Annotated in this window: 37 protein-coding genes, 8 pseudogenes and 1 CRISPR repeat array (1 of these 46 running past the window's edge); of the genes and pseudogenes, 28 read left to right on the top strand and 17 right to left on the bottom strand. The window is 67.9% G+C overall.

From position 1 onward, the window contains the following. The 4 genes from QQY24_RS32305 to QQY24_RS32290 form a co-directional block, all read right to left on the bottom strand. Positions 1-7,854: the 5' portion of a type I polyketide synthase gene (locus tag QQY24_RS32305; RefSeq protein ID WP_301976521.1), read on the bottom strand. It extends 6,138 nt beyond the left edge of the window; 7,854 of the gene's 13,992 nt are visible here — the first part of the coding sequence; it begins with the start codon at positions 7,852-7,854; its stop codon lies beyond the left edge, outside the window. A 5-nt stretch (positions 7,855-7,859) separates the two neighbouring features. After that, entirely contained in the window at positions 7,860-11,021 is a 3,162-nt protein-coding gene (locus QQY24_RS32300) for an amino acid adenylation domain-containing protein (protein ID WP_301976520.1), read from the bottom strand. Then, on the bottom strand, positions 11,018-11,851 hold the full coding sequence (locus QQY24_RS32295; RefSeq protein ID WP_301976519.1) for a hypothetical protein: 834 nt from the start codon (positions 11,849-11,851) through the stop codon (positions 11,018-11,020). Before QQY24_RS32295 ends, QQY24_RS32300 begins: the two co-directional genes overlap by 4 nt. Before the next feature lie 75 nt (positions 11,852-11,926). After that, positions 11,927-12,793 carry a VCBS repeat-containing protein gene (locus QQY24_RS32290; RefSeq protein ID WP_301976518.1) on the bottom strand — a complete coding sequence of 289 codons (867 nt, stop codon included), beginning with the start codon at positions 12,791-12,793 and terminating at the stop codon, positions 11,927-11,929. Positions 12,794-13,316: 523 nt separating this feature from the next. Between QQY24_RS32290 and QQY24_RS32285 the strand changes: the two genes are divergently transcribed. The 4 genes from QQY24_RS32285 to QQY24_RS32270 are packed head-to-tail and all read left to right on the top strand — an operon-like array spanning position 13,317 to position 16,708. Then, positions 13,317-14,183, top strand: a complete 867-nt coding sequence (locus tag QQY24_RS32285) for a 3-hydroxyacyl-CoA dehydrogenase family protein (protein WP_301976517.1) — start codon at positions 13,317-13,319, stop codon at positions 14,181-14,183. Next, positions 14,180-14,494, top strand: coding sequence for an acyl carrier protein (locus QQY24_RS32280; RefSeq protein ID WP_301976516.1), 315 nt, complete (start codon positions 14,180-14,182; stop codon positions 14,492-14,494). Before QQY24_RS32285 ends, QQY24_RS32280 begins: the two co-directional genes overlap by 4 nt. Continuing rightward, a complete protein-coding gene (locus QQY24_RS32275) occupies positions 14,487-15,596 on the top strand; it encodes an acyl-CoA dehydrogenase family protein (protein ID WP_301976515.1) in 1,110 nt (369 codons plus the stop codon). The genes QQY24_RS32280 and QQY24_RS32275 overlap by 8 nt, the downstream gene beginning before the upstream one ends. Beyond that, positions 15,593-16,708 carry an HAD family hydrolase gene (locus QQY24_RS32270; RefSeq protein WP_301976514.1) on the top strand — a complete coding sequence of 372 codons (1,116 nt, stop codon included), beginning with the start codon at positions 15,593-15,595 and terminating at the stop codon, positions 16,706-16,708. The genes QQY24_RS32275 and QQY24_RS32270 overlap by 4 nt, the downstream gene beginning before the upstream one ends. A 69-nt stretch (positions 16,709-16,777) precedes the next feature. Here QQY24_RS32270 and QQY24_RS32265 read toward each other — a convergent pair whose 3' ends face one another. Then, positions 16,778-17,311: a MarR family winged helix-turn-helix transcriptional regulator gene (locus QQY24_RS32265; protein ID WP_301976513.1), complete on the bottom strand. Its 534-nt coding sequence runs from the start codon at positions 17,309-17,311 to the stop codon at positions 16,778-16,780. A gap of 119 nt (positions 17,312-17,430) precedes the next feature. On the opposite strand from QQY24_RS32265, the gene QQY24_RS32260 reads away from it, so the two are divergent. Further along, complete coding sequence (locus tag QQY24_RS32260) at positions 17,431-18,885, top strand: MFS transporter (protein ID WP_301976512.1); 1,455 nt, start codon at positions 17,431-17,433, stop codon at positions 18,883-18,885. Positions 18,886-19,059: 174 nt separating this feature from the next. Then, entirely contained in the window at positions 19,060-19,785 is a 726-nt protein-coding gene (locus QQY24_RS32255) for a carboxypeptidase regulatory-like domain-containing protein (RefSeq protein ID WP_301976511.1), read from the top strand. A gap of 11 nt (positions 19,786-19,796) precedes the next feature. Here the strand turns inward: QQY24_RS32255 and QQY24_RS32250 are convergent, their stop codons facing one another. After that, positions 19,797-22,601, bottom strand: a complete 2,805-nt coding sequence (locus QQY24_RS32250; RefSeq protein WP_301976510.1) for a LuxR family transcriptional regulator — start codon at positions 22,599-22,601, stop codon at positions 19,797-19,799. A 263-nt stretch (positions 22,602-22,864) separates the two neighbouring features. Here QQY24_RS32250 and QQY24_RS32245 point away from each other — a divergent pair. Next, a protein-coding gene (locus tag QQY24_RS32245; RefSeq protein WP_301976509.1) for an IS5 family transposase occupies positions 22,865-23,682 on the top strand; the annotation gives its coding sequence in 2 pieces (ribosomal slippage) (positions 22,865-23,215 and positions 23,218-23,682; 816 coding nt in all). 103 nt (positions 23,683-23,785) lie between these two features. On the opposite strand, the gene QQY24_RS32240 is transcribed toward QQY24_RS32245, so the two are convergent. Further along, entirely contained in the window at positions 23,786-25,042 is a 1,257-nt protein-coding gene (locus QQY24_RS32240; protein ID WP_301970644.1) for an IS701 family transposase, read from the bottom strand. A 109-nt stretch (positions 25,043-25,151) separates the two neighbouring features. Here QQY24_RS32240 and QQY24_RS32235 point away from each other — a divergent pair, with 109 nt between their 5' ends. From QQY24_RS32235 to istB, 3 genes and pseudogenes are all read left to right on the top strand, one after another. Continuing rightward, positions 25,152-25,676, top strand: coding sequence for a hypothetical protein (locus QQY24_RS32235; RefSeq protein ID WP_367658076.1), 525 nt, complete (start codon positions 25,152-25,154; stop codon positions 25,674-25,676). Positions 25,677-25,704: 28 nt separating this feature from the next. Next, a complete protein-coding gene (locus QQY24_RS32230) occupies positions 25,705-26,841 on the top strand; it encodes a hypothetical protein (protein ID WP_301976508.1) in 1,137 nt (378 codons plus the stop codon). Next, positions 26,838-27,631: pseudogene (istB, locus tag QQY24_RS32225) on the top strand (IS21-like element helper ATPase IstB). Before QQY24_RS32230 ends, istB begins: the two are co-directional and overlap by 4 nt. Here the strand turns inward: istB and QQY24_RS32220 are convergent. Both QQY24_RS32220 and QQY24_RS32215 read right to left on the bottom strand, forming a co-directional pair. Next, positions 27,619-28,047 (bottom strand): hypothetical protein, encoded by a 429-nt coding sequence (locus QQY24_RS32220; protein WP_301976507.1) that lies wholly within the window; start codon positions 28,045-28,047, stop codon positions 27,619-27,621. The pseudogene istB and the gene QQY24_RS32220 overlap by 13 nt on opposite strands. Before the next feature lie 430 nt (positions 28,048-28,477). After that, on the bottom strand, positions 28,478-30,823 hold the full coding sequence (locus tag QQY24_RS32215; protein ID WP_301976506.1) for a DUF6297 family protein: 2,346 nt from the start codon (positions 30,821-30,823) through the stop codon (positions 28,478-28,480). 150 nt (positions 30,824-30,973) lie between these two features. On the opposite strand from QQY24_RS32215, the gene QQY24_RS32210 reads away from it, so the two are divergent. Continuing rightward, a complete protein-coding gene (locus tag QQY24_RS32210; protein ID WP_301976505.1) occupies positions 30,974-31,690 on the top strand; it encodes an IS6 family transposase in 717 nt (238 codons plus the stop codon). Positions 31,691-31,867: 177 nt separating this feature from the next. Here QQY24_RS32210 and QQY24_RS32205 read toward each other — a convergent pair whose 3' ends face one another. Continuing rightward, a complete protein-coding gene (locus QQY24_RS32205; protein ID WP_301976504.1) occupies positions 31,868-32,854 on the bottom strand; it encodes an NAD-dependent epimerase/dehydratase family protein in 987 nt (328 codons plus the stop codon). Positions 32,855-33,253: 399 nt separating this feature from the next. Here QQY24_RS32205 and QQY24_RS32200 point away from each other — a divergent pair. The 9 genes and pseudogenes from QQY24_RS32200 (at position 33,254) to cas2e (ending at position 41,202) form a co-directional block, all read left to right on the top strand. Continuing rightward, positions 33,254-34,070: pseudogene (locus tag QQY24_RS32200) on the top strand (IS5 family transposase). Positions 34,071-34,405: 335 nt separating this feature from the next. Beyond that, the gene (locus tag QQY24_RS32195; RefSeq protein WP_301976503.1) at positions 34,406-34,828 is read left to right on the top strand and encodes a hypothetical protein; all 423 of its coding nucleotides are present in this window, start codon (positions 34,406-34,408) and stop codon (positions 34,826-34,828) included. A gap of 68 nt (positions 34,829-34,896) precedes the next feature. Further along, on the top strand, positions 34,897-36,177 hold the full coding sequence (locus tag QQY24_RS32190) for a hypothetical protein (RefSeq protein WP_301976502.1): 1,281 nt from the start codon (positions 34,897-34,899) through the stop codon (positions 36,175-36,177). Next, a complete protein-coding gene (locus tag QQY24_RS32185; protein WP_301976501.1) occupies positions 36,174-36,752 on the top strand; it encodes a hypothetical protein in 579 nt (192 codons plus the stop codon). The genes QQY24_RS32190 and QQY24_RS32185 overlap by 4 nt, the downstream gene beginning before the upstream one ends. Then, the gene (locus QQY24_RS32180; RefSeq protein ID WP_301976500.1) at positions 36,749-37,492 is read left to right on the top strand and encodes an ATP-binding cassette domain-containing protein; all 744 of its coding nucleotides are present in this window, start codon (positions 36,749-36,751) and stop codon (positions 37,490-37,492) included. Before QQY24_RS32185 ends, QQY24_RS32180 begins: the two co-directional genes overlap by 4 nt. A 129-nt stretch (positions 37,493-37,621) precedes the next feature. Beyond that, positions 37,622-38,623, top strand: a pseudogene (locus QQY24_RS34915) (IS630 family transposase). A 229-nt stretch (positions 38,624-38,852) separates the two neighbouring features. Beyond that, positions 38,853-39,881, top strand: a complete 1,029-nt coding sequence (mobF, locus tag QQY24_RS32165) for a MobF family relaxase (RefSeq protein WP_367658065.1) — start codon at positions 38,853-38,855, stop codon at positions 39,879-39,881. Then, positions 39,878-40,843 carry a type I-E CRISPR-associated endonuclease Cas1e gene (gene cas1e, locus QQY24_RS32160; protein WP_301976497.1) on the top strand — a complete coding sequence of 322 codons (966 nt, stop codon included), beginning with the start codon at positions 39,878-39,880 and terminating at the stop codon, positions 40,841-40,843. Before mobF ends, cas1e begins: the two co-directional genes overlap by 4 nt. After that, positions 40,840-41,202, top strand: a complete 363-nt coding sequence (cas2e, locus tag QQY24_RS32155; RefSeq protein WP_301976496.1) for a type I-E CRISPR-associated endoribonuclease Cas2e — start codon at positions 40,840-40,842, stop codon at positions 41,200-41,202. Before cas1e ends, cas2e begins: the two co-directional genes overlap by 4 nt. A 92-nt stretch (positions 41,203-41,294) precedes the next feature. Next, positions 41,295-42,171: a CRISPR direct-repeat array (repeat unit 29 nt; unit sequence CTGCTCCCCGCGCCCGCGGGGATGGCCCC). A gap of 306 nt (positions 42,172-42,477) precedes the next feature. Here the strand turns inward: cas2e and QQY24_RS32150 are convergent. Together QQY24_RS32150 and QQY24_RS32145 are read right to left on the bottom strand one after the other, a co-directional pair. Next, on the bottom strand, positions 42,478-42,621 hold the full coding sequence (locus QQY24_RS32150) for a hypothetical protein (protein ID WP_301976495.1): 144 nt from the start codon (positions 42,619-42,621) through the stop codon (positions 42,478-42,480). Positions 42,622-42,860: 239 nt separating this feature from the next. Next, a complete protein-coding gene (locus QQY24_RS32145) occupies positions 42,861-43,217 on the bottom strand; it encodes a peptidase inhibitor family I36 protein (protein WP_301976494.1) in 357 nt (118 codons plus the stop codon). 705 nt (positions 43,218-43,922) lie between these two features. Between QQY24_RS32145 and QQY24_RS32140 the strand changes: the two are divergent. Continuing rightward, positions 43,923-44,285: pseudogene (locus QQY24_RS32140) on the top strand (transposase); the annotation flags it as partial. Between the two features lie 92 nt (positions 44,286-44,377). Here the strand turns inward: QQY24_RS32140 and QQY24_RS32135 are convergent. Next, a complete protein-coding gene (locus QQY24_RS32135) occupies positions 44,378-45,634 on the bottom strand; it encodes an IS701 family transposase (protein ID WP_301970644.1) in 1,257 nt (418 codons plus the stop codon). A 58-nt stretch (positions 45,635-45,692) separates the two neighbouring features. Between QQY24_RS32135 and QQY24_RS32130 the strand changes: the two are divergent. Beyond that, positions 45,693-46,157 (top strand): annotated as a pseudogene (locus QQY24_RS32130) (IS5 family transposase); the annotation flags it as partial. A gap of 6 nt (positions 46,158-46,163) precedes the next feature. Here QQY24_RS32130 and QQY24_RS32125 read toward each other — a convergent pair. Continuing rightward, positions 46,164-47,459, bottom strand: a pseudogene (locus tag QQY24_RS32125) (IS256 family transposase). A gap of 378 nt (positions 47,460-47,837) precedes the next feature. Further along, positions 47,838-48,722 (bottom strand): GNAT family N-acetyltransferase, encoded by an 885-nt coding sequence (locus QQY24_RS32120; protein WP_301976493.1) that lies wholly within the window; start codon positions 48,720-48,722, stop codon positions 47,838-47,840. A gap of 417 nt (positions 48,723-49,139) precedes the next feature. Between QQY24_RS32120 and QQY24_RS32115 the strand changes: the two genes are divergently transcribed. The 4 genes from QQY24_RS32115 to QQY24_RS32100 are packed head-to-tail and all read left to right on the top strand — an operon-like array spanning position 49,140 to position 52,845. Continuing rightward, positions 49,140-50,333, top strand: coding sequence for a tetratricopeptide repeat protein (locus tag QQY24_RS32115; protein WP_301976492.1), 1,194 nt, complete (start codon positions 49,140-49,142; stop codon positions 50,331-50,333). Positions 50,334-50,371: 38 nt separating this feature from the next. Continuing rightward, a complete protein-coding gene (locus QQY24_RS32110; RefSeq protein WP_301976491.1) occupies positions 50,372-50,704 on the top strand; it encodes a hypothetical protein in 333 nt (110 codons plus the stop codon). Further along, entirely contained in the window at positions 50,691-51,578 is an 888-nt protein-coding gene (locus QQY24_RS32105) for a hypothetical protein (protein WP_301976490.1), read from the top strand. The genes QQY24_RS32110 and QQY24_RS32105 overlap by 14 nt, the downstream gene beginning before the upstream one ends. Before the next feature lie 37 nt (positions 51,579-51,615). Further along, positions 51,616-52,845: an MFS transporter gene (locus tag QQY24_RS32100; RefSeq protein ID WP_301976489.1), complete on the top strand. Its 1,230-nt coding sequence runs from the start codon at positions 51,616-51,618 to the stop codon at positions 52,843-52,845. 270 nt (positions 52,846-53,115) lie between these two features. On the opposite strand, the gene QQY24_RS32095 is transcribed toward QQY24_RS32100, so the two are convergent. Further along, positions 53,116-53,948, bottom strand: a protein-coding gene (locus tag QQY24_RS32095) for an IS5 family transposase (protein ID WP_301972491.1) whose coding sequence is annotated in 2 segments (ribosomal slippage) — positions 53,116-53,588 and positions 53,588-53,948 — 834 coding nt in all. Because the reading frame shifts where the segments join, the coding sequence is not laid out codon by codon here. 230 nt (positions 53,949-54,178) lie between these two features. Then, positions 54,179-55,474 (bottom strand): annotated as a pseudogene (locus tag QQY24_RS32090) (IS256 family transposase). A gap of 189 nt (positions 55,475-55,663) precedes the next feature. Here QQY24_RS32090 and istA point away from each other — a divergent pair. Both istA and QQY24_RS32080 read left to right on the top strand, forming a co-directional pair. Further along, complete coding sequence (istA, locus tag QQY24_RS32085; RefSeq protein WP_301976488.1) at positions 55,664-57,304, top strand: IS21 family transposase; 1,641 nt, start codon at positions 55,664-55,666, stop codon at positions 57,302-57,304. After that, a pseudogene (locus QQY24_RS32080) lies at positions 57,301-57,671 on the top strand (ATP-binding protein); the annotation flags it as partial. The gene istA and the pseudogene QQY24_RS32080, both read left to right, overlap by 4 nt.

The following is a 57,671-nucleotide window of genomic DNA, read 5'->3' as shown; positions in this document are numbered from 1 at the left end:
TAGGTCGACGTCGGTGAGGTGGCCGGTCATTCCGCTGCCCTCGGACCACAGTCCCCAGGCCAGCGAGACGGCGGGCAGTCCCCGCTCGTGACGGTGTCTGGCGAGCGCGTCGAGATAGGCGTTGGCGGCGGCATAGTTCGCCTGTCCCGGGGTGCCCAGGACCCCCGCCACGGAGGAGAACAGCACGAAGGCCGTCAGGTTCCGGTCGAGGGTCAGCTCGTGCAGCCGGGCGGCGGCGGTCACCTTGGGCAGCAGGACGCGCTCCAGCTGGTCGTCCGTCAGTGAGGTCACCGGGGCGTCGTCCAGCACGCCCGCCGCGTGCACCACCGCGGTCAGCGGGTGCTCGGCCGGGATCGTGTCGAGCAGCGCGGCCAGCGCGTCGCGGTCGGCCACGTCGCAGGCGGCCGCGGTCACCCGGGCGCCCCGTTCGGCCAGCTGGGCCAGCAGCTCTGGCATGCCGTCGGCCTGTGCGCCGCGTCGGCCGACCAGGAGCAGATGGCGTACGCCGTGGGTGTCGCAGAGGTGCCGGGCCAGCAGTCCGCCGAGCAGTCCGGTGGCACCGGTGATCACAACGGTGCCGTCCGGGTCGAACACGAGGGTGTCCGGGGCCTCTGCCGTGGCGGCGCGGGCCAGCCGGGGGGCAAGGAATTCACCATCGCGCAGCCGCAGTTGCGGCTCCTGAGCGCTGAGCGTGGCGGCATAGGCCAGTGTGTGGTCCGTGACCTCGCCGTCCAGTTCCAGGAGCGCGAACCGGTCCGGATGTTCGGTCTGCGCCGAGCGGACCAGGCCCCACACGGTGGCGTGTGCCAGCGGGTCTCCGGTGACGAGGACGAGCCGGGCGTCGTCGAACCGCCGGTCGGCCAGCCACTCCCGCACCGACGTCAGCGCGAACCGCGCCGCCTCTTCGGCGGCCTGCGGCGCGGTGTCCGTTCCGTCGTCGGTGACGGGGCAGACGAGGAACACCGTGCGCGGAGGTGCGGTGGAGGCGTCGACGACCGCGCCGAGAGCCCGCAGATCGGGGTGGTCGGGATGGATCGGCCGTACGGCGGTGCCCAGGGGCTGTGTGCCCACGAGCACGAAGCCGGTCCCCGGCGCCGCTGCTGGCGCGGGCAGAGCCGTCCACTCGACGCCGTACAGCGGAAGCCGTGCGGCGTCCCCGGCCGTGCCGAACTGCCCAGGCCTCGGGCGGCGGAAGGTGAGGGAGTCGGCGGTGAGCACCGGATGCCCCTCGGGGTCGGCGGCGGACACGGCGTAGGTGTCGGTGCCGACGGGGACGATCCGGACGCGCAGAGCCGAGGCCCCTGTCGCGCTGAGATCCACCCCCGACCAAGCGAAGGGCAGCCGGGGACCGGTGTGATGATGCGGCGCCTCGGCGCCGGACACGGCGGCGTGCAGGGCCGCGTCCAGCAGCGCGGGGTGCACTTCGTACCGGTCGGCGTCGCCCGCCACCTCGGCCGGGAGAGCGACGTCAGCGAGGAGCTCGTCACCGCGCCGCCACAGGGCGCGCAGCCCTTGGAAGGCGGGCCCGTACTCGTAGCCGGCGGCGGCGAGGCGGTCGTACAGGCCGTGCACCGGCACCGGCTCGGCACCGGGCGGCGGCCAGGCACCGGCCAGGCCGTCCACCGGTCCGGCCGTGGACGAACCGTGGCTCTCGGCCGGCGGTGCGACCAGCGTTGCAGTGGCATGCCGGGTCCACGGCGTGTCCTCGTCTCCGTTGTCGGGGCGCGAGTGGACGCTCAGCGACCGTCGGCCGGCCTCGTCGGCCGGGCCAACCGCCACCTGGAGCCGTGCTGCCCCCCGCTCGGGCAGCAGCAGCGGTGTCTCCAGCGCGAGGTTGGCCAGCCGGGCGCAGCCCAGGCGCGCTCCGGCGTGCAGGGCCAGCTCGACCAGCGCAGCGCCGGGCAGCAGCACCCGGCCGGCGACCGCGTGATCGGCGAGCCAGGGATGCGTGCCGGCCGACACCCGACCGGTGAGCAGCAGGCCGCCGTAGTCGGCCAGTTCGGTCGCGCCCCCGAGCAGGGGGTGGGCGGACGCGTCGATCCCGTGGGCCGTGCCGGGCTTGGTGGTGGGGGTGTCGATCCAGTAGCGGTGGCGCTGGAAGGGATAGGTGGGAAGGTCGGGCAGGGGCCGGTCGGGGGCCGGGACGTGCCAGTCGACGGGATGGCCGTGGACGTAGGCCTCGGCCACCGACAGCAGGAACCGCTCGAGCCCGCCCTGGTCACGGCGCAGGCTCCCGACGACCAGTCGGGCGCCCGGCTCCTCCGGTACGGCGTCCTCCAGCGTGTCCTGCACGGCCGCCGTCAGCACCGGATGCGCACTGGCCTCGATGAACGACGTGCAGCCGTCCTGCGCCAGCCCCCGCACCACCGGCTCGAAACGGACCGGCTCCCGCAGGTTGCGGAACCAGTACCCCGCGTCCAACGCGGTCGTCTCCAACCGCCCACCCGTCACCGTCGAGAAGAAGTCGATCTCCGACGGGGCAGGAGTGATGTCCGCAAGCAGGGACCGCAGTTCGTCGGCCAAGGGGTCGACGTGCGAGGAGTGGGACGCGTAGTCCACGGGGACCAGACGGGCACGCGTGTCGTGTCGCTCGCAGTGGTCGCGTAGTGCGTGCAGGACGTCGAGGTCCCCGGCCACGATTGTGGCCTGCGGCCCGTTCACCGCCGCCACACTCGCTCGGCTCTCCCATTGGCCGAGCAGCACCTGCACCTCCGCCACCGGCAACGCCACCGAGAGCATCCCGCCCCGGCCGGCCAGCCGCCGCCCGGCCAGAGCACTGCGCACCGCCACGATCCGCGCCCCGTCCTCAAGACTCAGCGCACCCGCCACACACGCCGCCGCGATCTCCCCCTGCGAATGCCCCACCACCGCATCCGGCACCACCCCGTAGTGCTTCCACAACCGCGCCAGCGACACCATCACCGCCCACAACGCCGGCTGCACCACATCCACCCGCTCGAGGGACGGCGCTCCCTCGTCGCCACGGATCACTGCGAGCAGATCCCAGTCGGTGTAAGGGGTGAGCGCCTCGGCACAGTCGCGCAGCGCGGCGGCGAACACCTCACTGTCGGCAGCGAGTTCGGCGGACATTCCCTGCCACTGCGATCCCTGCCCAGGGAAGACGAACACCGTACGGCCACGAACCGGCGCGATCCGGCCCACGACCACAGCCGAGCCCGGCGCCTCCTCACGCACCGCGGACAACCCGGCCACCAACCCGGCCCGGTCCCCGGCCACCACCACGCCCCGATGCTCGAAAGCGGCACGCCCCGTTGCCAGCGCACCCGCCAGCCCCGCCGGAACACCCCGATCCTCCGGCAGCGCCTCGGCCCAGGCGGCCAACCGCCCCGCCGACTCCCCCAAAGCACCCCGGCTCCGCGCGGACACCACGAACGGCATCACCGACCCCGCCGACCGCACCGGCCCGGCAACGTCACCGGCCTCGACCGCAGGCGCCTCCTCCACCACCACATGGCAGTTCGTGCCGCTGATGCCGAAGGAGGACACGCCCGCCCGGCGCGGCCCCTCCGACTCCGGCCAGGGGCGTTCCTCAGTAAGCAGCCGGACGGCGCCGGCCTCCCAGTCGATGTGCGGGGTGGGCGTGTCGACGTGGAGGGTCCGGGGCATCTGGCCGTGACGCATCGCCATGACTGTCTTGATCACGCCGCCGACGCCGGCGGCGGCCTGGGCGTGCCCGATGTTCGACTTCAGGGAGCCGAGCCACAGCGGCCGTTCGGCGGGCCGGTTCTGCCCGTATGCCATCAACAGCGCGTGTGCCTCGATCGGGTCTCCGAGAGTCGTGCCTGTGCCGTGGGCCTCGACCATGTCGATCTCGGCAGAGGTCAGCCCGGCGTCCCGGAGGGCGAGTCGGATGACCTGCTCCTGCGAGGGGCCGTTCGGGGCGGTCAGGCCGTTGCTCGCGCCGTCCTGGTTGACGGCGGAGCCGCGGATGCAGGCGAGCACCGTGTGACCGTTCCGCCGGGCGTCGGACAGCCGCTCCAGCGCCAGGATGCCGGCGCCCTCCGCCCAGCCGGTGCCGTCGGCCGCTGCGGCGAACGGCTTGCAGCGGCCGTCCGGGGACAGGCCGCCCTGCCGGCTGAACTCCAGGAATATCCCGGGAGTGGACATGACGGTGACTCCGCCCGCGAGCGCCAGGGAGCACTCGTCCTGGCGTAGCGCGCGCACCGCCAGATGCAGTGCGACCAGGGAGGACGAGCAGGCGGTGTCCACCGTCACCGCCGGCCCGGTGAGGCCGAGCACGTACGCCAGCCGTCCGGAGGCGACGCTGGTGGTGCTGCCTGTCAGCAGGTAGCCCTCCAGGCCGTGCGCGTCCTCGTGCAGCCGGGGGCCGTAGTCCTGCGCCATCGCGCCGACATAGACACCGGTCCTGCTGCCCCGCAGCGTCGCGGGGTCGATACCTGCCCGTTCGAGCGCCTCCCAGGCGACCTCGAGCATCAGGCGCTGTTGCGGGTCGACGGCCGCCGCCTCACGGGGCGAGATGCCGAAGAACTCGGGATCGAAACGGTCGGCGTCGTACAGGAAACCGCCGTGCCGCACGTAGCTAGTGCGTAGGTTGACGGGATCGGGGTCGAAGAGTGCGTCGAGGTCCCAGCCCCGGTTGCGGGGAAACTCGGAGATGGCGTCCACCCCGTCTCGGACCAGCCGCCACAGCTGTTCCGGGGTCTCCGCACCGCCGGGGAACCGGCAACCCATGGCGACGATGGCGATCGGCTCGTCCGGTTCGGACGGCGTCGGCGGCACAGCGGCCGTGTCCTCGGGCCCCTTGCGGGACGGGCTCTGGAGCAGGGTGGCCAGGTGCGCGGCGAGCTGGCCCGGCGTGGGGTGGTCGTACAGCAGCGAGGACGGCAGCCTCAGGTCCGTGGCGGCGGCCAGCCGGTTCCTCAGCTCGACGGCTGTCAGCGATTCAAAGCCCAGATCGCGGAAGGTGGCCGTGTCGGGGATCGCCTCGCGGCTGGAGTACCCGAGGATCACCATGATCTGGTCGTGTACGGCGTCCAGTAACACGTCGGCGCGGTCCTGTTCGGACGCGGCCAGGAAGCGCCGTACCAGGGCCGGCCCGGACGCGTCGGATGCCTGCGGCTCGGCCGGTTGGGTGTCCGCGGACGCGTCGATCCCGTGGGCCGTGCCGGGCTTGGTGGTGGGGGTGTCGATCCAGTAGCGGTGGCGCTGGAAGGGATAGGTGGGAAGGTCGGGCAGGGGCCGGTCGGGGGCCGGGACGTGCCAGTCGACGGGATGGCCGTGGACGTAGGCCTCGGCCACCGACAGCAGGAACCGCTCGAGCCCGCCCTGGTCACGGCGCAGGCTCCCGACGACCAGTCGGGCGCCCGGCTCCTCCGGTACGGCGTCCTCCAGCGTGTCCTGCACGGCCGCCGTCAGCACCGGATGCGCACTGGCCTCGATGAACGACGTGCAGCCGTCCTGCGCCAGCCCCCGCACCACCGGCTCGAAACGGACCGGCTCCCGCAGGTTGCGGAACCAGTACCCCGCGTCCAACGCGGTCGTCTCCAACCGCCCACCCGTCACCGTCGAAAAAAAGTCGATCCCGGATACGGTCCTCGGCCTAACGCAGGCCAGTTGGGCGAGCAGGTCCTCGCGGAGGACCTCCACCGCGGGTGAGTGGGAGGCGAAGGCGGCAGGAACGATACGAGCCCGTATCGCCCGTTCCTCGCAGTGGTCGCGTAGTGCGTGCAGGACGTCGAGGTCCCCGGCCACGATTGTGGCCTGCGGCCCGTTCACCGCCGCCACACTCGCTCGGCTCTCCCATTGGCCGAGCAGCACCTGCACCTCCGCCACCGGCAACGCCACCGAGAGCATCCCGCCCCGGCCGGCCAGCCGCCGCCCGGCCAGAGCACTGCGCACCGCCACGATCCGCGCCCCGTCCTCAAGACTCAGCGCACCCGCCACACACGCCGCCGCGATCTCCCCCTGCGAATGCCCCACCACCGCATCCGGCACCACCCCGTAGTGCTTCCACAACCGCGCCAGCGACACCATCACCGCCCACAACGCCGGCTGCACCACATCCACCCGCTCGAGGGACGGCGCTCCCTCGTCGCCACGGATCACTGCGAGCAGATCCCAGTCGGTGTAAGGGGTGAGCGCCTCGGCACAGTCGCGCAGCGCGGCGGCGAACACCTCACTGTCGGCAGCGAGTTCGGCGGACATTCCCTGCCACTGCGATCCCTGCCCAGGGAAGACGAACACCGTACGGCCACGAACCGGCGCGATCCGGCCCACGACCACAGCCGAGCCCGGCGCCTCCTCACGCACCGCGGACAACCCGGCCACCAACCCGGCCCGGTCCCCGGCCACCACCACGCCCCGATGCTCGAAAGCGGCACGCCCCGTTGCCAGCGCACCCGCCAGCCCCGCCGGAACACCCCGATCCTCCGGCAGCGCCTCGGCCCAGGCGGCCAACCGCCCCGCCGACTCCCCCAAAGCACCCCGGCTCCGCGCGGACACCACGAACGGCATCACCGACCCCGCCGACCGCACCGGCCCGGCAACGTCACCGGCCTCGACCGCAGGCGCCTCCTCCACCACCACATGGCAGTTCGTGCCGCCCATGCCGAAGGAGGACACGCCCGCCCGGCGCGGCCCCTCCGACTCCGGCCAGGGCGAAAGCCCCGTCGGCACGCTGAGGTTGAGCGCGTCCAACGGGATCTCCGGGTTCGGCTCCGCGAAGTTCAGGCTGGCCGGGATCTCGCCCTTGCTGACGGACAGCACTGTCTTGAGCAGGCCGATGATGCCGGCCGCGCCCTCCAGGTGCCCGACGTTGGTCTTGGCCGAGCCCACCGGCAGGGGACGGCCAGAGGGCCGTGCGCCGCCCAGTGCCGCGCTCAGGGCGGCCGCCTCGATCGGGTCGCCGACGCGCGTGCCGGTGCCGTGCAGTTCTACGTAGCCGACGGTGGCCGGGTCCGTGTCGGCGGACGCCCAGGCCCGCCGTACGACGTCCTCCTGCGCGCTCGCGTCCGGACGGGTCAGGCCGTCGGTCATCCCGTCGTTGTTGACCGCGCTGCCCCTGATCACACCGTGGATCCGGTCGCCGTCGGCCAGGGCGCGGGAGAGGCGCTTGAGGAGCACGAGGCCGCCGCCCTCACCGCGGACGAACCCGTTGGCCCGGGCGTCGAAGGTGTAACTGCGGCCGTCCGGCGACAGGCCGCCAAAGCGGGCGGCGGCCAGCGCGCTCAGCGGCGCCAGGTTGAGGTGCACACCGCCCGCCAGGACGAGGTCCGACTCACCGGACCTCAGGCTCTCGCAGGCCAGGTGGACGGCGACGAGCGAGGAGGACTGAGCTGCGTCGACCGTCATGCTGGGCCCGCGCAGCCCCAGATGGTACGAGATGCGGTTGGCGATCAGGCCACGCTGCAACCCGGTCATGGTGTGCCGGTCGACCGCCTCGTGGCCGCCCCGGTACACAAGTGTGGCGTAGTCCCCGGAGATCGCGCCGAGGAAGACACCGGTCCGGGTGCCGCCCAGCGAGGACGGTGCGAGGCACGCCGACTCCAGGGCCTCCCAAGCCAGTTCCAGGGCGAGGCGTTGCTGGGGGTCCATCATCGCCGCCTCGCGCGGTGAGACGGAGAAGAAGGCGGCGTCGAACCGGTCGACGTGGTCGAGGAAGCCGCCCATGCGGGTACCGGGCTCCGTCAGGGCTTCCGCACCGAGGCCCCAGCGGCCCTCCGGCACCTCGGTAATGCCGTGCTCACCGCGCCGCAGCATCTCCCAGAAGTCCTGGAGGTTGTTCGCCTTGGGGAGCCGACAGGATAGACCGATCACCGCGATCGGTTCCGCAACGTTCTCGATCCGGGCCTGGGACTTCTCGGACTCGTTCATCGCCTTCAGCGACCTCCACCCCGTTCTTCTGGCGCTTCACCGAGCGGCGCCCCAGTCGTGTGCGCACCGGCCGTTCTCAGGTGCTCCGCCAGCCGCTGGGGGGTGGGCTGAGCGAAGACGTCGGCCATGGGTATCCGGATACCTGTCACTTCCTCGACCCGCTGGGCCAGCCGGGCGGCCAGCAGCGAATGGCCGCCGACGGTGAAAAAGTTCGCCCGGTGATCGAGGTCGTCCCGGTCGAGCAACTCCCGCCACAGGGATACGAGCGTCGACAGCAGCTCGTCCGCCTGGTCATGCTCGTGCCTGTCCGCCGCCGTACGCCGCTCCGCCCGCCGTTCCTCGGCGAGGCGGGTGAGGGCGGGATAATCCACCTTGTCGTTCCCAGTCATGGGGAACGCCTCCATGAAGTGGAAGGCGCTGGGTACGGCGGCGAGGGGCAGTCTCGCCCGGGCCCGGTCCCACAGACGCTCGGCCAAATCGTGCTTGTCGGGCCCTTGGACAAAGGCCACCAGTACGTCGTCTCCTCCGCCCTCGCCAACGACGACCGCGGCCACGCCGCACACGTCCGGGTCCGCGAGCAGGACGGCCTCGACCTCGGGCAGTTCGATGCGGTTGCCGCGCAGCTTGACCTGGCGGTCGGTACGTCCCACCACGTGCAGCGTGCCGCCGGGCAGCCACCGGGCGAGGTCACCGGTGCGATAATGGCGTCCGTACCTGGGGTGACGGGCGAAGCGCGCGGCGGTGAGCTCCGACCGGTTGTGGTAGCCGAGGGCAACTCCGTCGCCGGCCACGCACAGTTCACCGAGCACGCCGACCGGCAGCTCATGACCCGCCGGGTCGGCGATGAACACCTGTGTGTTGGTGATGGGCCGTCCGACGGTGAGCGGGCCCGCCTCGGCGGTGTCGATCCGGCCCGCGGTGGACCAGATGGTGGTCTCGGTTGGTCCGTACACGTTCCAGACCTCGCGAGCCACCGACGCCAGCCGCCGAGCGAGTTCCCGCGGCAGCGGCTCGCCGCCGCACAGCACGCGGCACGAGGACAGCGCGTCGGCCGCGCCGTCGACGACGAGCCGCCACGTCGTCGGGGTCGCCTGCACGGTGTCCACGCGGTGGCGGACAACGACCTCGGCCAGAGCCCGGCCGTCGGTGCGGGCCCGGTCCGGGGCGACCACGACCCGACCGCCCCGGACGAGCGGCACGAACAACTCCAGGGCGGAGATGTCGAAGGAGAATGTGGTCAGCCACAGCAGCGAGGCGGTGGACGTCACGTCGAACTGGTCCGCGAAGTGCGTCACCAGGTTCTTCAGGTTCCGGTGGCTGATCAGGGCGCCCTTCGGCAGCCCGGTGGAACCGGAGGTGTAGATCAGGTAGGCGCAGGAGTCGGGATCGAGGGATCCCGCGTCGTACGGCACCAGCTCGCCCGCGCCGCCGGCCGCCTCGGCCGCCCCCGCCGAACCGTCGGGCACCGGGCGGAGGGGCAGTACGGCACGGTTTCCGGCATCCGGGACGGTCGCCGGGTCGGCGGCCAGCACCACAGCCGTCCGCGCGTCGTCGAGCTGGTGGCGGAGCCGGTCCGCCGGATGGCTGGGGTCGAGCGGCAAATAGGCGGCCCTGACGAGCCAGACACCGAGCACGGCCGCCGCTAGTTCGGGGCCCCGGGGCCCGAGTACGGCGACGACGTCTCCGGCCGCGATCCCGCCCGCGCGCAGTTCTGCGGCCGTCTCGCGGGCGGCCTGCCACAGCTGACCGTACGAGACCCGCCGGTCCTCGGACTCCAGGGCGGTCGCGTCCGGGGCGGCCAGCACCCACGAGCAGATGTCGTCGAGCACGCTCGTCAGGGGGACCGCCCGGCCGGTGCCATTGGCGCGGTCCACGATCTCGCGATCGTCCGGGCTGAACAGGTCCACCTCGCCCACGGGCGCCGCGGCGTCCTGCCCCAGCGCCTGAAGCAGCCGGTCGTAGCGGCGCAGCAGCGCGGCTACGTCGGCGCGGGCGAACGCCTCGACGCAGTAAGCGGCCCGGACCCCGATGGACTCGGGCGAGGACAGGACGAAGAACTCCAGATCGAACTTGCTGAAGCCGTTCTCGACGACCACCGGTTCGGCCGCGAGCCCGGCCAGCTCAAAGGGCGGCAGGCCTTCGCCGGGGACGTAGTTGAAGACGTGCCGGAACAGGGCGTTGTGCCAGGACACGTCGCGCCGGGGCACCTCCTCCAGCAGGACGTCGACCGGAACGTCCGCGTGGGCGAGGGCGCCCATGAAGACCTGGCGCACCCGGCGCACCAAGTCGGCGAAGGACCCCTCCAAGTCGACGGCGACCCGCAGCGGGAGAACGTTGACGTGGTAGCCGATGGCTCGCTGGGCTCTGGGGCCGCGGACGTTCACGGGTGAGCCGACGACGAGGTCGGGGCCGGCGCCGTGCCGGGCGAGCAGCAGGTAGTACGCGGCGAGCAGGACGACCGCCTCGGAGGCCCGCAGCTCCTTCGCCATCCGCTGGACGGCGTCGCGAGCTCCGGCCGAGAGCTGGTGCAGCACCTGGTCGCCGTGAAGCGTGGGGTTCGCCACCTCGGCCTCACCCACCCAGAGCGCCAGCCCTTCGGGGTCGAAGCCGCTCAGCTGCCCGCGCCAGAAGGCGGTACCGGCCGGCGTGGGCTGGGTCTCGGGCAAGGGGGCCACTTCCTCGCGCAGCTCGGCGGGCAGCGGCGTGCCGGTGGCGAACGCGGTGTAGGCGGTGGTCAGTTCCTCCAACAGGACCGCGCCGGAGATGGTGTCGAACACCAAGTGGTGCACGGCCAGACAGAAGTGGTCTCGGGCGTCGCCGTGCAGCAGCAGTGCCCGCACCAGGGGTGTGCCTGACAGGGCGAAGGGCCGGGCGACGAAGGCGGCCAGCGCTTCGTTGGTGCGCTCGTCCGTGCACTCGGCGCTCTCCAGATCGACGGTGTCGCGGTCGGTGACCGTTTTGGTCAGCCCGTCGTCACCGGCGTGGAAGGCGGTCCGCAGAACGGGGTACCGGCGCAGCAGCAGTCTCAGGCTCTGCCGCAGCGCCTCGGGGTCGAGCCGTCCGTCGACGCGGAAGGCCACTGACAGGTTGTTGACTGCGCTGCCCGGTACCACCTTTTCCAGCAGCCACAGCGCTTCTTCCTTGCGGGAGGCGGTGTCGCGGCTCACGGTGTCTCCGCCAGCAGTTCGTCGACCACGGCCGCGACCTCGGGGGCGCGCAGCAGTTCAGCGTGCTCCAGGGGCAGGCGTATCTCCCGGGCGACCAGGTCCGCCGGGCCCGCCGGCAGGTGGGCTCGGATGCCGTTGAGACCGCTCTGCGGGCTGCACGAGCTGACAGCCACCGCCGAGGGCCAGCGGGACAGCGGAGCGAACGCGCCGCCGCCCGCCAGATAGGACATGAACGCGGTAAAGACGTTGGCCAGTTCGCCCCGGCGGGTGGCATCGAGGCCGGACCGGGCGAGGACGCTGTCGCTCGTGGTGCGGAAGATCCCGACGAGTTCGCGGGCCAGGTCCGCGAGGTCCTGGTGGGCTTCCTCGGCCTTCCGGCCGGCGGCCTGTGCGGTGTCGATCTCGTCGCCACCGCCCGCCGACCTCATGAACTCCATCACCTTGTGGAACTGCCAGTACAGGGTGGGAGCGGTGGCCAGTTCGGGGTCGAAGAGCAGTACGAGCGGTGCCGACTCCTGGGTCTCGGCGAGGCGGGCGGCGAGCTCGGCCGCGTACACACCGCCGACGCAGTACCCCATCACCGCCCGCACCGGCGGGTGGTCCGCGCCTAGCCCCTGGTGCCAGGCGTTCAGGTGAGCCACGCCCTCGGGACCGTCCAGGGAGCCGGCGGGCGCGGGCACACTCTCCCATACCCCGTGGTTCGTCGTAAGGTTGGCCACGAGGTCACTAAAGCGTGCCTCCGGGCGACCGGTCACGTCGAAGTCGACGGCGAGCAGGATCTGGCTCCTGCTGCCCTTGGTCAGGATTCTCCATGTGTCGTGCTGCGCCATGAGCCAACCCCAAGAGGACGAGGACGGGAAGACGGAAAGGTGCCGGCCACTGCCGGGAACTGTGGGCGGAAACGGTCAGCTGACGATGTCGTAGCCGCCCCAGTTCGTGGCGATGGTGACGGCCGGCAGGAAGGTGCTGCCCGGATCATCCGGATCGAAGGACCCGCCGTGGCGGTGCACCACGAGGGAGCCGTCCCCGCGCAGGGCCAGCAGATCGGGGTGGCCGTCGCCGTCGATGTCGGTGATGTCGATCGCCTTGGCCTCGTCCCAGCCACCGCCGAGCGCATACCGGCCGCCGGACGCCAGCGGCAGGGCGTCCTTTCCCTTACCGCCGGCGTACACCTCATGGCAGACCAGAACCCCGTCCGCACGCCGCACGAGCAAATCGGGCTCCCCGCTGCCGGTGATGTCGGCCAGCCCGACCGGTAGGTCCGTCGGGTCGATCAGGGCGAAGTCGGCGGGCGGCGCGAATGTGTTGGGCCCGTCGACCTTGCCCTGGTGCAGGATGCGGTGGATCTCCCCGGTGCCCTGCACCCTGCCGATGATGTCGACGATGCCGTCACCCGTCAGATCGCCGAGCGCGATGGTGTCGTAGGTGCGCTCCGGGGGCTTGCCCCCGACGTGGATGGGTTCGCCGAGGGTGTGCAGCCCGTCGAGACCGCCCTGGTTGAGGAAGACCAGGGTGCGGTCGTCGTTGGTGATGCAGACCAGGTCCGCGGTGCCGTCGCCGGTGAGGTCGCCGGCGCACAGCCACAGATGGGAGCCGAAGCCGGTGCCGATGAGCACCGGGTCGCCGTAGGTCTGTGCGCCCCGGAATTCCCCGCAGTGCGGCAGGACGAATAATTCACCGGAGGTCGTTTTGCGGATGAGAAGGTCCTGCCGCCCGTCACCGTTGAAGGAACCGGACCGGAATACCGCTGGAACAAAACTCAGAGTGCCCATGATAAGTCCCGGTTAAGGAGGCGGTCGTTCACCGCGCTCGTCGAATGCCTGCAACGCCGCCGTCATACCCGCAAAGCCGCTGTCAAGGCAGCAGAAAACTATGTGCCGAGCGCCCCGCGAACAACCCCTGATTCCGGGGAGCCTCCCCGATGAGCAGGGGGTACGCCCGGCCCTCCAAACCCCCTGCGGGCGCACCGGGCGTGACCCGTAACCCTTCTCCGATCTGCCGTTATACAGAGCCCTTGGCAGGACGCGAACCCCTGTTCGGGTGCGCTCCCCGTGGCCTCTCCACCCTTGCCCGGTGGGCCGCTCACCCGCGCCGCGCGCGGCAACGCGCTTCCACGGACTAGCCGCTTTCAGGGGTTGACCGCGTCCGGGCCGTCGGCCAATCTTGCGGAGTCTCTTGCACCGATGCTGATTCCAGGAATTCGACTGTCAGAACACGTGTGGAACACTGCAAGGGGCTGGAATTTACCGATTCCCGACCGCGCTCCGGCGCACAGAGAAAGTTGCGGATATTTCGGTGGCAGAAAACCAAGTACCATGGCGGCTCGCCGTTCTGGGCGCCGGCGTCATGGGCTCCAGCATCACTACGCTCGCCATGGCGCACGGTGTCCCGGTCACGCTGATCGACGTGGAGGAGGGCAAGGCTCAGCGCGCCCGCGAGCAGATCGCAGAACAGTTGCGGATGGCGCAGCTGATGAACGCGGTCCCGGCCAACCGCCCCACGGCCGAACTGACCATCGCGACGACGACGGACGCCGTCGCCGGAGTCGACGTCGTCGTCGAGGCCGTCACCGAGCTCTTCGACACCAAGGCGAAGGTGCTCGCCGAGGTGTGCGCCGTGGTCCCCGCCGGCACCGCACTCATCTCGAACACCTCCTCTATTCCCATCGACGAGCTGGCCGACGCCCTGCCCCGGCCCGCCGACCTGGCCGGCGTGCACTTCATGAATCCGCCCTATCTGATCCCCATGGTCGAGGTGGTCAGGGGGCTGCGCAGCGAGGACCGGACGATGGACGCGGTGACGTCCCTGATGACGGCGCTCGGTCGGCAGCCGGTCGTCGTCGGGGACGGTCCCGGTTTCGTCACCAGCCGCATCCTGCACCGGATGATCAATGACGCCGTACGGATCGTCGAGGAGGGCCGGGCGACCGCGGAGGCGGTCGACGCACTGATGCAGGGCTGCCTCGGCCACCGCACCGGTCCGCTGCGGACGGCCGACCTCATCGGACTGGACAATCTCGCGGACTCGCTCCGGGTGCTGCATGAGCGCACCGGGGACGAGGGCTGCCGTCCCTGCGCACTCCTGCTCGACAAAGTCGCACAGGGCGACCTCGGCAGAAAGAGCGGCCGGGGCTTCTACGACTACGGAGAGGCAATGCCATGACCACGACCGCGAAAGGAACGCCCGGGGCCGAGACGCCCGGCACCGACGCATCCGCGCAGTCCCCGCAGGAGCTGATAGGGGCCTTCCTGAATCAGCACACCAAGATCTCCTGGGAGGCCGACCAGGACATCTTCGCCACCGGCGCAGTGTCCTCACTGTTCGCCATGCAACTGGTGGTCTTCCTGGAGAAGACCTTCGGCGTCTCGATCGGCGGCGTGGATCTGCGGCTGGACAACTTCCGCACCATCGCGACCATGCTCGCCCTCGTAGACCGGCTGCGCGGCGCGCCTGCCGGAGGCGACGGTGAATGAGACGCTCGCCGAAGCGATCTCGCTGACCGGTGAACTCGTGGGGGAAGCACCGCAGGAGTGGGACCGCGTCGGCCGTATTCCCCTCGACCTGCTCCACTCCCTGGGTACCAAGGGGATGCTGTGCGCACAGGTCCCGGCGGCCTTCGGCGGCCTCGGTCTGAACAGTGTGGACAACGGCGAACTGACGGCCCATGTCGGCGCCCTGTGCAGTTCGCTGCGGAGCCTGATGACCTCTCAGGGCATGGCCGCCTGGGCCATCCAGCGCCTCGGCGGCACCGCCCACCACGACGCCTTCCTCCCCCGGCTGACCGCCGGTGAGCTCGCGGCGGTCGCCTTCAGCGAGGTCGGCGCGGGCAGCGATCTGTCGGCGATGGCCACCCGGATCGTGTCCGACGGCGATCATGTGGTCGTCGACGGCGCCAAGGTCTGGATCACCGGCGCCGCCTACGCCGACCTGCTCGTCGTCTTCGGTGCCTACGAGTCCGGTGCGGCCGCCGTGGTGGTGCCCACCAGCACTCCGGGGGTGCGGATCGACCCCCTCAGCGACGTGCTCGGCTGCCGGGCCGCCGGCCACTCGGCCATCGAGTTCTCCTCGGTCCGGGTGCCCTCCTCCCACGTGCTGCCGGGCGCGGGCCAGCCGACGGCGCTCCTGGTGACCGCCGCGCTGACGTACGGGCGGCTGTCGGTGGCCTGGGGCTGCGTGGGCATACTGCGCGCCTGCCTGTCGGCGGCTGCGCGGCACGCCTCGACCCGCGAGCAGTTCGGCCGGCGCATCGCCGACCACCAGTTGGTGGCCCGCCATCTGGCCGAGCTGGTCATCGCCGAGCAGACCGCCACGCACGCCTGCGAGCACGCCGCCCGCTGCTGGGACGACGGGTCCCCGGACGTCGTGACGGCTACCCTGCTGGCCAAGCACATCGGCGCGACCCGGGCGGTGCACGGGGCCTCGACCGCCCTTCAGGTACTGGCGTCGTCGGGGGCCAGGGACGGGCATGTGGTGGCGCGCGCGCATCGCGACGCCAAGTTGATGGAGATCATCGAGGGCAGCAGCGAGATCTGCCAGCTCGCCCTTGCCCAGCACGCCCTGGCGGTGTGGGGATGAGCGAAGGAGAGACCGTGCCGGACAGCGACGCCGTAACCGTGCCGGACCGGCCCGCGCCGGTGAAGTGTCTGGTCTGGGACCTGGACAACACGCTCTGGCAGGGCACCCTGTTGGAGGGCGACCACGTCGTCGTGTCCGACGCCGTCCGCCGGGTGATCGAGGACCTCGATGCCCGCGGCGTGCTGCAGTCCGTGGCCAGCAAGAACGACCACGACACTGCCTGGGAGCGCCTGGAGAAACTCGGCCTCACCGAATACTTCGTGCTGCCGCACATAGGCTGGGGCCCCAAGTCCCATGCGATGCGCGCGATCGCGGAGGGCCTGAACTTCGCGCACAGCGCGATGGCCTTCATAGACGACCAGCCCGCCGAACGAGCCGAAGTGGCTCACCATCTGCCGGACGTGCGCCTCTACCCGGCCGAGCTTGCCGATTCCCTGTCGCAGAGGCCCGAGTTCACCCCTCGCACGGTGACCGTGGACTCGCGTCGTCGGCGGGAGATGTACCAGGCGGGCTTCCAGCGGGAGAGCGCGCGCTCGGAGTTCCAGGGCCCTGACGAGGAGTTCCTGTGCTCGCTGCGGATGGACATGCGGATCACCCGCGCCACCGCCGAGGAGCTGTCCCGGGTCGAGGAACTCACCCTGCGTACCAGTCAAATGAATGCGACTGGGGTCCATTACTCGGACGCAGCACTGCGCGAGCTGATGGCCGATGAGCGGCACGAGGTCCTGGTGACCACCCTCCAGGACCGCTTCGGCACGCACGGCGCGGTAGGCGTCCTGCTGCTGGAACGGCACCCGTCGGCCTGGCACCTGAAGCTGCTGGCGACCTCCTGCCGGGTGGTCTCCTTCGGGGTCGGGGCGATCATCCTGCGCTGGCTGATCGACCAGGCGGCGCAGGCGGGTATGCATCTGGTGGCCGATTTCCGCTCTACCGACCGCAATCGGATCATGGAGATCGCCTACCGGTTCGCGGGCTTCACCGACCAGCAATGCGCCTGCCTCGGAGAACTATCTGTTGGCGCCGAGGCGAGCATCCAGCGGTGGCACCTGCTGCCCACCCGCCAGGAGGCCCCCACCACCATGCGACTGGACACTCCGGCCCTCTTCCGCTGAGTCCAGGCCTTTCCCCGGCCTCATGCCCCTCTCGCTCCCCGTGCCGCGACCGGCGGTGGCGGTCCCGTGTCACATCCCCCGGGCACGACCGCCCCGCCGGTCGCTCTGCCCGTCGACGTGCCGCTCCCGGTCCACGCGTTCCGCGTGCTGGAGGAAGACGAGGAAGTCGTCGACCATCCGTCCGCCCAGCCGGACGAGTTCGTCGAGGTCCTCCTTCGACCATGCGGCGAACGCCTGGGCAAGCCAGTCCATGACGACCTTGCGGTAACGGGAGTTGACCTCATCCCCGGTCGGCGTGAGCTCCACCAGTCTCGCTCTGCGGTCGCTGGGATCCACCACCCGGTGCACCAAGCCCTTGCGCTCCAGGTTGGTGACCTGCCGGGTGACGTGGGGACCCTCGACCCGCATCTCCGTGGCGATCTCCCCCACGCGCAGCGGTTCGCCATGGGCCTGGAGGATGCCCAGGATCTGCAGCGCCGGACGTTCCAGGTTGATCTCCGCCATCTCCGTGGCGCGCACGTGCAGCCAGTTGCTGTTCAAGGCCGCGCCGAGCTGGGCGAGCTTGGGCGCGAGAGAGAACAGGCCCTCGATGTCTTCGGTCATGGCTTGCCTTCCAACTAGTTATCTACCTAAGGTAGGTAACTAGTTGCCCGTGGGTGGGTCTTGCCCCGCGGTGCAACTAGCTACCTAAGTTACCCACCCTGACCAGAAGGAGATCACCCATGTCCAGTCAACGCAATCCATCGCTCGCCGAGCGGCCTGCCACGATCCCACGCCCGGCCTCATCCCAGGGCCTGGTCGTGCTCGCTCTGTCCATCGCGGCCTCCACCGCCTCCATCCAGCAAAGCGCTGTCATCCCGCTGCTGCCCCGGCTCGAACAGTCCCTGCACGCCTCGGTGTCCGCGGTGAGCTGGGCGCTCACCGTGAGTCTGCTGTGCGGTGCCGTGGCCACCCCGTTGTTCAGCCGCTTCGGCGACATGTACGGACGGCGCCGGATGCTGCTGCTCACCCTCGGCCTGCTCGTCGCCGGCTCTGCCGTCGGCGCGCTCTCCACCTCCATCACCACACTCATGATCGCCCGAGTGCTGCAGGGCCTGTCCGCCGCGACCGTGCCCTTGTCCATCGGCGCCGTACGGGATCTGCTGCCCCGGGAGAAGATGGCCACCGGCATCGGCGTGCTGAGTGCCACCATGGGCATCGGGGTCGGCCTCGGCATGATCATCAGCGGATTCATCGCCGAGTACACCAGCGGATACCGCATCGTCTTCTGGCTCATCACCGGACTGGCCGCCGCGGCGACCGCTCTCACCGCGCTCGTAGTCCGCGATGTGGCACCGCCCTCGGGCGGACGACCCGACGTGCCTGGTGCCATTCTCTTCACCGGCACGTTGGTCTGCCTGCTACTGGCCATCACCGAGGGCAAGAGCTGGGGCTGGACCTCAGCATCGGTCGTGGGTCTGCTCGTGGCCGCCGTCGTGCTGTTCGCCGTCTGGGTCGCGGTCGAGCGCCGCGCGGCCGACCCACTGGTCGACATCAGCATGCTGACGCACCCCGGCACCATCGGCGCGAGCCTCGCCTCGTTCCTCCTGGGCTTCGCCCTGTACGCGGGTTTCACTCTGCTGCCGAACTATGTGCAGACCCCCTCGAAGGTGGGGTACGGCTTCGGGGCGTCCGTGCTGATGGCCGGCGTCTACCTGCTCCCGACGACCTTGCTGCTCATCGTCATCTCTCCGCTGGCCGGCCGGCTGGTGCGCAAGACGTCCGCGGCGGTCATGGTGGCGATCGGCTCCGTGGTGGCCGCCCTGTCCAACGTGTGGCTGATCGTGCGCCACGACCACGCATACGACATCTACATCGCGACCTCGCTGCTGGGACTTGGCGTTGGTCTGTCCTTCGCAGCCCTGGGCACCATGGCCGTCGAGCACGTCGACCCCGCCAAGACAGCGGTCGCCAGCGCTGTGAACAGCCTTGTACGACTGGTCGGCGGCAGCATCGCCAGCTCGGTCACCGCGGCGATCCTCGCTTCCAACACGATCACCGGAACCGGCGTCCCCACGGTGCACGCCTACCAGACCAGCTTCACCATCGCGGCGCTCTCGGTGGGCCTGGCCGCGGTCTTCGCCGCCTGGTTCGGCTGGATAAACCGGTCCCGAGCGGCGTCTCCTTCCAATGCCTGAGATGCAGAGGGTTCTGACAACGACTGGGGAAGGGGAAGGACGGACGCCATGCGGAAGAACGCCCACCGCCCGAAGGCCTGGCTCTCCTTTTCCTTGCCACCGCTACATCGTCTCCTCCCCGTAGGAGGTTGGGAGGTCCGGGGTAGGGCGCTGCGCGAGGACGGGGCCCCCGCTGTGCGAGCGCGCCTGACCCTGGTCAATGCCGAGGGGCACCAGGTCGCGTCACACATCGCCGATCGGAGCGGATCCTTCCGGCTGCAGGCCCCCGGACGCGGCCGCTACCTTCTCGTCGCCGGGTGCGCCGGGTACTTTCCCGAGGCCCTTCCCGTCGTCGCCGACACCCCGCTGACCACAGCCGAGGTGCTGCTCGTCGCCTCTTCGAGCATCCGCGGCGTTGTGGAGGAGGAGGGAGTGGCCTCCCCGGTGGCTGGGGTTGTGGTCGTGCTGGTGAACGCGCAGGGTGCGGTGCTGCGCTCCACGCTCACTGGCGAACGGGGCGACTACGCCTTCACCGGATTGGAGGCGGGGAGCTACGGCCTGGCGGTCGGCCACCAGCATCGCCGTCCCCTCGTCCGGACGGTGGTCGTCGAACCCCACTCCTCGAGTGTCATGCACATTTCGGTGCAGCAGCAGCTGCATACCGTGTCAGGCACGGTACGTGACCACGGGGGCGCTCTGGTCGTCGGGACCCCCGTGGCCCTTGCCGACGCCTCCGGACTGTGGCTGACCACTCACACCGATGGAGTCGGCCGCTACTGGTTCGCCAGCATCCCCAGTGGCGAGTACACCCTTCGGGCGGGACGCGGCCTGCGGAGCAGCGGGCAACTTGATCTCGGCGCCGACCGGCTCGACATGGATCTCGTCATCGATTCCGAACCCCCGCGAGTCGCCGGCGCATGACATGCGTCAGGTCATCTCCATGTAAGGGAGCGCAGCTCAGTGCGACGGCTGATGTTGAGTTTCCGGTAGATGCTCGTCAAGTGCTGCTCCACCGTGCTGACGGTGATGAACAGCTGACTCGCGACCTCGCGGTTGGACCGGCCCCTGGCGACGAGCCGGGCCACGCGCCGCTCCGCGTCGCTCAGTTCCGTGCCCTCGGATACAAGGTCGAGGGGCTTGTCCTCGGGCGGCCGGACGGCCGGAGGGCGACGCTTTAGCTCTTCCTCGGCGCTGTCCGAGAAGGAGCGCACGAGTGCCTCGGCCTTGCACGCCCTGGCTAGCTGCCGGGCGCGGATCATGGAGTGCCGGGCACTGGTGTGGTCGCCCAGCGTACTGTGGGCACGGGACAGGTCGGCCAGCGCCTGCGCCAGCTCCAGGCGATCGCGCACGCGCTCCAGCGCTTGCACGGCCTGTCCCAACAGATCAAGGCGCTCCCGCGGCGGCGCGGTGACGGCCAGCACCCGCAGCGTCATGCCCCTGGTCCGCAGTTGGTTCGGTTCCAGCAGCCCCAGTTGCTCCTCGGCCAGCGCACGGCCCTCGTCCACGCGCTCCAGCCGCAGCAGCGCCTCGGCGGCATCGGTGCGCCAGGGCACCAGTGTCGGCCGGTCCAGGCCCCAGTCCCGCATCCGCGCACTACAGGCCTCGAAGTCTCGGAGGGCGGCGTGGGGGTTGCCCAGCGCCAGGTGGAAGCGTCCGCGCGCCTGCTGGTAGTGGAGGCCGTCGCGGGTATCGAACACCCGCTCCGGCAGCGGCTGGTTGACCAGCGCTTCGGCGGCGCGCATACTACCTCGGGCTGTCATGGCCCTCAGCAGCGCCGCCCGCGTCGAGCCGACCGCCACCCCCCACCCTTCCGCCGAGATGTGGGAGAGAGCGGCGTGAGCGTGTTCCTCCGTCGCCTGCACATCGCCCCGTCGGAGGGCGATCTCTGCCATGACTGACGACAGCACACCGATCCAAGCCGGGACACCACGCTGTGTCGCCTCGCCGAGCAGCATCTTGCACCACTGCTCGGCCGAGTCGATCCAATCCGCGTAAACCAGGGCCATCAGGGCGGTCCCCAGGGGCTCCAGCGTCGCGTCGCTGAGCCGAAGGATCTGCAGTTCCTCCTGAGTCGTGGCGATCTCGTGGGGAGCGGGATTGCGGGACAGGACGTCGTACAGGAGCATTGTCGCCCGCAGCAACGCGCTGGCCGCCGGAGCCGCCTGGGGCTCATCACGGCCTCCCCTCGGCGGCGGAGTGAGCGGGAACTGCTGAGCCAGTACCGGATAGGAGCAGTTGAGCCACAACCGGAACGCCCTGAGGTCCTCGCTCACCGGGCGGGTCTGGGCGGTGACCCGTTCGACCATCGCCTCCAGCATGTCCTCGGCCTCGCTGAACATGCCGTGCCGCAGCAGGCTCTTGATCAGCTGTATGGCCTGGCTCTCGGTGGCGTCATGGAGGTCGAACGTGTTGACCATGGACAAGGTACGGCGCAGCGCGCGGTCGGGACTACGCCGCCAGATGCTGCGCGCGAGTTGCAGGGTGACCGCAGCCCGCTGGTCGGGGTCGCCGGACTCGCGCAGTGCGAGCTCCAGATAGCTCTGGGCGAGCCCCGCGCGGTCGTCATGCAGCACATCCTCGGCGGCCTTGGCCAGAACGCCCACCGCCCAGGGTTCCTGCGCCTCCCCTGCGGCCAGCAAGTGTGCCGCCACCGCGGTGGCAGGGGCTCCATCGTGGAACAGCAGCCGTGCCGCCCGCAGGTGCAGGGTCGTGCGGCGCACGGTCGGCGTGTTCTCGAGCGCTGCTTCCCTGACTACCGGATGCCGGAACCCGGTTTCTGTCAGGAGTCCGGCGCCGGTCAGCACGCGCTTGAGCCGCTCCACGGCAGCGTTGTCGAGATCCAGCAACCGTCCTGCCAGGTGCTCCGATTGCGAGGTGTGCAGCACCGCCAGCGCGCGGGCGACCTCCGTGGCGTCGCCGCTGCCGCGTTGCAGACAGGCCGTCACGGCTTGGCGATAGGCCTCACCGGGCACAAGACACGATCCGTCGTGCAGGGAGCCGGTGGGGGAGACGGCGAGGGCGTTCCGGTAATCATCCAGGAGCGCCCTCAGCAGCAGGGGATTTCCGCCGCTCAGCGCGGTGTGTGCCGGGGCGAGCCGCAGCGCCTGCTCGCGCCCCAGATGCTGCGCCAGCATTTCGCCGACGGCCGCGGGCGAGAGCGGCTTGAGCTGCATGTAGTGGCAGTGCGGCTGACGGCGCAGCTCGGTGTGGAAGAGTTGGTGGCCTCGCATGCAGGACGCCTGCTGACTCAGCACGAACAGCATCGGCCGACGCTGGGCCCGGCGAGCCAGGCCCAGAATGAACGACAGGGACGCATTGTCGCTGTGGTGCAGATCGTCGACGATGATGACAACGGGAGACGTCTTCGCGATCCCAGTCAATTGGTCGTACATGTCAACCACGAGGTTCGTCGGTGGATTTTCCTGCGCATCAAACAACCCACTAAAGTCTTTCAGCGAAGAGACCATGTCGTGGAATGGGAATTTTCCGCCCTCTGGGACGTCTTCGATCAGTTGCGCCGCTACTCCAAGCGGGAAAGATTTCTCCAAAACGGATGCCGTAGCCGTAAGGATCTGAGCGCCAGCATGCACTGCCTTGTGCGCCACAGCTTGGAGGATCTCGGTCTTACCGCAGGCCGCAGGGCCGTCCACCAGCAGGACGGCACCCTTACCCTGGCCCATCAAATCGATTAGGTCACTAATTAAGGAAAGCTCACGCTGGCGCTCGATTAATCGCACGAAAACCCCCGTTTGTGCTTTTCGGTCAAAGCGAGTGCATTCAACAATAAACAACAAATTCATCGGATGTCAACAAGGTCAAACACCTCCGGCGTCGACACGCCAGGGAAAGGCTGAAATCCATCGTCGGCAAGTTGGTAATGGAAGAAACCTTGACTAATTATTGCCGATCCTTTGTTGACGCTGAAGGGTGATGTTTTCGCGACATCCTTAAGAGGATGTCTCGCCTGGTGATGTCGTGAGGTGCGGCATCATTGCTGCTCGTGGGTGTCGATCTGTCACAGCGGCTGGTCCCGGATGGTTTGTGGGAGCTGGCCGCTCCATTGCTGCCGTCGTTCAGCGCGCGTCCGCAGGGTGGTGGAACCGCTCCGCGTGAGGAGCGCGCGGTGTTCACGGCGGTCGTGTACGTACTGACCGGCGGGTGTGCCTGGCGGCATCTGCCGGAGACGTTCGGCGTCTCGCCCGCGACGGCGCATCGCCGGTTCACCGTGTGGACCCGGGCCGGGCTGTGGCGCCGTCTGCACCGGGCGGTCCTGGACGAACTCGGCGCACGGGGTGAGCTGGACTGGGCCTCGGCGATCGTCGACGCGGCCTCGGTCCGGGCGAAAAGGGGGACCCGCTGACCGGGCCGAACCCGGTCGATCGGGGCAAGAAGGGCAGCAAACTGCACGTCCTGTCCAAGGCTCAGGGCATCCCGCTCGCCGTCGCGGTGTCCGGCGCGAACACCCACCACAGCCTGGCACTCAAGCCCCTGGTCCGCGGCATACCCGCGGTCCGCTCCCGACGCGGTCCCCGGCGCCGCCACCCCGTCAAACTCCGCGCCGGCAAAGCGTACTTCTGCGCCGAACACCACGCCTGGCTGCGCGAACACGGACTCCTCCCACGCATCGCACGGCCCGGGATCGAGTCGGGCGAGCGCCCCGGCCGGCACCGCTGGAAGATCGAGCAGCCGATCGCCTGGCTGTTCGGCCACCGCAGACTCACCATCCGGTACGAGCGAAAGGGCTCCCACTTCCTCGCCTTCCTCGGTCTCGCTGCCACCCTCACCTGCTACAAAAAGCTCGCAAAACTCACCACATGAGACACTCTCTAATACTCCAGCAGCGGTTCGTGGCCTGAGGTGCGTTTTCGGTAGTGGCAGCGGCGGGCGATGGCCTGGCGGTGTCTTCTCCAGGCGGACCAGTTCAGTGCGTGGGTGATGGGATCGCGGTCGGCTCGTGGGTGGGGCAGGAGAGTGTCCAGGAGCCGCCGGATCTCTGCCACGGTGAGCGGGACGGTGGCTGATCCGTTTCTGCAGCCCCCTTTGCCTCCCCGCCGGCCTGGGCTTGTGCTGCGAGTGCGGCTAGGACGGCGTGGGCGAGCATGGCCAGGGTGATGTGCCGATACCAGCCGACATAGCGGCGGACTTCGTACTCGTCCAGGCCGCACTCGTTCTTCGCGGCCTGGAAGCACTCCTCGATCGCCCAGCGGGAGCCGGCGATGCGGACCAGCTCGGCGATCTCGACACCCACGGGTGCGTAGGCCAGGTAGTAGGCCACATCTTCGGGGTCGGACAGGCTGCGGCGGGCCATCACCCACCGGTGATGGGTCGGCGGATCCGGATCGAAGATGATGTTGGCGGGCAACTTGGCCCCGGCCCAGTCGTAGATCCGCGGGCCCTTCGCCCCATCGCCGCAGGACAGCCGCTGCCAGGCATCATCGGGTGCTTCATCGATGAGATGGTCGATGCGCCAGATGCCGGCCAGGGACTTGATCTGCTGGGACTTGGGCACCGCCACCACGTAGCCGACGCCCGTCTGCTCGAGCAGGCGGCGGAAGTGCCAGTCCTGCCCGTAGGCCTCATCCGCGGTCACCCACGACGCCGGCAGGCCGGCGGCCAGGCAGCGGCGGACGATGTCCCGGGCCAGTTCCCCCTTGGTCGCAAAGCCTCGCCCGTCGGGGATCTTGGCCGCCCGGCAGCGGTCACGGTCGGACGTCCAGGCTTTGGGCAGGTAGAGCTCCCGGTCCACCAAGGCCCGGCCTGAGCTGGTGGCGTAGGCGGCGAACACGCCGATCTGACAGTTGTCGATCTTTCCTGAGGTGCCGGTGTACTGCCGACTGACCCCGGCTGAGGTGGTGCCCTTCTTGATGAATCCCGTGTCGTCGATGATCAGCACACCGCCCGGTCCGAGCCGTTCGGCGACGTAGGCACGGACGTCGTCACGCAGGGCGTCCGCGTCCCAGACACTGCTGTTCAGCAGCCGCTGAAAGCCGTCCGGAGTGCGGTGACCTGCCCATTCCGCAAGCTGCCAGCCGTTCTTGCGTGTCGCCCGCCCCAGCAGACCACGGACGTAGTCCCGCATCCGCCACCGCAGATCCGCCCGAGTGAACCTACCCGCCACCCGAGCGAACACCAACTCCAACTCGCCGGCCCAGCAAGCGGCTTCACTCATCCCCTCCATACCAGGACAACGACAACCACCAGCTCAGGACACGAACCGCTGCTGGAGTACTAAGCTGCTGGAAGCCGCTTCCCTACTGGTTCCTGAGGAGACCGCCACCGAGAACGACATCACGGTGAACGATGTCTGGGAGTACCTCACTCGGGACGAGTGGGAAGTGGCCCTCGGGCTGCTGGAAGAACTCGGTGACGTCCAACCGCTGCCACTCAGCTTCTGGCAAACCCTGGCCACCGCAGCCAAACAGATGCGACTGGACAAGAGTGCGGCCTGGTGCCATTGGCGCTGCTACGAGACTCGCAACGGCATCATCCGAGCCGATCTCACCCTCCGCCCGGCCACCGAAGCAAAACGGCAAACGCCCATCTCCGGTGCTGGCGTCCTGCGACCGATGTGGAACATCGGAAACCGAACCCCGACCGGCGAACCTGCCCTCAACATCGCCCAACTCTGGGCGGAGTTCACGCCCTTGCTGGAGCCCGGTGGGCAAGCCTCGGTACGACTTGCTCCTCTTGACCCCTCGCAGTGGCAGCACCTTCAGCCCGGCCAAGTGATCACTATGCACGAGGACCGATCCGTGGCAGGTGCGGCGGTTGTCCTTGAGGTTCATCGACCTACGACCACATCCACCGCATAGAAACGAGCGCCGTCGGCTCGTGCCGTTAGTGCAGAGAAGCGTGTTCGCCTCCGCCGGCCAGGAAGCTTTCTTCGAGGGCCACGTGCACGCGCTGCGGGTGCTGGGCGGGGTCCCGCGGGGGCGGGTCCGCTACGACAATCTCAAGGCCGCCGTCGCCCAGGTGCTGGGACTGAGCCGGGCGAGGGTGGAGACCGACCGGTGGATCGCGTTCAGACCGCACTTCGGCATCGAGAGCTTCTACTGCCGTCCCGGCATCGACGGCGCCCACGAGAAGGGCGGGGTCGAGGGGCAGATCGGCTACTTCCGCCGCAACCACTTCACCCCGGTGCCGGAGGTTTCCTCGCTGGCGGAGCTGAACGAGATGGTCGACCAGTGGGACCTGCACGACGGCCGACGCCGGATCGGCTCCCGGCCACGGACCATCGACGAGTACTTCGCCGTCGAACAGCCGCTGCTGATGCCACTGCCCGAGGAGCCGTTCGAGACCGGGCGGGTATTCACTCCTAGGGTCGACCGCTACAGCCAGATCACGGTCCGCACCAACCGCTACTCAGTGCCCATCCGCCTGATCGGCAAACGCGTCCGTGTCGTCCTGCACGCCTCCCACCTGGTGGTCTACGACCAGAACGTGGAAGTCGCCCGGCACGAGCGGTTGATCGCCAAGGCCAGCTGCCGCCTGGAACTGGACCACTACCTCGAAGCCCTGATCCGCAAGCCCGGCGCCCTCCCTGGCGCCACCGCACTCGAGCAGGCCCGCTCCGCAGGCAAGTTCACCCCGGTCCACGACGCATGGTGGGCCCAGGCCCGCAAGGTCCACGGCGAGCGGGATGGCACCCGGGCCCTGATCGAGGTGCTGCTGCTGGCCCGGCACATCCCCCACGAGCACTTGGTCGCCGGCCTCGCGAGCGCCTTGCGGGCCGGGGCCCTGACCGCGGACGCGGTCGCCCTCGAGGCCCGCAAGGCCGCCCAGACCGAAGACGAACCGACCGTCGCCGCCCTGCCCGCGGGCACCTCGGGGTCAGCGACCGTGACGTTTCTGCACGAGTGGCGTCTTGCCCACCTTCCGCCGGACACCAGGCCGCTGCCCTCGGTGACCCCCTATGACCAATTGCTCCGACGCCGTCGCGCCAGCGGCGGCGCCCACCAAGAGGGAGAAGCCCAGTGACCCTGCCCCGCCAGCGAGGCTTGACCGAGCAGGCCGCCGACGCCGCCATCGACACCGCCTGCCGCATGCTGCAGCTTCCGTCATCCGCAACGAGTTTCCCGACATCGCCGACCGGGCAGTGAAGGACCAGATGACCTACCGCGGCTTCCTCGCCGAGCTGCTGATGGCCGAGTGCGACGACCGGGCCCGCCGCCGCTCGGAGAGGCGAATCAAGGCGGCCGGCTTCCCACGGGAGAAGTCGTTGCGAACCTTCGACTTCGACGCTAACCCCAACATCGACCCGGCCACCATCCACACCCTCGCCTCCTGCGAGTGGATCAAGAAGGGGCAACCGCTCTGCCTGATCGGCGACTCCGGCACCGGCAAGTCCCACATGCTCATCGCCCTGGGCACCGAAGCCGCCATGAAGGGCTACCGTGTTCGCTACACACTCGCCACGAAGCTGGTCAACGAGCTGGTCGAAGCCGCCGACGAGAAGCAGCTCAACAAGACCATCGCCCGCTATGGCCGCGTCGACCTGCTCTGCATTGACGAACTCGGATATATGGAACTCGACCGGCACGGCCCCGAACTCCTCTTCCAGGTGCTGACCGAGCGCGAGGAGAAGAACAGCGTCGCCATCGCTTCCAACGAGTCCTTCGGCGGCTGGACAAAGATCTTCACCGACCCCCGCCTATGCGCGGCCATCGTCGACCGCCTGACCTTCAACGGCGCGATCATCGAGACCGGCACCGACTCCTACCGCCTGGCTACCACCCGCGCACGAGCCGAACAGGTTCAAGCCGGCTGACGAGACGCTGCCGCAGAGGCTGTCCCCTGCTGACAGTTGAGCTTCTCCAAGACACGGTTGCGGAGAAGCTCGTACTCCTCACGGAGCCTGCGCCACTCGGTCACGGGCGGGCGGGGAATCACGATGCCTCCAGTGACGATCTCCTCCGGCCTGAACTGCTCGCGGGTGAGGTCGATCTCGATGCCCATGCCCAGACGGTTCCACCAGTGGTAGTCCACCCGCTCTCCGTCGACGTGGACCTCCCCCCGGATCAATTCGCCTCCCAGCAAGTCATTGACGACCATGGCGGTCACCCCGCACTGGTCCCGGGCCGGATTGTCCTTGGTCCATCGCGATCGGAACCCGGGCGTGCACGTCTCGGCGCTCCAGCTGCTGCGAACGGCTCGTTCAATGTCGGTGAGAAGCAACGGTGTCATGCCGGTGATCCTGCCAGCAGGCACTGACAACGGCTGGACGCTCCATGACACGACAACCGACTGCTGCCTTCAAAACTGACGAACATCTCCCGGCTCCTCGGCCGCCGACTGCCTCCCCAACTCATCGACAAACGCTGTCGGTGAACATGCACAAAGCCGCCTACTAGGTGCGTAGTCCGACTGGCCCCAACTTCCGACGAAAAATGGCTCACGGTTGGGGGCACACTCGCTTGGGGTGTAAGGCCGTCGCTGCCAACGTTCGGGCGCCTACGACTCAACTTACGCAGCAGTCAGGTAGCTTGCCGATCGCCCGCTGCGGCAGACGGGTAGGGGGCGTGGGTCCTTCGGCATGTGGGGTGGATACGCGGTATTTCACGAGCCGGTGCGGCGAGTGTGTCAGCGCAGCGGGCAAAACTGCTCAATGGACATGTCAGCCTTGCAGCTTGCGGGCTGTGTGACGAGCCCACCACAGAGCTGCCGCCCCAACAGTGAGGAGCAATACCGCGTCTTGCGGGCCGACTGCGCGGTCGGCGGTGGTGGTCATTACCGGCGTGGTAAGCGACATCAGCGCCAGGAGCCCGCGTAGGTACCAAACCGCCGTCTGGATCGGTGCGGTGTTGCCCATCGCCGTATCAGTCCCCACAAGCAGATGGAACGGAACCGGGCCGCGATAGGCGCCGACCAGGGCTGTTCCCACGCTCGCGGGGATCGCGGCAAGCGTGGCCGGCAGTGCGAGCGACCACCAACCGCCGGCCGCGCACACCAGCAGACCCAGGCCCGACGTGACGGTCAGCAGTGCCCCCGGGACGACCGCATGCCACAGCGCCAGAGTTCCCGACCGGTAGGGCAGCAGATTGCCGCGGCGCAGGTCGTCGCTATCCAGCCGGGCGGGCTCGACGAGTTGCGCTGCCGCGAGGTAAAGAAACCACACGCTGGCGCAGCAGGAGAGTGCGGCGGTCGATCCGTGCCGGGCGGAGGCGAAGGCGAAGGCGGTAGTGGACAGTGCGGACCACGCACAGCCCCAGCCGAGTCGACCGGGCGCCCGCAGCAGGGACAGTGCGTCACGCCAGGGCACCACCAGCCACCGTGCCCGCGGGGGTTCGAGCCGCACCGCGGGGCGAGAGACCCGGTCCTGCCGCACGCGCATCGCGGAGCGCATCTGGCGTAGGTCCAGAGAGAACAGTGAAGCGCCCATGCGGTCGGCGAGTGCGGCGCGCAGCCGTAGGGACTCCCCGGGGATGTCAGGTACGGCCCGTACTCCGAGCAGCACTGTCACGGCAACGCTGCACGCCCACAGCAGCATGGCCAACGGCCAGCCCGGCGCTGTGCCCGATACGGCGGCGGTCAGCGGCTGGGACGCCCAGCCCCAGGGCGACAGCCACAGGACAGTGGTCCCCACCCACGCGGGCAGCCCTTGGATCAGGGCAACGGCGGACAACAGGCATAGCAGGGCGACAGCACACCAGCCCGCCCGGAACATCACGCGCTGCTGCCGTGCGCGTCCCCCCTCGTGGCGTACGACCAAGACACTCAGCCCCGTGCTGGCCAGACCGGTACCCAACCCGGCCCAGGCGCCGGCGACGGTCACTGCGAGCCATCCGGCACCCGACACATCGGCGAGAAGGAAACCGAGCACCCCACCACTCAGCACGCCCAGCAGTGAGCCAATCGTGGCTGCGGATGCCACCCGCGGCAGGAGAAACTGTGCACGCGCGATGGGATGCGGTAGCAGCCACGACACCGTCGCGCTGTCCACGACGGCCGGACCTCGCCACACCGCGCTGCGCACGAGCAGAAGGGACGCGAGAGATAGCAGGGCGGGCAGCCACAAAGGCAGGGCCTGCAGTAACGGCATCGAGTGGTCGAGTCCGCTCGGCCGTCCCAGCCGTGCCACTGTCAGCAGGCCTGGTACGCCCCACACCCCGCCGAACAGCACCACCAAGTAAGCGACGAAAGCGGACCGCTTCCGCCGCTCCGCCCGGTAGTCGCTGCGCACGGCCCGCAGGAACCGCAGCACCTCCTCGGTGCCATCGAAGCAGGTGGACGAGAGCGCGTCAGAGGGTGTGCGCATGGCCACGCTCGCTCCCCCTGGATGGGTCGTCCGCCCGTCCTCCAGTTCCAACACCAGGTCCGCCACTGCTTCCACGAGTTGTTCGTGGTGGCTGGCCATGAGGATGGAGACGCCGCGTGCCTTGTGTCGGACAAGCAGCTCAGAGAGCTCCTGCCGCGCGGCAGCATCCAGGCGTTGCTCGGGCTCATCGACGACAAGCAGGCGATGCGGGCGGACGAAGGCCGCGGACAATAGCATCTGCTGTCTGAGGCCCGAAGATAAGGCCGAGGGGAGCAGGTCGGCATGTCCTGTCAGGTGGTGTTCGGACAGGACCCTGTCCACGGCGTCGGGCGCGCTCCCGCCCAGGCCGTGCGCGAGCGCGACGAGCATGAGGTGTTCGCGCACCGTCAGGTCGGGATAGAAGGCGTCGACGTCCATGACAGTAGCGACGGCCGCGCGCACGGCCCGCGCGTCACCGTCTATCGGCGCACCGTCGAAGAGTACGGTGCCCGAAGTCGGCCGCTCACGGCCCGCCGCCAGACGGAGAAGAGTCGACTTGCCGGACCCGTTACTGCCAGTCAGAGCGATACAGTGGCCTGGCGCGACGCTGAGACTGACGTCCCGCAGCACCTCTAACGCGCCGTAGGAGCGGGTGACCTCCCGCAGCTCCAACAAGGCCTCTGCGTCTCCCTGTTCAGGCGCCATTTCGGGGTTCGTCTTCGACATCTTCGACAGTGTAGATGGATATGTGACGTTCACTCTTGTCGTCATAGGACTCTTCACGCCATCCCGCGGTCCGCCCCACCAGACGGCGCTGTCACGTTGGCTGACCGGGTGGGATGATTTTCTGGTTGGTCGTGCTGGGAGGGGTCGTCCGTGGGCAGTGCACCGCCGTCGTACAAGGGGCACCGGTACCCGGTCGAGGTGATCGCGCACTGCGTGTGGCGGTACTTCCGCTTCCCGCTCGGCTTTCGCGAGGTCGAGGAGCTGGTGCTGGAGCGCGGCGTGATGGTGACCTCCGAGACGGTCCGCCGCTGGTGCGCGACGTTCGGGCAGTCCTACGCCAACGGCCCGCGCCGCCGCCAGCCCCGGTCCGGGGACAAGTGGCACCTGGACGAGGTCTTCGTCAGGGTCAACGGCGAGCAGTGGTACCTGTGGCGGGCCGTCGACGCCGGCGGCAACGTGCTCGACATCTTGGTCCAGAGCCGGCGGGACACCGCTGCGGCCAGGCGCTTCTTCCGTAAACTATTCAAGAAGACTTGCTCGGTGCCGCAGGTGGTGGTCACCGGCAAGCTCCGTTCCTACGACGCGGCCCACCGCGAGGTCATGCCCTTGGTCGAGCACCGCTCGCACAAGGGCTTGAACAACCGGGCCGAGAACAGTCATCAGCCCACCCGGCAGCGTGAACGCGCCATGAAAGGCTTCCGCAGCGTCGGCGGAGCCCAGCGGTTCCTGTCCGCGTTCAGCGGCATCCCACCCCACTTCCGACCCCGCCACCTGATGAGCGCCCCCGGCCACCGAGCCGAGACGGCCATCCGCTACGCGATCTGGGATCAGATCACCGGCGCCGCCGGCCAGCCCGCCAAGACTTGAGCACCGGCCCGAAACCCGGCCCTCCCCACACCCCGATACGCGGTCAGAGACCCACGCACCCAATAATGTGACAGCGCCGGCCGTACCGGTTCTCGGCCGGGCCCACCACGAGATCGCGAAGTCAGAACGGAAGGCGTCCGTACAGACGCTCGGGTGTGCGAGACCGGTCCAGCGCCGTCAGCCGAGGACGTCGAGCAACTCGCGCTCGCGCTGTGCGCTGAGGCCTGCGCGCCGTTCCCGGTCCAGCCCCTGCTCGCGTTCCCAGCGCAGCGTGTCGGCCAGCATCTCCGCCCGGGGTCGGTGACGCAGGCCCGCGGCGCGCGCCGAGGACCCGTCCCGGGCCGACCACCCTTCACAGCCCGGCTCGACCAGCCACATCGCCAGCGATTCGGACCCCATGTACTGGGCCACGCCGTTGGCGAGCAGCCACGCCGATTCGGCGGTGACCACCGGGCCGGTGTGCCCGCCGGTGGCGCGGGACAGCTCGATCCACTCTTCGAACGGAACGATCGGGCCGACGGCGTTGTATGTACCGGTGGTTCCCGTCTCCGCGGCGTCGAGCAGCCAGGAGGTAAGGTCCCGCACGTCGACCACCTGGGTGGGCATGGCCGGTGTGTCGGGGATCAGCATCGGCCCTCGCGGATCGCGTGCGGCGCGGGCGACCCAGTAGCCGGAGCGCCCGCTGTGATCGCCCGGGCCGCCGATGAGTCCGGCTCGTGCGATGAGGAGGCGGTCGCCCACAGCGGCCGTCGACGCCTGCTCGCAGGCGACCTTCGCTTCGCCGTACAACTCGCGGTTGACCTCGCTCCGGTCGGTCGGCGTGAGCAGGGCCGCGGCCTCGTCCGCCCCCGGCGTGGCGTGGGATGCGTAGGCGTTGCCGGACGAGACGTATACCCAGTGCCCGGCCTTGCTGCCCAGCACGTCGAGCGCTCCACGAACGAAGCCCGGCTGCCATGACACCTCGACGACCGCGTCCCATACGCGGTCGAGCAAGGGCTCGTACGCCGACGGATCGCGCCGGTCGGCGGCGACCAGTGTCGCTCCGTCCGTGACTTCTCCGCTCTCGCCACGCGCGAGGCAGGTCACCCGATGACCACGTTCGATCGCCTGCCGCGACAGCTCCCGAGCCACCCATGCCGTTCCGCCCAGAACCAGGATCTCCATACCGACACACAAGCACCGGGATCACCGCGCGGCCAGGCGGATTCGCTGACAGCAGATGGTCAGCCGTCAGATCGATCCCAACTCTCGGGCAATGGTGGCCACTTGGTGAGGCATATCCTTGGAAGGTGTGGACGTTCCTCCGCTGCAAGTAGCGGTAGCAGGCCCGCGCTGGGACGCCAGCTCCCCGCCGAAGCTGAACTTGGGTTGTGCCGCCCCTTCAGGGCCGCGCCGATGTCCCGGCGCTCTGGGGTGCCGCCGTCCTCCCGGGCTACCCGCGACCGCGCGTCCAGCGCGATGCCGTTCGAACCGCGCATCCTCATGGGCGAACGTGTCGTCGTTGCCCAGACTGAGAGGATGTCTCATGTGGTGATGTCGTGAGGTGCGGCATCATTGCTGCTCGTGGGTGTCGATCTGTCACAGCGGCTGGTCCCGGATGGTTTGTGGGAGCTGGCCGCTCCATTGCTGCCGTCGTTCAGCACGCGTCCGCAGGGTGGTGGAACCGCTCCGCGTGAGGAGCGCGCGGTGTTCACGGCGGTCGTGTACGTACTGACCGGCGGGTGTGCCTGGCGGCATCTGCCGGAGACGTTCGGCGTCTCGCCCGCGACGGCGCATCGCCGGTTCACCGTGTGGACCCGGGCCGGGCTGTGGCGCCGTCTGCACCGAGCGGTCCTGGACGAACTCGGCGCACGGGGTGAGCTGGACTGGGCCTCGGCGATCGTCGACGCGGCCTCGGTCCGGGCGAAAAGGGGGACCCGCTGACCGGGCCGAACCCGGTCGATCGGGGCGAAAAGGGCAGCAAACTGCACGTCCTGTCCAAGGCTCAGGGCATCCCGCTCGCCGTCGCGGTGTCCGGCGCGAACACCCACCACAGCCTGGCACTCAAGCCCCTGGTCCGCGGCATACCCGCGGTCCGCTCCCAACGCGGTCCCCGGCGCCGCCACCCCGTCAAACTCGCCCCGACAAAGCGTACTTCTGCGCCGAACACCACGCCTGGCTGCGCGAACACGGACTCCTCCCACGCATCGCACGGCCCGGGATCGAGTCGGGCGAGCGCCCCGGCCGACACCGCTGGAAGATCGAGCAGCCGATCGCCTGGCTGTTCGACTACCGCAGACTCACCATCCGGTACGAGCGAAAGGGCTCCCACTTCCTCGCCTTCCTCGGTCTCGCTGCCACTCTCACCTGCTACAAGAAGCCCGCAAAACTCACCACATGAGACATCGTCTCAGTCACTCTCCCCGCCGCAATCAGTGAAAATATAGCGAAAATCAGCCGCCAGCGACTGCCAGCCACTCCACTGATGCGCACCCGATACACGGTCACAACATGACTATTTCGGCCTCTTCCCCGCGGCACAACAAGCCCAGAAGGTTACATAGGTGACGAGTAATATGCCACTAACGATCAAATGTAAGTTGACGTTCTGTGAACGGCGCTGATATTTTCCCAATCGGGTCTACGGCTCCTTAGTCGCGCGAGGGAGGGGCATGTTGAGGGGTTTTTCTCGGCGGCTACCTGTCTCGACACCTAACACCAAAAAGGACGGGAAAAATGAAAAACAGTGCGCGTATCTCCATGGTCATCGGCACGGCTGCAGTAGTCATTCTCGCGTTAGCTCCCTTCGCCGAAGCTAGCTGGAGCAGCTCGATAAGTGCCGCCAGCGTGGGATTTCAGTCCCGACGCTGGTCGGACGAACTTTACTCGCAGATCACTTTCCACGGCTGCACTACTGACGGCTCTAAGAGTACTGACGTGCAGGTTTTCAACGACATCCCGCTTCAACCCGACGAGTCCTACGACAAAAAGACCTTCACCGCTTGTTTCAGCGGAGGTGCCAGAAATGGCGAGTGGACTGATCTTCCGTCCGGCGTGCGTGACTATTATTTTCAGATCATGGCAATCGGCGGCTCTACCTTTGGACAACAACTGAGCGTGAGTTCGCTAACGGTGGACACTACCGAAGCCGACGGCTGAGGTTACAGTCCTTCGGGGTACTCCACTGGGGTACTCCGCCCGGCCGACGAGCGGTTCAGTGAGACTCAATGAAATTCACCACCAGCCTGCGCAGCGGTAGCGTCCGATGGTCTGCCCCTGCCGTTCTCCTCTTGACGTTGCTGTATTACGCGGTAGGTGAACAGGCTCCTCTTTCGAGTTACTATCATTATGCGCCGACTATTGTCGCAGAGCCGCTCACGACTCTTTACGCATTGGCTTATGCGGTGGCGGCGGCGCTTTCCTGCTGGGAGAGTGGGCGTCTGAGGGGCGCGCGGGTATGGGCGCTGGCTCCGGCTCGTTCTCGCTATCGGATCGCGGCGAATTCTTTGGCCCCGGTAATTGTGCTCAGTTGGTCTGTTCTGCTGCTTCCTCCGGCGATTTCTCTCGTGCGATCGGAGACGATGCCCAGCCTCGATAGTCTGCGGCTGCCGCTCGCCGCGATGGTGCTGTGCGTCGCGCACGCCATTATCGGGTTCGCCGTCGGCTGCTGGGTTCCCCGCACCATCGCCACGCCGATCCTGGCTGTGATTGACTGGGTCACCGTCGCCTTTACCAGGGCTGTGCTGCCCTACTGGCCTCGTCATGTCTCCGGCCAGTTCGGCTCCGTCGGTTTCGGAGAGGTGCCTGATCTCATCACGGCGGCGGTGCCCGTGCTGCTGGCAGGCGGAATAGCTACCGGGCTGATGATCCTTTGGCTGCCTTATGGGGGGCGCGTGCTCCGCGTTGTATGCGCGGCCGTGGTCGCTGTGAGCGGCGTTTTGGGGGCCTACCGCACAGCTGTCGACTGGCCGCACACTCCGCCCTTGACCGCTGGTCACGTGGTGATGGCGTGCGCGGGCAGCGCGCCTCGCATGTGTGTACCGGAGTTCGATGCCCGCTACCTGTCCAAGGCCCAGCACGACACCGCGAAGGCATTACGCGCGTTGCGTGTGGCCGGGGCGATCTCGACAGAACCTCGTCTGATCACCGACAGCTATGTGGACGGGCGTCGGCAAAAGGGTTCCACGGACGCGGTGTGGCGCATGATGCTGATCAGTCCGGTGAGGAATGGCAATGCGGCTTATCAGGTGATGGTGCGGGCCCTGCACTTCCGCTGTGAGCAGGTAAGCGCACGGGCTGCCCACTCAGCCTGGTTGTGGGGGGCGGTGAAGACCGGCCAGGAGAAGGCATACCGGCAGCGCCGGAAGCAGGAAGGCCGGGATCCCGTGACTGTGGAACTGGAAAGGCAGGTACGAGCGGACGTCAACCGTGTACTGACCGAGCCGCGAACCGAACAGGCCAAGTGGATCAGGCGGACGCTCGACACGTGTGAGGCGAAAAAATCGTGAGGTGGTGGTTCAAAGCCCGCCGAGGACACCTGCTGTTACCGCTTGCCCTGGCCGTCTTCGGCAGCGCCCTATACGCGGTGCAGGACACCACGGTTCTGTTGCCGGCCGTCACCGGCAGCGGTCGGGTCGCACTCTCTCTATTCGTCCCTGTCCCCCTGCTCGCCTTCTTGATGGCGGCTTTGGAGTCCCGGCTGCCCGCAGCGGAGGTCTCCGGAGTTCGGTCCATGACGCGGCTCGACAATGCACTGGTCATCACAGTCATGACCGCCGCCCTGCTGTGCAGCGCTCTCGTCGCCTGCGTGCAGGAATCGTCCACAGCCGCGACCGGAGGCCGCAACGCGGTGTTCCTGACCGGCCTGATGCTGCTCGCACGCGCAGGGGCCGGCCAAGCGGCGGTGATGGTGCCCGTGGGATGGCTGGTCACCGTCGCAGTCATCGGGTTTCGCGGGAACCTGCCGCGCTCCTGGACCATCATTGCGCTCCCCGCGGACAGTATGTTCGCGGCAGCCGCCTCCCTGGTGGTGTTCGCCATCGGCCTCGCCGCCCAGATCCGTTCGTCGAGGAAAACAGCGTGACACTGAAACTTAGCAACTGCACTTACGGCTATCGGCGCTGGAAGCAGCCGGTTCTGGAGGACTTCTCCTACGCCCTGCCAGAAGGCCTCACCGTTCTGCTCGGTCCCAACGGAGCAGGCAAATCCACCCTGCTGAAGGTCGCGGCCTCGGTAACCAGTCCGCAGAAGGGACACGTGACCCTGGACGGCGCGCCGGCGGGCACCACCGAGTATCGGCGGGCCGTGGCCTGGATGCCGCAAGACATCGTGCCCATGCCCACGCTCACAGCGCGTGAGTACGTCGCCTACATCGGATGGCTCAAGGGCATGAACCGTACCGACGCATGGAAGCAGGCCCGTAAGGCCCTGATGCGCGTCGACTTGGCCGACAAAACCGACACACGCACCAACCGGCTCTCCGGCGGCCAACTGCGACGCGTCGGCGTCGCCGGGGCACTCGTACACGGTGCACGGGTCCTGCTGCTGGACGAGCCCACCGCCGGAATGGACCCTTACCAGCGCCGCGTGTTCCGCGACATCCTGCGCGGGCTGACCGATGACGTGCGGGTCCTGCTGTCCACACACGACGTCGCCGACCTCGCAGAGGAGGCGGACCACGTCACCGTCATGTACAGCGGAAAGATCTTGCACCACGGGAACACCGACGCGTTCTTGTCCCACACCCCGCCCGGAACTCTCGAGGGCCGCGCTGCCGAAGCCGCATACACCGCCCTGCTGAGGAGCCGTGGCGTGGCCGCCTGACCTTCCTCCGGACACGCTAAGAAGCTCTATTGATGCGAAACGGTTTGGGTTCTGGGTTGTTGGTGGGGTGTGAGCGATCTGGTGGGGGACGCGCGGCATCTGTCGCCGTCGGCGCAGGAGGCCCTGCGGCTGCGGGCGGTGGCCGCGTTGGTGGCGGGGCGGGACCGTGAGGACGTGGCGGCGGTCTTCGGGGTGTCGCTGAAGGCGGTCGACGGGTGGTGGGCGAAGTGGCAGGCCGGTGGCCGTGGGGCGCTGGTCATGCGGCCGCGGGGCAAGCCGGTCGGGGTCCACCAGGTGCTCGGGGAGGCCGGGCAGGACGCGGTGCGGCAGGCGGTCTTCGATCACCGGCCCTGTGACGTGGGACTGAGCGGACAGCTGTGGACGCGGCGGCTGGTGGGCGAGCTGATCGCGAAGCTGTACCGGGTGCGGCTGACCGAGGTGGGGGTGGGCAAGTACCTCAGGCGTTGGGGGCTGTCCTTCCAGCGTCCGGACAAACGGGCCGTCGAGCAGGACCCGCAGGCCGTGGCGCGCTGGCATTAGGAGACCTGGCCGCAGATCCGAGCGAAGGCGAAGGCCGAAGGCGGTGAGATCCTCTTCGCCGACCAGGTCGGCATCCGATCCGACCAGGTCACCGGCCGCACCTGGGAAGAGAAGGGGAAGACGCCCGTGGTGCGGCGGAGCGGGAACCGGTTCTCGGTCAACGCGATGTCGGCGATCAGCACCAGGGGCCGGATGCACTTCATGGTCTTCACCGAGCACTTCACCGCCGAGGTGATGTGCCGCTTCCTGGACCGGCTCGCCGGCCACGTCGACCACAAGGTCCACCTCGTGGCCGACGGGCACCGCGCCCACCGCTCCAAGAAGGTCCGCGACTGGCTCGCCGCCCACCCCGACGACGTCGAACCGCACTTCCTGCCGCCGTACTCACCCGAGCTGAACCCCGACGAACTGGTCAACGCCGACCTCAAGCACAGCCTGCCCCGGCAGCACCGAGCCCGTGATCAGGCCGAACTCACCGCCGAGACCCGCCGCTTCTTCCGCCAACGCCAGCGTCAGCCGCACATCGTCCGCGGCTACTTCGGCGGCCCGCACGTCCGCTACGTCCTGGACGAGAACCCCATAAGTTTCTGATCAATACGTCGGCGCACGATTCCCCGCCGGGGAAGCACGGAGCCCTCCGTGCGTGCGGCGGCTTACCGTCTCGGGCTGTCGCGGCGGCCCGCCTGGCGGGCCCTGCGGTAAAGACTTGGTGATGGCCTCCCGCCTGGCGGGAAGTACCCCCGATCGCGCTTTTCCGCAGGTCAGCGCCGGGGTTCCATAGGCCGATGATCAGCAAAGCGGACGTCCGCCCGGGAAACGGGTGGCGCTATCTCTTCCGCGGCGTGATGGTCGGCGACGACCACCGCCCCGCAGGTACGCCGCTGCGCTCCGCCCAGGACGAAGCCGGTGTCCCGCCCGGCGTGTGGAAGGGGCGGGGCCTGGCCGCGGTCGGCCTCAAGGCCGGGGATGTGGTGACCGAGCGGCAAGCGGAACTGCTCCTGGGGAAGGCCGGCACCCGGATGCCGACCGGATCGAGCGTGAGCGCCTGGAAGCGGGCGACGATCCGGCGAAGGCGCGGCGGGCGACCGTGCTGGGCAGGCCCATCGAGCACAACCGCTCACCGAAGACCGACAAGGCCAAGGAACGGACGCCCTGGCTAGCTATGGACCTGGTGTTCCGGGCGCCGTCGACGGCACACATCGCGTGGGCGCTCGGGGATGACGAGACGCGGTTGGTGCTGGAGCTGTGGCAGGACATTGCCAGGGACAAGACGCTGGCGTGGTTTGAGGCTTCGGTCGCGGAGATCCGCTGGAGGAGCGGCGGCAAGATCCGCAAGCCGGTCCGGGATGGGCTGATCGTCGCGGTGTTCCGGCACTACGAGTCGAGAGCTGCCGAGTCGAAGCCGCTTCTTCACGATCATGCGGTGGTGTCGATCCGTGCCCGGCGGCCGGATGACAAGGGGACGTGGGGCAACCTGTCGGCGGACTCGCTGATGGCCCACATCGTCGCCGCCGACACCCTCTACCTCCTGTACTTCATGGAGGAGGTGTCCGACCGGTGGCTCCTGCCCGAGGGCACGACCCACCACAAGCGCCCCCGCCCCGGCGACCGCTACGAGCTGGCCGTACAGGACACGCGGTCCCTCTCCTTCGACAAGTCCCGCGGCTCCGGCAGCCGTCAGGACAAACCGGTCACCGTCGTCACCGTCACCTTCGAAGGACGGCTGGAGGTCACCGACCCCGACGCCCTGCGCCGCGCCCTCACCCAGGGCATCGGCCGGGCCCGTGCCTACGGCTGCGGCCTGCTCACCCTGGCCCCCCTCGCCCAACCCGGCCGGCAGGCGCCGTGAGCACAGTCTCCCGGCGCCCGGCACTGACCCCCCGCCAGCTCACCCGCACCGACGAGCGCCTCTCCTTCGTCTACCTGGAGCGCTGCACGGTGCACCGTGACGCCAACGCCATCACCGCCCAGGACGCGGAGGGCACCACCCACATCCCCTCGGCGACCATCGGCACTCTTCTCCTCGGCCCCGGAACGCGCGTCACCCACCAGGCCATGAGCGTGCTGGGCGAAACCGGTGCGGCGGTCTGCTGGGTCGGCGAACACGGCGTGCGCTACTACGCATCCGGCCGCGCCCTCAGCCGTTCCTCCGCCCTCATGGAGGCCCAGGCGCGGCAGTGGGCCAACCCGCGCAGCCGTCTGGCCGTGGCACGCGAGATGTACCGGCTGCGCTTCCCGGACGAGGACCCCGCTCGCCTGACCCGGCACGAACTGCTGGGCCGGGAAGGAAAACGCCTCAAGGACTGCTACCGCGCCGAAGCTGCCCGCACAGGTGTCCCCTGGCGCGGCCGCCACTACATTCCAGGCGACTTCAGCAGCGGTGACGCTGTCAATCAGGCCATCACCGCCGCTGCCCAGTGCATGTACGGCATCGCACATGCCGTCGTCACCTCCCTGGGATGCAGCCCAGCCCTGGGCTTCATCCACTCCGGCCACGAACTGTCCTTCGTCCTGGACGTCGCCGACCTCTACAAGACCGAGATCGGCATTCCGCTCGCCTTCGACGTGGCCGCACAGGACGAGGAAGACATCGGCCCCCGCACTCGTCGCGCACTGCGAGACCGCATCAACGAAACCTCCCTGCTGAACCGGTGCGTGAACGACATCAAACGCCTCCTGCTACCCGAAGCAGCCGACCCTGCGGAACTGGATGTGGATCAGGACGTGGTCACACTTCAAAGCGACGGCGGCCACCAGGTCGCCTCCGGCATCAACTACGACGGACCTGACGACGGAGACATGCTCTGGTGACCGTCATCATCCTCACCAACTGCCCCGCCGGACTGCGCGGCTTCCTTACCCGCTGGCTGCTGGAGATTTCTGCCGGTGTCTTCGTAGGCAAGCCCTCTGCCCGCGTCCGCGACGTGCTGTGGAAAGAAATCCAGCAGTACGCCGGCCAGGGGCGCGCCCTGCTGGCCCACACAGCCAACAACGAGCAGGGCTTCACTTTCCGCACCCACGACCACGCCTGGCATCCGACCGACCATGAAGGCCTCACGCTCATCCACCGCCCCAACCCGGACGCACCTCGTCCCGCTGCGCCTTCCCGGAACGGACCACCAACCGGCTGGAGCAGGGCTTCCAAACGCCGACGCTTCGGGAAAGGCTGATGGTCGACATGCGGGCTATGAGGCATTTGCCGGAATCAGTGAAAGTACTCGAAAACCGGCTCGGACGCCAGTAAAGTCCCAGGTCAGCGAGTCTGCTCCCCGCGCCCGCGGGGATGGCCCCCCCGTGCCCCCCGTGCCCCCCGTGCCCCCCCTGCTCCCCGCGCCCGCGGGGATGGCCCCGAACAGCAGGACCGGCGGCACGGTGTGCAGCACTGCTCCCCGCGCCCGCGGGGATGGCCCCGTAGTGGGCTGACAGTCGGTCAAGGTCAGCTGCTCCCCGCGCCCGCGGGGATGGCCCCGACAAGCAGGGTCGCCGGGCCGGACGGCTCGGCTGCTCCCCGCGCCCGCGGGGATGGCCCCACCAACCGCGTCGCCTGCCTGCACGGCCGCCCCTGCTCCCCGCGCCCGCGGGGATGGCCCCAGGAACGTTGCTCGTGCCCAGAGTACGGAGTGCTGCTCCCCGCGCCCGCGGGGATGGCCCCTGCACCGACTGCCGCGCCCCGTTCCGCGCCCCCTGCTCCCCGCGCCTGCGGGGATGGCCCCGCCGACGCCGGCATGCGCGCCGATAAAGGCGTCTGCTCCCCGCGCCCGCGGGGATGGCCCCGGTACTCGGCCTATCACCCACGTGTCCCGGTTCTGCTCCCCGCGCCCGCGGGGATGGCCCCCGCAAACTGGCCCAGCGTCTGGCACGCGAGGACTGCTCCCCGTGCCCGCGGGGATGGCCCCTCGGGCAGGCCTCCCAGACCGCCACCCGGCACCTGCTCCCCGCGCCCGCGGGGATGGCCCCGGAAGGGCGTCAGGTCCACCTCGGCCTGGACGCTGCTCCCCGCGCCCGCGGGGATGGCCCCCACGGCACACGGGTGCGGTATCGACGTCCGCCCTGCTCCCCGCGCCCGCGAGGATGGCCCCCGCACAAAACAGGCGGGCCGGAACCTCGATTCTGCTCCCCGCGGGTGGAGTCTGCCTGACCGACCGCTGCTCCCCGCGCCCGTGGGGATGATTCTCACGCCGACCGCGCCGGGTGGATCGGGGAGCGCTGCTCCCCGCACCTGCGGGGATGGTCCCATCATGGCCGTGGTCTTGCCTCGGCCGGACCTCTGCTCCCCGCGCTCGCGGGGATGATCCCTCCTCGTGACTCGCCGCCGAGGCCGCGGTGTGCTGTTCCCCGCTCGCGGGGATGGTCCCCGGCCTGCTTCGATGTTCTGGACGATAGTGCGCTGCTGCCCGCGTCTGCGGGGATGGTCCGTGCACCGCCTGGGTCACCAGCAAGGCGGGTCACTGCTTTTCCCTGTCTGCGGGTAGAGGGTCGACGGCCTCGGCCAAGAACAGCGTTTGGGGTGCGGCGTGGGCGGAGGCGGGGGTGAGGGACAGGACGGCGAGGAGCGCGGCTGTGAGGTCGGGCAATACAGGCTTGGTCATGTCCCGTTGGCAGCGGTCGGCCAAGGAGTGGGGCAGGCATTGGCCGGTCGGACCATTCGTATGAGGGCAATGGCCGTACCGGCAGGGCACGGCGCCGTACTCCTTGAAATGCGCAGCCCTCGATCGTCCGGCGCGGCGCCTTGGTCTGGTGCGGGTGATCCGGGCCGGGGACGGCCGGGCGTACTTGACCCTGGCGGTGGTGGTACGGGTGGTTCAGCCGCAGTCGTTACGGTTGATTTTCAGCGAGCGGGTCTGGTCGTTGAGGTTGTAGCCGCGCAGGTCGTGGATGGAGCCGCCGCTGCGGGTGACACACACCGGTCGGCGTGGTTGCGTTTTTCGTAAATGTGGGCGGTGGGGTCGGAGTTGTTGCGGATGGGGCTGCCGCGGTCACGGATCGCTGTGGGCGGGTCCTTCACGCTGCCGTCCACGGCGCGCCGCACCCAGGGCTGCCCGCCGAAGTTGATCTCGGGGTAGATGCACACGTAGCCGGACGGGCAGTCGATCGCTGCCCCTGCCGTGCTGGTCTGGGTGGAGGCGGCAGCCGGGGCGGCGAGCGGGAACAGGACGAGGACGGCGACAGCCGCGGCACGCGTCACGTTTTTGATTGCGGCACTGCACTACACATATGGGCTGCCGGGTGCCGGCTGGGAGGGTTCGCCGGGGAAGTCAGCCGTGCGGAGGAGCAGGGCCTCTCGGGGCGGGTGAAGCGTCCCGCATGGTGGCGGGGACGTCGCTTCGGTGCCGGGCTGCGCGGGGCAGGTCACGGGCGTGCGGGCGGCCCATGGGTGCCGCTGGTGTCCCCAGGGAGGGGAAGCGATGCGGGGACGTCCTCGTTGTGCGGGGCCGGCGTGTCTGCGCTAGAATCGATCATGAAGATGGGTGGTCCGCTCCGGCGGCTGCTGTCTGTGCGTTGGTCGTCTAAGGAAAGATGTCCCGCTTCCTGCGGGGAGATGCAGGTGCAAGGCCTGCCCGGCGCTCGATACGACAAGCCCCGTTCCTGCTGCAGGGACGGGGCTTTTGTTGTTCGGCGCCTGGGCCCTGCTGTTGCGGAGGCGGTCCTGGCGCTTTTTGCGGCCGTTGGTGACCGGTGGTCAGGCCTGGTCCCCGGGTGGCCTGCGGCCTGTCCCCGCCCCGCTGGGGGCGGGACGGGGGTGGGGCGCCGCTGGGAACGGTCCGGGGGCTGTTCCGGCGGGCTCTTCGGCTGGAGGTCGGGTCTGTCCAGCCAACGGTGTAACTCGGGTGGTGTGATTTAGAACTCCTAACGAAATGATTTTCGAGGTGGTTGGATCATTACGGCAGCGATGATCTGGGGGTGCGAAGTGGCACGGCCGAAGCCGTGGGAAGTCGACGACGAGCTGTGGGCGGTGATCGAACCGCTGCTGCCCAAGGTCGAGCGTCGGGCCCGGCACCCAGGGCGCAAGCGGCATCCGGACCGGCTGGTGTTCCAGGGCATCCTGTTCGTCCTGCACACCGGGATCTCCTGGGAACACCTGCCGCAGGAACTCGGCTTCGGCTCGGGCATGACCTGCTGGCGACGCCTGGCCGAGTGGACCGGGGCCGGCGTGTGGCCCCGACTGCACGAGGTCCTCCTTGCCAAGCTCCGCAGCGCGAACGCCCTGGACTTCTCCCGAGCGGCCGTCGACGGCTCCCACATCCGCGCGCTAATACTCCAGCAGCGGTTCGTGGCCTGAGGTGCGTTTTCGGTAGTGGCAGCGGCGGGCGATGGCCTGGCGGTGTCTTCTCCAGGCGGACCAGTTCAGTGCGTGGGTGATGGGATCGCGGTCGGCTCGTGGGTGGGGCAGGAGAGTGTCCAGGAGCCGCCGGATCTCTGCCACGGTGAGCGGGACGGTGGCTGATCCGTTTCTGCAGCCCCCTTTGCCTCCCCGCCGGCCTGGGCTTGTGCTGCGAGTGCGGCCAAGACGGCGTGGGCGAGCATGGCCAGGGTGATGTGCCGATACCAGCCGACATAGCGGCGGACTTCGTACTCGTCCAGGCCGCACTCGTTCTTCGCGGCCTGGAAGCACTCCTCGATCGCCCAGCGGGAGCCGGCGATGCGGACCAGCTCGGCGATCTCGACACCCACGGGTGCGTAGGCCAGGTAGTAGGCCACATCTTCGGGGTCGGACAGGCTGCGGCGGGCCATCACCCACCGGTGATGGGTCGGCGGATCCGGATCGAAGATGATGTTGGCGGGCAACTTGGCCCCGGCCCAGTCGTAGATCCGCGGGCCCTTCGCCCCATCGCCGCAGGACAGCCGCTGCCAGGCATCATCGGGTGCTTCATCGATGAGATGGTCGATGCGCCAGATGCCGGCCAGGGACTTGATCTGCTGGGACTTGGGCACCGCCACCACGTAGCCGACGCCCGTCTGCTCGAGCAGGCGGCGGAAGTGCCAGTCCTGCCCGTAGGCCTCATCCGCGGTCACCCACGACGCCGGCAGGCCGGCGGCCAGGCAGCGGCGGACGATGTCCCGGGCCAGTTCCCCCTTGGTCGCAAAGCCTCGCCCGTCGGGGATCTTGGCCGCCCGGCAGCGGTCACGGTCGGACGTCCAGGCTTTGGGCAGGTAGAGCTCCCGGTCCACCAAGGCCCGGCCTGAGCTGGTGGCGTAGGCGGCGAACACGCCGATCTGACAGTTGTCGATCTTTCCTGAGGTGCCGGTGTACTGCCGACTGACCCCGGCTGAGGTGGTGCCCTTCTTGATGAATCCCGTGTCGTCGATGATCAGCACACCGCCCGGTCCGAGCCGTTCGGCGACGTAGGCACGGACGTCGTCACGCAGGGCGTCCGCGTCCCAGACACTGCTGTTCAGCAGCCGCTGAAAGCCGTCCGGAGTGCGGTGACCTGCCCATTCCGCAAGCTGCCAGCCGTTCTTGCGTGTCGCCCGCCCCAGCAGACCACGGACGTAGTCCCGCATCCGCCACCGCAGATCCGCCCGAGTGAACCTGCCCGCCACCCGAGCGAACACCAACTCCAACTCGCCGGCCCAGCAAGCGGCTTCACTCATCCCCTCCATACCAGGACAACGACAACCACCAGCTCAGGACACGAACCGCTGCTGGAGTACTAAAGGGGGTCCCAAGACCGGACGAAGCCCTGTTGACCGGGGCAGAACCGGCAGCAAGCACCACCTGATCACCGACGCCACCGGCATCCCGCTCGCCGCCACGCTGACCGGCGGCAACCGCAACGACGTCACCCAGCTGATCCCTCTGCTGGAGGCGATACCGCCGGTGCGGGGCAAGCGAGGCCGGCCCCGACGCCGCCCGGACGTGGTGCTGGGCGACCGCGGCTACGACCACGACAAGTACCGCCGGCTCGTCCGGGACCTGGGCGTGAAGCCACTGATCGCCCGACGCGGCACCGAACACGGCTCCGGACTTGGCACCCAACGCTGGGTCGTGGAACGCGCATTCGCCCACCTGCACTGGTTCCGCCGTCTGCGGATCCGCTGGGAGATCCGCGACGACATCCACGAAGCCTTCCTCACCCTCGGATGCGCGCTCATCTGCTGGAGGCGCCTGACGTCATTGCGATAGGAGTTCTTAGCGGCGGCCGACGGAGAGTCGACCGTCGAAGGCGATGTCGAAAGCCTGCAGGGCGGGCTTCCAGCGCATGGTCCAGCGTTTGCGTCCCTGGCCGGTGGGGTCGAGGCTCATGACGGCCATGTAGACGCATTTGAGGGCTGCGGCCTCGTTCGGGAAGTGCCCACGGGCCCGGACGGCTTTCCGTATGCGAGCGTTGACCGACTCGATCGCGTTGGTGGTGCAGACGACACGGCGGATCTCGGCGTCGAACTGGAGGAACGGTACGAACTCGGCCCAGGCGTTCTCCCAAAGCCTCACGATCGCCGGATATTTGGCGCCCCACTCCTCCTGGAACTCCAGGAACCGGTTTTCCGCCGCATCTGCGGTCGGAGCCGTGTAGACAGGCTTGAGCGCGCGGGAGATCTTGTCCCAGTCCTGGCGGCCCGCATAGCGGAAGGACGCCCGGATCAGGTGGACGACGCAGGTCTGGGTGACCGCCTAGGGCCAGACCGCCGAGATGGAGTCGGGCAGGCCCTAGAGCCCGTCGCAGACGACCATGCACACGTCCTCGACACCGCGGTTCTTGATCTCAGTCAGGACCTGGAGCCAGTACTTGGCGCCCTCGCCGCCGTCGCCGGCCCACAGGCCGAGGATGTCGCGGGTGCCGTCCACCGTGACTGCGAGTGCGACGTATATGGGCCGGTTCGCCACCTGCCCGTCGCGTACCTTCACGTGCACGCAGTCGATGAAGACCACCGGATAGACCGGGTCCAGCGGGCGGTTCTGCCACTCGGCCATCCCGTCCATGACCTTGTCGGTGATGGTCGAGATGGTCTGCTTAGACACGCTCGCGCCGTAGACCTCGGCCAGGTGGGCGGAGATGTCACCGTGCGTCAGACCACGCGCGGACAGCGACAGGACCATCTCGTCGACACCGGTCAGCCGCCGCTGGCGCTTCTTGACGATCTGCGGCTCGAAGCTTCCCTCGCGGTCACGCGGCACCGTGATCTGAACCGGCCCGACATCGGTCAGCGCGGTCTTGGACCGGACCCCGTTGCGGCTGTTGCCGCTGCCGGCACCGGCCGGATCGTGCTTCTCGTAGCCGAGGTGGTCGGTGATCTCCCCTTCGAGAGCGGACTCCAGCACGCGTTTGGTCAGCTGCTGCAGCAGCCCGCCCTCACCGGTCAGCTGCAGCCCGCTCGCGCGGGCCCGGTCGACCAACTGCCCGATCAACTGCTCGTCCAGCACGTCCGCCGACAACTCGGACGGCCGGACCTCTTCAACCGCCTCGGCAGAGACAGTCACGTCGCTCATCAGGTGCTACTTCCATGATCGGAAGTTACACCGAAGACCGTACAGACCCCGAAACCGTACTGGAGTATTAGGCGGGGGCTGTGTCTCGTGTGTGCGCAGCGGTGTGTGCGGTCTTCGTGTTTCTTTCCGCCTGGTAACGTGACACACATCACGGGCAGTCTGGCGTGTCCTGCGGCTGACTATACGGGTGCCGCGGGTGCGGTGAGTGGGGGAGCGACGGTGTCGCCTCAGTCAGCCGATTTGGCGCATATTGGCGGATCCCCATGGACGCCACTTTCAAAGAGCGCTTGGCCCGCAAGCCGCGGACCAAGCGCGGCAAGGCTGCTCCCACACACCGACCGGGCGAGGGCAATCGATCAGCCCATCACGACCGCCCGGTCAATTGGCCGTTACTGACCCACGCCCGTAGCGGCGGTAGCTGACAAAGTCGGTTATAGGGCGAAAGCCGAGGCGCTGGTAGAGCGCGTTGCTGGTGGCGTTGGCGAGGTCCGTGAAGAGGAGCACATTGTCCGCGCCGCCGACTAGGGCGGCTTGCGCCACAGCAGCGGTGACCGCGCTTCCGTATCCGTGCCCACGAAGGTGGATCGGCGTGTAGACGGGTGCGATCCGGACTTGGCCAGCGATGAGGGGTGAGCAGCCAGCCATGGCGGCGGGTTCGCCTTCGTCGTTCTCCCATAGGGTGACTCCTCCGTAGGCGAGGCGCGTGTCCGCCCAGTTGCCGAAGTCGCGCCCGTCGGGCTCGCCGATAGCGGTGGCATACTCTTGCGCCCAGCGCATGAGTAGGGAACGGTCCGCCTGATCAGCGACCTGCGCCCGGCCTGCGGGCATCCGAGCAGGGGCAGTCAGAGTATCGAGGCTGTAGAGACGTTCGCGGCGGTGTTGCACGACGGCGTCTCCGGTGCACTGTCGCCAGGCGTTCACGATCGCCTCGACACTCTCACGGTCGCCGGAGAAACTGTGCGGGGTCTCCCCTTCGTCCGCGAGACGAGCCGCCAGAGCCGCGGCCGCGGGCTCGGACAACGGTGAGACGACCAACCCGTGCTGCTGCGTGTATACAAACGCAGCCAGCGTGTGCCCGTCTTGAGCGAGCGTGCCGAAGAGCGGTGCTCCCGGGCCGGGCGCCATCGGTCCTGCTTGACGAAGTGCATTGGTCACTGTCAGTAGCACGGTGTGCAGTGTCGGCTGTGAGCGGAGGAATGTCTCCGTGTGGTCGAGAAAGGCGCCCAGATCTCGGCTGAAGTGCCAGGTTTCGATAGTTGCCATAGACCATCATGACGCGCCGCCTGGGGGGCATTCCCACGGGGGTGCGTACGGCTCGCGTCGTCGCGTTGAGTCACGCCTTTGACATATGAGAAAAATTCGGGCATAAGGTGTTTTACGGGAAAAAGATGCGCTGACCAGGCATGACTTGACCGAAAATAGATCCTTGACCAGTGCAACTAGCCGCACCTACGATCATTCCATTCCTCCAGTCGGGGGAAGTTTTCTGAAAGAATTTTACGGAGGTTGTCATGGCTGAGCAGATGAACGATGACATCTACACGGACCTCGAGGGCACGGTTATCGCGGGTGCCCCCGTTCACCTTGACTGACAACTGAACAAATAAGAGATCGCCCCCTCGCCTGCACGGGCAAGGGGGCGATCTATTGGGAGAGAAAACAGTGACACTCGCAGATGACATGTCTGTCTTCTCCTTGGAGCGTCATCTTGCTCCGTACCTGGACATGGGAGAAAGGCCGACAGACGCTCCGATTTTCACGCACGCGCCCTGCTTGGCCTGGGATGCATATACACGTAAGGCCGAGCCGTGGTTCGCAAGCCCCTATCTGCAGCGCTCCATGATCACCACGTTTCGCTCCGAACTGTCCAAGGCGGTCGATCTGGCCGACCTGCCCAACGCCGCCGCTCAGGCAGACTTTGAGGACTGGATCGAAGTTCCGGGCAGCCCTGCGAAACGACGCTTGGCCGATGACGTAGTGGATCTGCCGGAGGATCCGCTGGAGTTGGCCCTACTGGCCAGAACGATTTCATACCTGGGCTTTCATGAGAAAGCCCGGGACCTCCTGAAGGCCGTTCCGGACCGTACGGGGCCAGGATACTCCTACGCCCGCTACACCGGTATCTTCATAAATCACATAATTCACCTGGGTCGGCGCGACTACCAGCGAGAGTTCGAGGGGTTGTACCTCGAACTCGGCTCGGACGTGACTTATGCTAGGACTCGGCTCTCTCTGTGCATCCTGGCCATTGTTGCCAGCGCTCAGTTGAAGCAACTTCCAGAGCTGGCGAAGTGGCATGGACGAGGTTCTGAGGCACTAGAGCGTTATGTTGCTCTGCCGCATGTGGATGACTTCGAGAAGGCGCTGACGACGAGCAGATTTTACCGAGCTGCTGCCTTCGAACCCTTCCTCAACGGCCGCCACGACGACCTCCGTGCCGATCTGGACAGATGGCTCGGTATTGCTCGTGAACTGGTCGGTCATGATGACCGCACCCGCATCTTGGCAACCGAGAATATGTACCCTGCCGTGGAATCGGCCTCCCGGACCGAAGCTGCCCTCGGCAATAAGACAAGAAGTAGGGACTTGATGGAGGAGATGGTCTCCAAGATCGACCCCATCGACAGCAAGGCCTGGCTTCAAGTCGGCGAGTTGCGGAGAAGAGATGGCGACGAACTCGGAGCTTTGCAAGCGTACTTGACATCTGCGCGATTCCAGGTCCCGCTCGGACGTATCGCTTGGTTCAATGCCGGCCGCTGCTGGGAGCGGCTGGGCGAGGCGCAAGAGGCTGTCCAGTGTTACAAGAAATCTCTCGAACTGTGGCCTACGGGCTTAGCACCTGCTCAACGTATTGCAGCCATCGAGGCCACCTGACCTCGCTCGAGACGTAGCCGTTCGGAGCCGACACGACCATGGCATACCTTGCTGCTCTCACCTTGGCAGCTTATCTCGGCCTGCTAATTTGGCGCTCTGCCCGTAGGAAGCCGGGTTTTGCCACGTGGCATATGTTTGCCGGAGTCAAGACATCGAGTTTCTCGCTCCATAGCCGCAGCAGTGGTGCGGAACTGAATATCTGGGATTTCCTTCCGCACACCCAATTGAACATGAGCAACCAGGAAGTAAGACTCTTCCTCTACTACCTGGCCCGCGTACACGGTATGAACGATCTCTGCGGAACGGTCGACGTACGTGAGGATATGAAAACGTTTCAGCTGATCGTTGAGGAATCTCGTGTGGTCGACTGAGGAATTCATAGACATTCTGGTGGGTGATGGCCCGGCCGGGGGCCTATGGCTGGCAAGGACCGGGTTCGCACTTGCCTGCCTCATCAAGATCGCGATCGAGTTCAAGCGCGAATATGTCGGCTACTACGAGCCGACAACCTACCTTTACTTCAGGCTGCGCGCGCGTCACCTGAAGCACCGACAGAGAATGCCGACGGCGATTCACTACCGAGTCTTTATCATCGCGCGATTTGCCTTCTCTTTGGCGCTGTTCCTCGGGGTTATCCCCCAAACGTCAGCCGCGGGTTTGGCTCTCTGTTTCGCCTTCGAGGGATTCATCCACTTCAAGTTTCATGTGAACTTTTTTACTCTGCTAGCGTGCTGTTTCATATTCACTCCGTCGCTGCCTCCTCTGTGGGACCCCTTCATGCACCTGATGGAAGGGGACCCGCAGTCTGCTTGGCAGGTTATCGCCTCCGCGCACGGATCACGTTTTTGTCAAAGTGCAGTGGCTTTGACTATCAGTGCTCTCTACATCGGTGGTGTATTCCGAAAGGCAAACTCGTCCTTCATTTCCGGAACGGTCGTCGTGTCGGTGTTGAGATACACCCTTGCCGAGCAGTCGCAGCGTCATCACTTTGACGGTTGGTACCCGGCGACGCTTCGTTCTTGGGTTTCGAAGGTAGAGCCTGGTGACAAGATACTTCGGTTTGTGATGACCTCGGTCCTTGTTCTGGAGGCTGCCCTGCCTGTCGCGGTTCTGACCCCGTGGCTGTGGCCGTACGCCCTCGCAGCCGGCCTGATCATGCATGCCGCGTTCACCTTTCTGTTCCCTGGCACGCTGACGGCGTTCTCCATAGCCACAGTTTCCACCTACTTCTGTTTTATGCCGTAAGGCTGGCGACTCGCCGTTCCACATCACATCGCCGGGAATGAAGTCCACTATGTTTCGAAATCACCCCGTCCTGACCGCCTCGACAACAGTGAAGTCACTGTTGGTAACGGCGCTGGTGAACGCAACGGGAACTGGCGCCTTCATGTCTGGCTCGGTTCTCTATTTCAGCTCTCACCTGCGTATACCAGACGACACCGTCGCCTTCACGCTGTCGGTCTGTGCGCTCGTCACGCTGGTCACCACGGTGCCCCTCAGTGCCTTCCTGGAGCGCTTTGATCTCAAGCGGATCATTATTGTCCTCCATATATTTCGCGGACTTCTGTACTCTTCTTACCTATTGGCCGACTCCGTTCCCCTGTTCATAGCAGTGACGCTCGTCGTCACCATTGCGGACCGCCTCTCCAATCCGGCCTCCCAAGCTCTTCTGGCCGCCGTTCTTCCTTCTGATCAACGCGTCGAGATCATGGCCTGGCGGTATTCGCTCCAGAACGCCGGGGTCGGTTTGGGTGCCCTCATCGTGGCAGTAGCCATCTTCCTCAACCCGGATTTCGGTTATCCGTTGATCATGGTGTTGAACGGACTTTCTTTCTTCATAGCGGCTATCCTGATGAAACCGGTGGACACCGCTGGCACCTTGGCCGTAATGAAGCGACGTAACGTTTTTTCCGGAGAGTGGCCCAATCCGCGGTACCTTTCCTTCGTTGCCCTGTCGGTTTTCTTCCTGCTGTCGGATGCTCTGCTGACGGTGGCCATACCGCTGCAAATCTCGGATCGGGACGATGCCACCGCAGGTCTCGTCGGGTTGGTGCTTCTCGTCAATACGGCGATAACAGTTATCGCACAGCCGAGGATGTCTCGCGACATCGTGACCACAGAGGTCGCGTCCCGCGCCCTTGTGCAGGCCGCATTCATGCTGGCTGGGGGAGCGTCGGTCATTGGAATTTTCTGGCTGTTCTCGGGCTGGCTACTGGGCGGGGGCCTGATCCTCGGTGTCGCGATACTGACGCTTGGAGAGGCCAGATTCATTGCCGCCAGTTGGTGGATATCCGTGGAATTGGCCCCTGAGGACAAGAGGACGCGCTTTCTCGCCGTTTACAGTCTCAGTGCCACGGCGGAACGTGCTGTGGGCCCTCTCATTGCCTCTTTCGTCGTCATCCAATTCGGTGGAGTCGGTTGGGCTGTCGCAGCTATGCTATTCATCCTGTGTGCCGCAGCGGTCCCGGCGTTCAAGTTCGTCGATCGCAACCCCAGCGAAACGCCAGTCTGATATCCGGTGGTCCCGCACGTCGAGCAGTCCGGCCCGGGCATTCTCCTGCTCAACTCCGCACAGGTGAAACGCCCGTGGCGCGGATTCCGCGTCGGCGCGGTGCTGACAGATGAGGGCATTGCCCGGGCGGGGACCGGGGCCCGCCTGCTACCCCTCACCGCTGGCCCGGGCCCGCACCTGCCTCAAGGATGACGCTGCCCGCGACCGCGTCGTCAGCGCTCTCCAACGCACCGCATCCCGCGCGGGGTTCTGTATATGTCCTTAGAACTCCTATCGCAATGACGTCAGGCGCCTCCAGCAGATGAGCGCGCATCCGAGGGTGAGGAAGGCTTCGTGGATGTCGTCGCGGATCTCCCAGCGGATCCGCAGACGGCGGAACCAGTGCAGGTGGGCGAATGCGCGTTCCACGACCCAGCGTTGGGTGCCGAGTCCGGAGCCGTGTTCGGTGCCGCGTCGGGCGATCAGTGGCTTCACGCCCAGGTCCCGGACGAGCCGGCGGTACTTGTCGTGGTCGTAGCCGCGGTCGCCCAGCACCACGTCCGGGCGGCGTCGGGGCCGGCCTCGCTTGCCCCGCACCGGCGGTATCGCCTCCAGCAGAGGGATCAGCTGGGTGACGTCGTTGCGGTTGCCGCCGGTCAGCGTGGCGGCGAGCGGGATGCCGGTGGCGTCGGTGATCAGGTGGTGCTTGCTGCCGGTTCTGCCCCGGTCAACAGGGCTTCGTCCGGTCTTGGGACCCCCTTTAGCGCGCGGATGTGGGAGCCGTCGACGGCCGCTCGGGAGAAGTCCAGGGCGTTCGCGCTGCGGAGCTTGGCAAGGAGGACCTCGTGCAGTCGGGGCCACACGCCGGCCCCGGTCCACTCGGCCAGGCGTCGCCAGCAGGTCATGCCCGAGCCGAAGCCGAGTTCCTGCGGCAGGTGTTCCCAGGAGATCCCGGTGTGCAGGACGAACAGGATGCCCTGGAACACCAGCCGGTCCGGATGCCGCTTGCGCCCTGGGTGCCGGGCCCGACGCTCGACCTTGGGCAGCAGCGGTTCGATCACCGCCCACAGCTCGTCGTCGACTTCCCACGGCTTCGGCCGTGCCACTTCGCACCCCCAGATCATCGCTGCCGTAGTGATCCAACCACCTCGAAGATCATTTCGTTAGGAGTTCTTAGACGCCATCCGCTTACCGTTCGGCAGGCTTGATCACCCGAACAGGGTTCCTGTTCGGGTGATCTCTCGGTGGTCGGGGCATAGCGGCAGGGCCTCTTGGTAGCTCGGGGTTGCGATCCCAACCGAGCAGTACCAGGAGGGGGTCTGTCCAGCCAACGGTGTAACTCGGGTGGTGTGATTTAGCGGCGGCCGACGGAGAGTCGACCGTCGAAGGCGATGTCGAAAGCCTGCAGGGCGGGCTTCCAGCGCATGGTCCAGCGTTTGCGTCCCTGGCCGGTGGGGTCGAGGCTCATGACGGCCATGTAGACGCATTTGAGGGCTGCGGCCTCGTTCGGGAAGTGCCCACGGGCCCGGACGGCTTTCCGTATGCGAGCGTTGACCGACTCGATCGCGTTGGTGGTGCAGACGACACGGCGGATCTCGGCGTCGAACTGGAGGAACGGTACGAACTCGGCCCAGGCGTTCTCCCAAAGCCTCACGATCGCCGGATATTTGGCGCCCCACTCCTCCTGGAACTCCAGGAACCGGTCTTCCGCCGCATCTGCGGTCGGAGCCGTGTAGACAGGCTTGAGCGCGCGGGAGATCTTGTCCCAGTCCTGGCGGCCCGCATAGCGGAAGGACGCCCGGATCAGGTGGACGACGCAGGTCTGGGTGACCGCCTAGGGCCAGACCGCCGAGATGGAGTCGGGCAGGCCCTAGAGCCCGTCGCAGACGACCATGCACACGTCCTCGACACCGCGGTTCTTGATCTCGGTCAGGACCTGGAGCCAGTACTTGGCGCCCTCGCCGCCGTCGCCGGCCCACAGGCCGAGGATGTCGCGGGTGCCGTCCACCGTGACTGCGAGTGCGACGTATATGGGCCGGTTCGCCACCTGCCCGTCGCGTACCTTCACGTGCACGCAGTCGATGAAGACCACCGGATAGACCGGGTCCAGCGGGCGGTTCTGCCACTCGGCCATCCCGTCCATGACCTTGTCGGTGATGGTCGAGATGGTCTGCTTAGACACGCTCGCGCCGTAGACCTCGGCCAGGTGGGCGGAGATGTCACCGTGCGTCAGACCACGCGCGGACAGCGACAGGACCATCTCGTCGACACCGGTCAGCCGCCGCTGGCGCTTCTTGACGATCTGCGGCTCGAAGCTTCCCTCGCGGTCACGCGGCACCGTGATCTGAACCGGCCCGACATCGGTCAGCGCGGTCTTGGACCGGACCCCGTTGCGGCTGTTGCCGCTGCCGGCACCGGCCGGATCGTGCTTCTCGTAGCCGAGGTGGTCGGTGATCTCCCCTTCGAGAGCGGACTCCAGCACGCGTTTGGTCAGCTGCTGCAGCAGCCCGCCCTCACCGGTCAGCTGCAGCCCGCTCGCGCGGGCCCGGTCGACCAACTGCCCGATCAACTGCTCGTCCAGCACGTCCGCCGACAACTCGGACGGCCGGACCTCTTCAACCGCCTCGGCAGAGACAGTCACGTCGCTCATCAGGTGCTACTTCCATGATCGGAAGTTACACCGAAGACCGTAACTGGCTTTATCGAGCAGTAGTGACGTCGCTTGTCGATGAGTTTGGGAGGCGCCCCGTTCCACGGACGGGTGGTGTTGATGAGTTTGGGAGGCACCGGGTCTCTTGCCAGGGCAGCATCGGGATGCTCCTGGTGAAAGGTGCTGGTCATGCCGCAGTTGTCGAAGGTCGAGCTGTACGCGGCGATCCGGCGTGACCATCGCGGCGGCATGTCGATGCGAGAGCTCGAGCGCAAGCACGGCGTGACGTGGCGGACGGTTCGCAAGGCACTGGATTCGGCCTGGCCTGAGCCTCGGAAGAAGCTGCCGCCCCGGGCGACCGCTCTGGACCCGTACAAGCCGGTGATCGACGGCATCCTCCGCGCCGACCTGGATGCTCCGCGCAAGCAGCGGCACACCGTCACCCGCATCTTTCACCGCCTGGTCGACGAGCACGGGGCGGACGTCTCCTACGGGATGGTCCGCTACTACGTTGCCGCCCGGAAGCCGGAGATCCTGGTCGAGTCCGGCAAGGCCCCGCTGGAGGCGTTCGTCCCGCAGACCCACCAGCCCGGGCACGAGGCGGAAGTTGACTTCGGCGACGTGACGATCCGCCTCGCCGGCGAGCTGGTGACCTGCTACTTGTTCTCCTTCCGCCTTTCGTATTCGGGTAAGGCCGTCCACCGAGTGTTCGCCTCCTGCGGCCAGGAAGCCTTCTTCGAAGGCCATGTCCACGCGCTGCGGACGCTGGGCGGCGTCCCGCGGAGCAAGGTCCGCTACGACAACCTCAAAGCCGCCGTCGCCCGGGTGCTGGGACTGAGCCGGGCCAGGGTCGAGGCCGACCGGTGGATCGCCTTCAAGTCGCACTTCGGCATCGAGAGCTTCTACTGCCGTCCGGGCATCGAAGGCGCCCATGAGAAGGGCGGCGTCGAGGGGCAGATCGGCTACTTCCGCCGCAACCACTTCGTTCCCGTCCCCGAGGTAGCCTCGCTCGCCGAGCTGAACGAGATGGTCGAGCTGTGGGACCGGCAGGACGACGCACGCCGCATCGGTGCCCGGTCCAAGACCGTCGCGGAGTGCTTCGCACTCGAGCAGCCGTTGTTGCTGCCGTTGCCCGAGGAGCCGTTCGAGACGGGCCGGCTGTTCACCCCGCGGGTCGACCGCTACGGCCAGATCCCGGTCCGCACAAACCGCTACTCGGTGCCGATCCGGTTGATCGGCAAGCGGGTGCGGGTCGTCTTGCATGCTTCTCACCTGGTGGTTTACGACCAGAACGTGGAAGTGGCCCGGCACGAGAGGCTGATCGCCAAGGGCGCCGTCCGCCTGGATCTGGATCATTACCTGGAGGTCCTGGTCCGCAAGCCCGGCGCGTTCCCCGGCTCCACCGCCCTCGAGCAAGCCCGCTCAGCAGGCAAGTTCACCCCCGTCCACGACGCCTGGTGGGCTCAGGCTCAGAAGGTCCACGGCGAGCGGGACGGCACCCGGGCCCTGATCGAGGTCCTGCTGCTGGGACGGCACCTGCCGCACGAGCACATCGTCGCCGGTCTGGCCGCAGCCCTGCGCGCCGGGGCGATGACCGCCGACGCAGTCGCCCTGGAGGCCCGCAAGGCAGCCCAGGCCGAGACCGAACCCGACCTGGCAAGCCGGCCGCTGCCTGGCACACCGGCGGCGAACGTGACGTCCCTGCACGAGTGGAAGCTGTCCCATCTCCCGCCGGACACCAGGCCCCTGCCGTCGGTGACCCCCTATGACCAGTTGCTCCGACGTCGTCGCGCCAGCGGCGGCGCCCACCAAGAGGGAGAAGCCCAGTGACCCTGCCCCGCCAGCGAGGCTTGACCGAGCAGGCCGCCGACGCCGCCATCGACACCGCCTGCCGCATGCTGCAGCTTCCGTCATCCGCAACGAGTTCCCCGGCATCGCCGACCGGGCGGTGAAGGACCAGATGACCTACCGCGGCTTCCTCGCCGAGCTGCTGATGGCCGAGTGCGACGACCGGGCCCGGCGCCGCTCGGAACGGCGGATCAAGGCCGCTGGCTTCCCGCGGGAGAAGTCCCTGCGAGCATTCGACTTCGACGCCAACTCCAACATCGACCCGGCCACCATCCACACGCTTGCCAGCTGCGAGTGGATCAAGAAGAGCCAGCCACTCTGCTTGATTGGCGACTCCGGCACCGGCAAG

Origin of the sequence: Streptomyces sp. TG1A-8 (assembly GCF_030499535.1) — a bacterium.
Classification (GTDB): domain Bacteria; phylum Actinomycetota; class Actinomycetes; order Streptomycetales; family Streptomycetaceae; genus Streptomyces.
Note: the sequence above shows the minus strand (reverse complement) of the source record. Positions and strands in the feature narration are given on the sequence as shown.

Bases quoted from the DNA above. Each gene is read 5' to 3' on its own strand.
- QQY24_RS32295 (WP_301976519.1), bottom strand. From the start codon at position 11,851: ATGGCGCAGCACGACACATGGAGAATCCTGACCAAGGGCAGCAGGAGC.
- QQY24_RS32290 (WP_301976518.1), bottom strand. From the start codon at position 12,793: ATGGGCACTCTGAGTTTTGTTCCAGCGGTATTCCGGTCCGGTTCCTTC.
- QQY24_RS32280 (WP_301976516.1), top strand. From the start codon at position 14,180: ATGACCACGACCGCGAAAGGAACGCCCGGGGCCGAGACGCCCGGCACC.
- QQY24_RS32270 (WP_301976514.1), top strand. From the start codon at position 15,593: ATGAGCGAAGGAGAGACCGTGCCGGACAGCGACGCCGTAACCGTGCCG.
- QQY24_RS32265 (WP_301976513.1), bottom strand. From the start codon at position 17,311: ATGACCGAAGACATCGAGGGCCTGTTCTCTCTCGCGCCCAAGCTCGCC.
- QQY24_RS32260 (WP_301976512.1), top strand. From the start codon at position 17,431: ATGTCCAGTCAACGCAATCCATCGCTCGCCGAGCGGCCTGCCACGATC.
- QQY24_RS32240 (WP_301970644.1), bottom strand. From the start codon at position 25,042: ATGGAGGGGATGAGTGAAGCCGCTTGCTGGGCCGGCGAGTTGGAGTTG.
- QQY24_RS32220 (WP_301976507.1), bottom strand. From the start codon at position 28,047: ATGACACCGTTGCTTCTCACCGACATTGAACGAGCCGTTCGCAGCAGC.
- QQY24_RS32215 (WP_301976506.1), bottom strand. From the start codon at position 30,823: ATGTCGAAGACGAACCCCGAAATGGCGCCTGAACAGGGAGACGCAGAG.
- QQY24_RS32205 (WP_301976504.1), bottom strand. From the start codon at position 32,854: ATGGAGATCCTGGTTCTGGGCGGAACGGCATGGGTGGCTCGGGAGCTG.
- QQY24_RS32195 (WP_301976503.1), top strand. From the start codon at position 34,406: ATGAAAAACAGTGCGCGTATCTCCATGGTCATCGGCACGGCTGCAGTA.
- QQY24_RS32190 (WP_301976502.1), top strand. From the start codon at position 34,897: ATGAAATTCACCACCAGCCTGCGCAGCGGTAGCGTCCGATGGTCTGCC.
- QQY24_RS32150 (WP_301976495.1), bottom strand. From the start codon at position 42,621: ATGACCAAGCCTGTATTGCCCGACCTCACAGCCGCGCTCCTCGCCGTC.
- QQY24_RS32135 (WP_301970644.1), bottom strand. From the start codon at position 45,634: ATGGAGGGGATGAGTGAAGCCGCTTGCTGGGCCGGCGAGTTGGAGTTG.
- QQY24_RS32120 (WP_301976493.1), bottom strand. From the start codon at position 48,722: ATGGCAACTATCGAAACCTGGCACTTCAGCCGAGATCTGGGCGCCTTT.
- QQY24_RS32115 (WP_301976492.1), top strand. From the start codon at position 49,140: ATGTCTGTCTTCTCCTTGGAGCGTCATCTTGCTCCGTACCTGGACATG.
- QQY24_RS32110 (WP_301976491.1), top strand. From the start codon at position 50,372: ATGGCATACCTTGCTGCTCTCACCTTGGCAGCTTATCTCGGCCTGCTA.
- QQY24_RS32100 (WP_301976489.1), top strand. From the start codon at position 51,616: ATGAAGTCCACTATGTTTCGAAATCACCCCGTCCTGACCGCCTCGACA.
- istA (WP_301976488.1), top strand. From the start codon at position 55,664: ATGCCGCAGTTGTCGAAGGTCGAGCTGTACGCGGCGATCCGGCGTGAC.